The organism is Neobacillus sp. S1115 (assembly GCF_055385565.1).
The window spans coordinates 6003716-6061386 of the sequence record NZ_AP038275.1 but is presented as its reverse complement, the minus strand read 5'-3'; the positions used below and the strand labels follow the sequence as shown (position 1 = coordinate 6061386).

The following is a 57671-nucleotide window of genomic DNA, read 5'->3' as shown; positions in this document are numbered from 1 at the left end:
CGCCGGCCACGTTAATTATGGAGATATCTTCTTCCAACTGATCGTGTTTATTGTCCTCTTGGCATTGCTGAAAAAGTTTGCGTGGGGTCCATTAATGGGCATCATGAAACAGCGCGAAGAGCATATTGCAAGTGAAATCAACGCAGCTGAAGAAAGCCGCGGAGAAGCGAAGAAGCTTTTAGAAGAACAAAGAAATCTTTTAAAAGAAGCCCGTGCAGAAGCACAGAGCTTAATTGAAAGTGCGAAAAAGCAAGGCGATATCCAGCGTGAGGAAATCATCGCAGCGGCCCGACAAGAAGCGGAACGCCAAAAGGATTCTGCCAAGCTTGAAATCGAACAACAGAAAGAAAAAGCTGTTGCCGCTATTCGCGAACAAGTGGCTTCCTTGTCTGTGTTAATTGCTTCTAAAGTAATTGAAAGAGAATTATCTCAAGCGGACCAAGATGCGCTTATTAACGAATATATCAAAGAGGCAGGAGAAGGGCGATGAGCAACCAACTAGTAGCAAAACGCTACGCGTCGGCTCTTTTTCAAATTGCAAAGGAACAGCAGATTCTAAGTACAGTAGAAGAAGAACTTCGTGTAGTCAAGGAAGTTTTACAATACAATCCTGATTTAAAAGCTGTTCTCAAATCTTCGAAGCTTCCTATTGAAAAGAAAAAAGAGATTGTGAAAAACGCTTTTACATCTGTAAATCAATATGTCTTAAATACAGTATTGATCCTAATCGAACGCCATCGTGAAGGTGAAATCGTGGAAGTTGTGAATCAATTCACGGAGTTGACAAATGATGAACTCGGCATTGCCGAAGCGGAAGTGACCAGCATCCGCCCGCTTTCAGACGCGGAGCGTGAAGCTATTTCTGCCACATTTGCAGCTAAGATTGGGAAGAAATCATTACGAATTGAAAATATCGTGGATTCCGATTTGCTCGGAGGCGTTATGCTTCGCATCGGAAACCGTATATATGATGGATCATTACGCGGCAAGTTAAGCCGTTTAGAACGTAAATTGTTATCGTAGATAAGGGGTGAAACTCATGAGCATCAAAGCTGAAGAAATCAGTGCCCTGATAAAGCAGCAGATTGAAAACTATCAGGCAGAAATTCAAGTGACAGATGTTGGTACTGTTATCTCCGTTGGTGACGGTATCGCACGTATCCATGGTCTTGACAATGTCATGGCCGGAGAACTTGTTGAATTTGCAAACGGCGTTATGGGTATGGCACAAAACCTTGAAGAAAATAACGTCGGTATCATTATTCTTGGACCTTTCACTGACATCAAAGAAGGTGACGAGGTTCGCCGTACAGGACGCATCATGGAGGTTCCGGTTGGTGAGGAACTTATTGGACGTGTAGTTAACTCATTAGGACAACCAATCGATGGCATGGGTCCAATCAATGCAAAGAAAACCCGCCCTGTTGAGCAAGTAGCAACTGGCGTTATGGCTCGTAAATCCGTTCATGAGCCGCTGCAAACTGGTATTAAAGCGATTGATGCACTAGTGCCAATCGGACGCGGACAGCGTGAGTTAATCATCGGTGACCGTCAAACAGGTAAAACATCTGTTGCAATCGATACAATCATCAACCAAAAAGGTCAAAACATGATCTGTATCTATGTTGCGATTGGACAAAAAGAATCAACAGTACGTAACGCCGTTGAATCACTTCGTAAAAATGGCGCATTAGAATACACTATCGTTGTTTCTGCATCTGCATCACAGCCTGCTCCAATGCTATTCTTAGCACCATATGCAGGGGTTGCAATGGGTGAAGAATTTATGTTCAACGGTAAGCACGTATTAATCGTATATGATGATTTAACAAAGCAGGCATCTGCATATCGTGAGCTTTCCTTGTTACTTCGCCGTCCTCCAGGCCGTGAAGCATATCCAGGGGATGTATTCTACTTACACTCACGCTTACTAGAGCGCGCTGCAAAATTAAATGATGAGCTTGGCGCTGGTTCCATCACAGCATTGCCATTTATTGAAACACAAGCAGGTGACGTTTCTGCTTATATTCCAACAAACGTTATCTCCATCACTGATGGACAGATTTTCTTACAATCCGACCTTTTCTTCTCTGGCGTACGTCCAGCGATCAACGCAGGTCTTTCCGTTTCCCGTGTAGGGGGTTCTGCGCAAATCAAGGCAATGAAGAAGGTTGCCGGTACATTGCGTCTTGACCTTGCATCCTACCGTGAATTAGAAGCATTTGCTCAGTTCGGTTCTGACCTTGATAAGGCAACTCAAGCAAAGCTTAACCGTGGTGCGCGTACAGTTGAGGTTCTAAAGCAGGATCTTAACAAGCCGCTATCTGTTGAAAAGCAAGTTATGATTCTTTATGCATTAACTCGCGGTTTCCTTGACGATATTCCAGTACAGGATATTCGCCGTTTTGAAGGAGAATTCCATAGCTGGTTAGACCACAACCGTAAAGATCTGTTAGACCAAATCACGACTACGAAGGATCTTCCGAAAGACGATGATATGGCTAAAGCAATCAACGACTTCAAAAAGACGTTTGCTGCTTCTGAGCAATAAGGTCTAGCAATTTGAACGGCGGCGATGGTTTTTAGACCCGGTGTCTTTAGCCATCGCCTGACATTCTTTGAATGAGGGTGGTGAGAACCTAATGGCTTCATTACGCGATATAAAAACGCGGATTAATTCGACGAAAAAGACAAGTCAAATTACAAAGGCAATGGAAATGACTTCTGCTGCGAAGTGGAATCGCGGTGTTATGAACGCGAAATCATTCGTGCCTTATATGGAAAAAATCCAGGAAGTTACTGCATCGATTGCTCTTGGTGCAGGCGGAGTGAGTCATCCGATGCTGACCCATCGTCCTGTAAAAAAGACAGGCTACATCGTGATAACATCCGACCGCGGTCTTGCTGGTGCTTTTAACAGTAACGTAATCCGCCGCGTCCATCAAACAATCAAAAGCCGTCATACATCCAATGACGAATTTGCGATTATTGCGATTGGACGAGTGGGGCGTGACTTTTTTGTGAAGCGGGGTTACAACGTTGTCCTTGATATCGTCGGGGTTAACGACCAGCCAAGCTTCCAGGACATTAAAGACATTGCAAGCACAACTGTCGGCATGTTCTCTGACGGAACATTCGATGAATTATATGTTTATTACAGCCACTATATCAGTGCAATTTCACAGGAAGTAACTGAGAAGAAACTGCTTCCATTAACGGATATTACAACTTCTCATAAGCTCACTTCCTATGAGTTCGAACCAAGTGCAGAAGAGATCTTAGAAGTTCTTCTTCCACAATACGCCGAAAGCTTGATTTATGGCGCGCTGTTAGACAGTAAAGCAAGTGAGCATGCTGCTCGGATGACGGCAATGCGTAATGCAACCGACAATGCGGGCGAGTTGATCCGAAGCCTGACATTAAGCTTCAACCGTGCCCGCCAAGCGGCGATCACGCAGGAAATCACGGAAATCGTCGGCGGTGCCGCAGCGTTAGAATAGTAAGTATTTGGTGTTTAGCGCCAATTTGATAGTTTTTGCAAAGAGTAAGTTAGGAGGGAAAAATGATGAGCAAAGGACATGTTCTTCAGGTTATGGGTCCGGTTGTTGACGTTAAGTTCGAAAATGGTCATCTTCCTGAGATCTATAATGCGCTTAAAGTCGTGAGAAAAGCGCAAAACGCATCTGAAGTAGATATTAACCTAACCCTTGAAGTAGCCCTTCATTTAGGTGATGATACAGTTCGTACAATCGCGATGGCATCTACTGATGGTGTAACCCGCGGTTTAGAAGTAGAAGATACTGGTAAGCCAATTTCCGTACCAGTTGGAGAGCCGACACTTGGCCGCGTATTTAACGTACTAGGTGAAGCAATCGACTTAAAAGAGGAAATTCCAGCAAGTGCACGTCGTGATTCCATTCACCGCGAAGCACCAACATACGAAAATCTTTCAACTGAGGTTGAAATTCTTGAAACTGGTATTAAGGTAGTTGACCTTCTTGCTCCATATATTAAGGGTGGTAAGATCGGTCTATTCGGTGGTGCCGGTGTAGGTAAAACCGTATTAATCCAGGAATTAATCAATAACATCGCGCAAGAGCACAGCGGTATTTCTGTATTCGCAGGTGTAGGTGAGCGTACTCGTGAGGGTAACGACCTTTACCACGAAATGACAGATTCCGGCGTTATCAAGCAAACAGCGATGGTATTCGGACAAATGAACGAGCCGCCAGGAGCACGTATGCGTGTTGCCTTGACTGGTTTGACAATGGCTGAATATTTCCGTGATGAGCAAGGACAAGACGTGTTATTGTTCATCGATAACATCTTCCGTTTCACACAAGCAGGTTCTGAGGTTTCCGCGCTACTTGGCCGTATGCCATCTGCCGTTGGTTACCAGCCGACACTTGCAACTGAAATGGGTAAATTGCAAGAACGTATTACTTCTACTAATAAAGGTTCTGTTACATCAATCCAAGCGATTTACGTACCAGCCGATGACTATACTGACCCGGCTCCGGCGACAACTTTCGCTCACTTAGATGCAACAACAAACCTTGAGCGTAAGCTTTCTGAAATGGGTATCTACCCTGCGGTGGACCCTCTTGCTTCTACTTCTCGTGCATTATCACCTGATATTGTTGGTGAAGAGCATTACAATGTTGCTCGTCAAGTACAGCAAACATTACAAAAATATCGTGAATTACAGGATATCATCGCGATCCTTGGTATGGACGAACTTTCTGATGATGATAAGTTAGTCGTTGCCCGTGCGCGTCGTATCCAGTTCTTCTTATCACAAAACTTCCACGTTGCTGAACAGTTCACTGGTCAGCCAGGTTCATATGTACCTGTTAAAGAAACAGTTAAAGGATTCAAAGAAATCCTTGAAGGTAAATATGACCATCTTCCAGAAGATGCATTCCGTCTTGTCGGCCGCATTGAAGAAGTGGTTGAGGCCGCAAAACGCATGGGCGTAGAGGTCTAACCTTTCAGGGAGGGGTAAAATATGAAGACGATTAAAGTCAGTGTTGTAACTCCCGATGGTCCGGTTTATGAATCAGATGTGGAAATGGTGAGTACAAAAGCAAAAAGCGGCGAGCTAGGCATTTTGCCAGGCCACATTCCATTGGTGGCACCACTAGAAATCGGTGCTGTCCGTTTGAAATTGGCTGGCGGCAAACAAGAGCAAATCGCAGTCAGCGGCGGCTTTTTAGAAGTCCGTCCTGAACAGGTAACCGTTCTTGCCCAGGCTGCTGAAAAAGCATCAGATATCGATGTGGAACGTGCGCAGCGTGCAAAAGAACGTGCTGAACAGCGTCTCCAGCAGGCGCAGCAGGAGCATGTCGACTTCAAACGTGCTGAGCTGGCATTGCGCCGCGCGGTCAACCGTTTGAATGTGTCGGATAACCGATAATCTATAATACGGGTTGTATAATACGGTTCTCGTACTTATATGTAAATACAATGAATCCAACCCCTTTGGCCGGCCATAGACGCCGGTCGGAGGGGTTTTTATTTTTGTTGGGGTTACGGATTGAGGCATGGGGACGGTTCTTATGCATCAAAAGAATATGTTGAGTTTTGTGAAGAGGAAAGTAAATGGCTTGAACTGGAAAGTAAACTGCTATAAATGGAAAGTAAATAGGCCAATCAAGAAAGTAAGTACATAAAAAGTGAAAGTAAATGCTCAAATTCGGAAAGTATTGTCAATTGACTGGAAATTACCTGCTATAAAAGTCTGCTTTCCAACCTAAAATGAATGAATTTTGATTTTTGGAATATGAATGTAGGGAGCGGGGAGTACAAACTGCGAAGTCTGGCCTAATTTTTATGTGAAAAACCAATCAAACAGTAATTTTTTAAAAAGGTTTGGGCTAAAAATGACAAACCTCACTGACACGGGCGGGATTTTGGTTTTAAATAGGGGTAGTTGTCGAATTAGGAGGCATTGTGGGGTAATCGGAGGACTAAAGACCCGAAAAATTATGTAATAAAATACCTTTTTGAGGGGCAGTTTTTTAACAGCCTTAATTTGGAAATTGAGTTTGTGAATAGATTTCCAAATTAAAGGATTGGCTTGTCGACATGGGTTTGTAACAATGCTATAATGAATTCGGTTACAATCATATTAATGAAAATTCACAACATTGGAGGGGATAGGCATGGAACTTTTGAATGTATATCAGAATAATTATCTGATAGTTTTCGTGTTCCTATGTCTCGGGGTGTTGCTGCCGGTGGTGGCATTATATTTAGGTAAGCTTTTGCGTCCGCACAAACCTAGCGAAGCAAAGTTGACCACATACGAGAGCGGTGTTGAGCCATTTCACGATTCCCGTGTACAGTTCAATGTCCGCTATTATATTTTTGCCCTAATGTTTGTTATTTTTGATGTGGAAACGGTGTTTTTATATCCATGGGCGGTTGCCTATGATAAGCTAGGCGTTTTCGCATTGATCGAAATGTTAATTTTCGTATTCTTACTATTATTAGGCCTAGTGTATGCTTGGAAAAAGAAGGTGCTACGATGGATCTAAAACTAGATGGCGTTACCGATTTGGAGATGCAGGAGTTAAAACAGAATGTGTTTATGACTTCGCTGGAGCAAGTGAAGGCCTGGGCGCGAAGCAGTTCGCTGTACCCGGTGACATTTGGTCTGGCTTGTTGTGCGATAGAAATGATGGGTGTGGGTGCGGCTCACTACGACTTGGACCGGTTTGGATCGTTTTTCCGTCCATCACCGCGTCAGTCTGACTGTATGATCGTTTCTGGGACAGTTACGAAAAAGATGGCGCCGATTTTACGCCGTTTGTATGACCAGATGCCAGAGCCAAAATGGGTAATCGCGATGGGTTCCTGTGCAACCGCTGGCGGACCGTACATAAAATCGTATTCCGTCGTCAAGGGTGTTGACCAGATTGTGCCGGTTGACGTGTATATCCCAGGCTGCCCGCCAAACCCAGCTGCCTTAATTTATGGAATCAATAAATTGAAGGAAAAAATTCGTTATGAAGCGAAGACTGGGAAGAAGGTGACCTGATAAATGAGCGGGGAAAAAGATCTCGAACAATTAAAGCGAGAGGCCGTGGCAAAGGCAAAGGCCGAAGCGGCAGCGAAACGAGCAGCCCGTGCAGCCGGGGAAGCTCCAGGTCAGAAGCCGGCTGAGTCAGCTGCTCCAAAGCAAGAAGCTGAGCCGAAGCCTGTTGAACCGGAAAAGGCACCTGTTGCATCAGGAGCAGGCGACGCTGACGATTTAGCGAAGAAAAAAGCCGCAGCAGCTGCGAAAGCGAAAGCCGCAGCGTTAGCGAAAAAGAAACGCGAAGGGATTGCGGATGAAGAGCCAGCAGCAGAGGCCGCAGGAGCCGCAGACGCAGGAGCGGGCGACGCTGATGACCTAGCGAAGAAAAAAGCCGCAGCTGTAGCGAAAGCAAAAGCAGCCGCAGCAGCAAAACGGAAAGCGATGGAGCTAGCCGGTAATGCAGACCAGGCCGCAGAACCTGCTGCAGCACCAGAAGCACCGGCAGCAGCAGACGCAGGAGCAGGCGGGGACGCCGATGACCTGGCGAAGAAAAAGGCCGCAGCTGTAGCGAAAGCAAAAGCAGCCGCAGCAGCGAAACGGAAAGCAATGGAGCTAGCGGGTGGCGCGGACGAAGGCGCAGAACCTGCGGCAGAAGCAGGCGGAGACGACGCCAAAGCGAAAGCCGCGGCAGCAGCAAAAGCGAAGGCAGCCGCAGCAGCGAAGGCCAAAGCAGCAGCCGCAGCAAAAGCAAAACGCGAAGGCGGAGCAGAAGATGCACCAGCGGGTGATGATGAAAAAGCAAAAGCTATCGCCGCCGCGAAAGCGAAGGCAGCCGCAGTAGCTGCAGCAAAGGCCAAAGCAGCCGCAGCAAAAGGCGGGGCAGCCGGAGCAGGAGCTACAGAACCAGCAGCTGAAGCAAAACCATCACCGAACCAGCCGTACCTAGACAAGTACGTGAAGGTAATCGAAGAAAACATGGGTTCAGATGTTTTAGAAGATTTTTATATTAATAAACTATCTAAGGATGTTCCTACCCTTGTGGTGAAGCGGGAAGCCTACTTTAAGCTTGCACAATTTTTAAAATATAATGAGCTGTTAGGCTTCGACTATTTATCAGAGCTGCACGGAACTGACTTTGAAACACATATGGAAATTTATGTTCACTTATACTCATACAAAAACCGTCAATCCGTCGCCTTCAAGGTGAAGATTGACCGGAATGAGCCGATCATCGAATCCTTACAGCCAGTTTGGGCGGGCGCTGACTGGCCTGAGTGTGAAGCATACGACTTACTTGGCATCAAGTTTACCGGGCATCCAAACCTGCACCGGATTATGCTTGGCGAAGAATGGGTTGGCTATCCACTGAGAAAAGACTATGAGCCGTATGATGTGGAGGTGTAACCAGTGATCAAAACAGAAGAAATGATGCTTAACGTAGGTCCTCAGCATCCAAGTACGCACGGCGTATTCCGGCTTGTCGTTAAACTGGACGGGGAAATCATTACCGAAGCACAGCCTGTCATCGGTTACCTGCACCGCGGGACTGAGAAATTGGCTGAGAACCTGCAATATACACAAATTATTCCGTACACAGACCGGATGGACTACCTGTCGGCGATGACCAACAACTACGTGCTCTGTCACGCAGTAGAAACGATGATGGGCATCGAGATTCCGGAACGGGCGGATTTCCTGCGCGTGATTGCGATGGAATTGGGCCGGGTGGCGAGTCACCTGGTTTGGTGGGGTACATACCTGCTTGACCTTGGGGCAACATCCCCGTTCATCTATGCATTCCGCGAGCGGGAAATGATCATAAATATGCTGAACGAGCTTTCAGGCGGACGATTGACGTTTAACTACATGCGTGTCGGCGGCGTCAAGTGGGATTCGCCGGAGGGCTGGATTCAAAAAGTAAAAGAATTTATTCCGTATATGCGCGAACAGCTTGCCGGCTACCACGACCTAGTAACCGGGAATGAGATTTTCTTAAACCGGGTAAAAGGAATTGGCAAGTATTCGAAGGAAGACGCGCTGCAATACAGCTTGAGCGGTGTTAACCTGCGCTGTACCGGCGTGAAATGGGATCTGCGCAAAGACGAGCCGTATTCCATCTACAACCGCTTCGACTTTGATGTTCCGGTTCAGGAAACCGGTGATGCCTGGGCGCGTTACCAGTGCCGTCTGGCGGAAATCGAAGAATCGTTGAAAATTTTAGAACAGGCTGCTGAGCAGTTCCCTGAGGAAGGCGAAATCCTCGCGAAGGTGCCGAAAATCATCAAGGCGCCAAAAGGGGAAGCTTTTGTCAGAATTGAATCGCCACGCGGGGAAATTGGATGCTATATTTACAGCGACGGGAAGAAAGAACCGTACCGCTTAAAATTTAGAAGACCATCTTTCTATAACTTGCAAATTCTTCCGAAGCTATTAAAGGGAGAAAACATTGCAAACATGATTGCCATTTTAGGGGCAATTGACATTGTCCTTGGAGAGGTGGATGGCTAATGATACAGGATCTGCTGCAATCAAGTCCTGGTTGGTTTAACTTTTTCTTCTTCTTTATCTTTGGAGCTGTCTTACTACTAGTTGTATTAGGGTTTGTTACGTACTCTATCCTGGCGGAACGGAAGGTTATGGGTTACATTCAACTCCGTCACGGTCCGAACCAGCTCGGCGGACGCTTTGGACTATTGCAAACCGTTGCCGACGTTTTAAAGCTTTTATTAAAAGAAGATATCATCCCGAAACTGGCAGACCGCCCAATGTTTATTTTGGCACCGGTCATCGCCTTCGCACCATCGTTCATGGTACTGGCAACGATTCCGTTTACAGACCGTTTTCAGTTCGCTGACCTTGGCGTTGGGCTGCTGTACTATGTGGCCGTATCCGGATTGACGGTTTTCGGAATTCTGCTTGGGGGCTGGGCTTCCAACAACAAATACTCCCTGCTTGGGGGAGCGCGGGCAACAGCGCAGATGATTTCATATGAAATTCCGCTTGTTATGTCCGTTCTTGGTGTTATTTTATTATCGGGCAGCTTGAACCTAAATGATATCGTTCATGCCCAAAAGCACGGCTGGTTCATTTTACTGCAGCCAATCGGGTTTATCGTGTTTTTAATCGCATCGACTGCGGAGCTGTCCAGGACACCGTTTGACCTTCCGGAATCAGAGTCCGAGCTTGTTGCTGGTTATCATACCGAGTACACCGGTTTCCGCTGGGCATTCTTCATGCTGGCAGAATATGTGTATTTGTTCGCAATGACGGCCTTAATTACCGTATTATTCTTTGGCGGCTGGATGGCCCCATTCGGATTCCTTGACTTTATCCCGGGAGCCGTTTGGTTCGCGTTGAAGTTCTGTGTGATCTTGTTCCTCTATCTGTGGTTCCGAAGCACATTCCCACGGATGCGCGCCGATAAACTTATGGAATTCGCTTGGAAAATCTTAATGCCAGTGGCATTAGCAAACATTATGCTGACGGCCATCATCAAATCGTTATTTTTTTAAAAAAATAAATGGGTGTCAGGCACCGCATATGGGCACCACATATTAATAGAAGTGAAAATTTTTAAAAGGGGTGAAAAACGTGCTTGGATTAGCTAAAGGCTTGAAGTATACCCTGAAGCAGTTGTCTCGTGAGAAGGTTACTTATGATTATCCAAATGAGCCGCTGCCGCTTCCGGACCGGTTCCGCGGGATTCAGAAGTTTTATCCTGAAAAATGTATCGTCTGTAACCAGTGTGCTAACATTTGCCCGACGGATTGCATTCAGTTAACGGGTAAGAAGCATCCGGACCCAACGAAAAAAGGGAAAATCATCGACACATATGATATTAACTTTGAAATCTGTATCCTGTGCGACCTTTGTACAGAGGTCTGCCCGACAGAGGCGATCGTTATGACGAATAACTTTGAGCTGGCAGAATATAGCCGGGACATGTTATTTAAGAACCTTGAATATTTGGATGAGAACGACGAAAACGTACGGCAGGTGAATAAAGCATGACATTAACAGGCGAGTTTTTCGCATTTATGGCCCTTGCGCTTGTGGCGATTATCGGCGGCGTGCTTTTACTGAACCTGAACAAAGTCGTACACATGGTCGTGGCCTTAATCTTCACATTCGTGGCCATTGCCGGAATCTACATTCTGCTCAATGCCGAATTCGTGGCAGCGGTGCAGATACTGATCTATTCCGGTGCGATTACGATCATCATGCTGTTCGGGATCATGTTAACGAAGCCGTACGATGATGAGGGTGATAGTGGCTCTCATGGCAGCAAGTGGAGAAAAATCTTGCTATTCCTAGGTGTTGTGGGCTTTGCCTTTGCCGTTTACGTCGGCATTTACAATTTCCCAATCGAGCAGGTTCCTTCAACCCTGCACGAGAACAACACGCTGGAAGTTGGTAAAGCATTATACAGCAAATATATTATTCCATTTGAATTTGTATCTGTTTTACTATTAGCATCTCTGATCGGCGCGATTATTCTAGCTAAACGAGAGGATAAGGAGGGGGATAGCAAATGAGTTCAGTCCCCGCTTCAGCGTTCCTGGCACTAGCACTCATTTTATTTTGCATCGGCTTGTACGGTGCTCTTACAAAAAGAAATACCGTGATCGTGTTGATTTCCATTGAATTGATGCTGAATGCTGTGAACATCAACCTCGTCACCTTCAGCAAATACGGCTTGAGCCCGTCCATCACCGGACAGGTTTTCGCGTTGTTTGCCATGGCCGTTGCTGCTGCCGAAGCAGCCGTAGGTCTGGCTATCCTAATGTCGCTTTACCGTAACAGGAAAACGGTCAATATTGACGAAATGGACCAAATGAAACACTAAAAGGTGGCAGATGGGCCCGGTCAGGCGGGCATTGCCACTGTAACAATAGTGCACAGCACACTAAGGGTGTCAGGCTCCGTGTGTGGACATTTGTCCGCCCACGGTAGACACGACGCCAATTTCGACTAATTCCGGGTGGGGCATTCAACCACCCAGACAAAGGATGATAATGATGGAAAATGCATGGCTTATACCGCTTTTCCCGCTATTATCGTTTTTGATCCTTCTTCTCATCGGTAAGCGGCTGAGGGAGGCGAGTGCGTATGTGGGGATTCTGCTTACGCTGGCATCGCTTGTTTTCTCAATTCTCGTGTTATTCGAGCGCTTTTCAGAGCCAACCTATATCAACAAGTTTGACTGGCTCACGATAGGAGATCTGCATCTAACAGCGGGCTTTGAAGTGAATCAATTAAATGCATTAATGCTGTTTATCGTATCGCTTGTCAGCTTTCTTGTACATACCTACTCCAAAGGGTACATGCATGGGGATGAGCGCTTTCCAGTGTTCTATGCATACTTAGGATTATTTACGTTTGCGATGCTCGGTCTCGTCATTTCGCCGAACCTGCTCCAAACTTATATCTTCTGGGAACTTGTCGGTGTCGGTTCGTTCCTATTAATCGGTTTTTATTTTTACAAAGAAGAAGCGAAGGCGGCCGCTAAGAAAGCCTTCATCATGACTCGTATCGGGGATGTGGGTCTGTTTATCGGGATGATTCTTCTTTTCTGGCAAACAAAAAGCTTTGAATACAGCGAAATTTTCCAGGCGGTGGAAGGCGGCGCTGTATCACAGACGATGATTACCTTGATAGCCATCTTAATCTTTATCGGAGCGGTTGGTAAATCTGGTCAGTTCCCGCTTCACACCTGGCTTCCGGACGCGATGGAAGGTCCGACACCAGTTTCGGCGTTAATCCACGCCGCCACAATGGTTGCCGCCGGTGTGTACTTGGTTGCTGCGCTTTTCCCGCTTTTCGAGGCGAGCCAAACAGCGCTGTTGACTGTAGCAACTATCGGTGCATTTACGGCCATTTTCGCCGCAAGCATCGGCCTTGTGCAAACGGATATTAAACGTGTTCTTGCGTACTCGACGGTTTCACAGCTTGGCTACATGATGCTGGCGCTCGGTTCTGCCGGTTATGTGGCCGGTGTGTTCCACCTAATGACACACGCATTTTTCAAAGCATTGCTATTCTTGGCAGCCGGTTCCGTAATCCATGCGGTTCACACTCAGAATATCGAGGAAATGGGCGGCCTTTGGAAAAAATTAAAATTTACTGGTCCGTTATTCTTAATCGGAACACTCGCAATCAGCGGGGTACCGGGACTATCCGGTTTCTTCAGTAAAGATGAAATTCTAGTCGCTGCATGGGAAGGCGGCCATCCGGTGCTATTCCTATTAGCGTTAATCGCGGCTTTCTTTACCGCATTCTATATGTTCCGCCTGTTCTTCCTGGTGTTCACTGGCGAAGCACGCGGCGAACAAAAACATGTTCACGAGTCACCATCCGTAATGACTCTGCCAATGCTTGTCCTTGGCGTTTTAGCTATCATCGGCGGTTACGTGAACACACCATGGTTCGGTTCGTTCCTTGGCGACTGGCTTGTTGACGGCAACGAAGCACTCGGACACAGCCATATCGAAGGTCCAGCATGGATCATGATTGCTGCCACCGTCGTTTCCTTGCTGGGAATCTTCTTGGCATGGTTAATGTACAGCAAGCGGAGTGTAGCCCGCGACTGGCTCAGCGGCGCAGGCGGCACACTGCATACGATTTTACTGAACAAATATTATGTGGACGAATTCTATCAATTAATCGTCGTTAATTTTGTTAAAGGCTTCAGCTACTTCCTGCGCTTCATTGACGTGTTCTTAGTTGAAGGTATCGTCAAAGGCGTGGCCGGGTTCGTGCAAGGGCTTGGCAGAACAGGCTCGAAAATGCAGAATGGACAGGTGCAAACCTACGGAGCAGTGGCCTTTATCGGACTCGCAGTATTAGCGGTCATCTTTGCATTAACAGGGGGGTACTTGAAATGAATTTATCTTGGGTTCTGACAACACTAGTATTCTCCCCTTTACTAGGTATTGTCGTGTTAGCTTTTATGCCTAAATCGCAGGAAAAAGCGATCAAATTCGTCGGCTTCCTGGCAACACTGCCGGCACTAGCTTTAGCGCTTGCTGCGTACGCTCACTATCTTGCCGGAAAAAAATTATCGGATTTCACATTTGGACATGAATGGATTCAATTCCGCGGTATGAGCGGCGATGCGCCAATTTTTTCAGTGTATTATGAGCTTGGCTTAAGCGGCTTTCAACTGCTGCTCGTCGTGTTAACCGCGGTTGTGGCAACACTTGCGGCCATTGCAGCACGGTTTGTGAAAAAAGAATGGAAAGGCTACTTCATGCTGTTCCTTCTTTTAGAAGTCGGCATGCTCGGCGTGTTCACAGCGGAAAACTTAATCCTGTTCTTCATCTTTTTCGAGATTACGCTTATCCCTACTTTCTTCCTGATTGGAAAATGGGGTTATTTTGAAAAAGAAAAAGCAGCTTACAGCTTCTTAATCTATAACGGATTAGGTTCAGCGGTTCTGCTCATCGTGATCATGATTCTTTTTGCCAAAACAGGCACGACCAACATCGACCTGTTGACAAAAATCATGGCCGACCCAAGTGCGCCGCTGTCAGATGACTTAAAACTAGGTTTATTGATTTCTTTATTAATTGCGTTCGGTGTCAAATTACCGATTTTCCCACTGCACAGCTGGATGTTGAAAGTTCACGTGCAGGCACCGCCTTCCGTAGTTATGATTCACTCTGGAATTCTACTAAAAATCGGTGCGTACGGTTTAATCCGCTTTGGGATGGGAATTTTTCCAAAGCAATTCGAAACGCTTGCGACTTTGATTGCGATTCTTGGCGTGATCAACCTGCTTTATGGAGCGTTCCTGGCGTTTATTCAATCCGACTTTAAAATGGTTTTGGCATACTCATCGATTTCCCATATGGGTATCGTGTTAATCGGACTGGCGGCCATGAATGAGGCCGGCGTCCAAGGTGCGATTTTCCAAGTGGTATCGCATGGTTTGATTTCAGCTTTATTGTTCTTCTTAGTGGGAGTTTTATACGAGCGGACCGATACGTCGCTCATCGAAAACCTCGGCGGTATAGCAAAGGGCATGCCGATTGCAGCTGGCTTCTTGTTGGCGGGCGCGATGGCTTCGCTTGGTTTGCCGGGCATGTCGGGATTCGTCAGCGAATTCATGGCCTTCCTTGGCTTGTTCAAGGAACTTCCATGGGTGGCCGCAGTCGGAACGATCGGCATCATCATGACCGCAGCGTACTTGCTTCGTGCTGTCCTTGGCATGACGTTTGGTAAGGCGCACCGCGAGTTCATCGGCTTTGTCGATTTGAAGGGCGTGGAATTCGTGCCAGTTGTGGTTTTGACTGCGTTAATTGTGTTAATTGGTGTTTACCCAAGTGTTCTAAGCTCACCGCTTCAAGCCACACTTGAGACTATCTTGCTTGGGTTAGGAGGGTGATGAAGGATGAGTTTTGAGCAATTTCAATCGTTAAACTGGAGCATCATGACACCGGAATTCATCATCCTTGCTGTGATTGCAATCTTGGTGATTATGGATCTGTTTATGCCAAAACATATGGACCGGAAAATCCTTGGCTGGATCGGCATTGCGGCCATCCTTGCGGCGATGGTTTCGGTCTTCGGAATGGCCGGCGGTCACGTCGAGTCAATCCTGCATGACACGTTCCGCCTTGACAGCTTTGCGATCGCGTTTAAGCTGCTAATTCTAGGCGGCGGGGCGCTGGTATTGTTCTTGGCGACCAGCTACAAAGCGACTGATGGCTTGGAAAGATATACGGGCGAGTTTTATTACCTATTATTATCGGCGTTATTAGGCGCCATGGTGATGACCTCAAGCGGCGATTTAATCACGCTTTATATCGGCCTTGAGCTGTTATCGATTCCGTCTTATATTTTGGCGGGGATTCAGAAGGACCGGTTAAGCTCCAACGAGTCCGCCATGAAATACGTCATCAACGGCGGCATTTCTTCCGCGATCGCTTTGTTCGGGATGAGCTATGTGTACGGATTAACTGGTTCGACGAACTTGCTGGAAATTGCGGGCCAGCTGTCGATGCTAATGGACGGGCAGCAGGCGTACTTGCTTGGCTTATCGTTCTTGATGATTTTGGTTGGTTTATCGTTTAAATTGGCGGCTGCTCCATACCACATGTGGGCACCAGACGTGTACCAAGGTGCGCCAACGCCGGTTACATCGTTCTTGAGCGTTGTTTCGAAAACAGCCGGTTTTGTGATTGTTGTGCGGATTTTGTTAACAGTATTTGGTTCCGCGGCAACAAATGGCCCTGGTTCGATTCCAATTTTGTTGGATATGCAAAATTACCTTGCGGTGATTGCAGCGGCTACGATGATTATCGGTAACGTTGTGGCATTGCGGCAGTCTGATATTAAGCGGATGTTCGCGTACTCCAGTATCGCGCACGCAGGATATCTGCTAGTTGCAGTGACAACTTTAACATCTAATATGTTCTATTCTATCTGGTTCTATTTGCTGGCGTACTTGTTCATGAACATGGGCGCATTCGCAGTGATTCAGGTGGTGTCGGAAAAAACAGGCTCCACGAAGATTGCGGACTTTGCCGGCTTGTACCGCCGCTCACCGTGGCTGGCTGTGACAATGGGAATTCTGTTGATTTCCTTGGCTGGTTTTCCGGGTACTGCGGGTTTCATCGGTAAGTTAAACATTTTTGTGGGCGCCTTTGCCGGTCAGCCGCATTACGTGTTGGCTTCGGTGATGATTGCGACCACGGTCGTGTCCTACTTCTATTATTTCGGCGTCATGACGCAAATCTTCTTCCGTCCGGCTCCGGCTGGATCTGAAGGCGAGGGTGAGGGCAATGGCAATGGCAGCAAATTCAACATGCCGTTCGGAATTGTGGTTGTATTGATTGTGGCAGTGGTTGGTTCGGTGTTGTTCGGTATCATGCCAAACATCGCGCTTGACTTTATGCATAATAACCTGGATATTGTTCAGGATTTCTTTAGTTAAAAATTACCTAAGCCAGGCTGATCGCCTGGCTTTTTTTATGTTTAGAAAGGGGGGTGGCGAGTAAAATCTAGATTTGGGCGAGTAAAAGTCAAAAGTTGGCGAGTAAATCCTATCTTTTGACGAGTAAAACCTCATATTCAGCGAGTAAATTTTAAAAAGGTATTATTAAGATATCATATGCTACCTGAGTCAGGCCTCGCCGCCTGGCTTTTTGGGTGAATTCCCCCTGAAAAATAAGATTGGAAAGTAAATCAGGTATTCTCGTAAGTATTTAGCTAAAAAGTGTAAGTAAAATTATGTATGTGGAAAGTATTTCTCCCCAATTGGAAAGTAAGCTCACCAAATCGGAAAGTATATCCAAATAAATGGTAATACCCCCAAAAAGGGCAATTGAAAAGTTACCTGATTTTGATGGTTCAGTCGCTCTAGATGGGGGTTGGCGAGTAAAATCTAGATTTGGGCGAGTAAATCGTAAAAGTTGGCGAGTAAATTTTAATTTTCGGCGAGTAAACTTGGTAAAGTGACGAGTAAATGGAAAAAGGTAATGGTAATCTAAGAAGTAACTAATCTGAAGTAAAACAATCAATTTTCCACCACCACAACAAAAAAATCAAATTAAATCCCGTATCAAACCAAAGATACATAATACTAATCCGATCAAAGTTAAAAAAGAAAAGATAATGAGTTCTTTTATTTCCTTTTTTCTCAATAACCCTGATGTTTCCCAAATGAAAATGACGACAAAAACGAGGGCGATGATAAGGGTCCTTAGCATGGTTATGTCCCCTTTTGGAATTATTTAGTTACACCGGTTCTTTTTATAATAGAATTCGTGTGGATGGTGACCGCCAATCTCGGAAATTCTTGTTCCCAGTTCTTTTGATAGCTGGTTTTCCATTGTTTCGGGTATTTCCTGTAGACCGCTTGCCCGAATCCTAAAATGTCTGACTGATACTCTTTTTGGACCTTATCAACCGTCATTTGAATACGTCCGTCAATTTCTTTATCCACTTTGTTTTGCAAATCCTTGATTACTTTTGTATCAAATATATTCAACTGCGAATCATTTTCTATTAAATTCAATCTAGTGGAGACAGTTAAGTTCATTTGTAAATGACCATTTTTTAGTTTTGGTTCCAACTTTGTATCTGTTTTGAGGATTTCCATACTGATATTTCCTCCGCCTTGCTCCTTCGGTATTTTAATGGAAACAATCCCTGATTCTATTTCATTCTTGAGCCATAAAAGACCCCGGGTTTCCAATTGATCCATCCAGCCGATTAGCTTGTCCCCTTTAAACACGGCCGTTCCCTTGATGCTTTGGACGTGCTCTGATTTATTTTTCGGTTTTACCTCCAATGCCTCTAATGTAAACAGTGGTGCGTATGGCTCCAATCCATCTGTAAGAAGCATATTGAGAAAATCTCGTATATAAACTTTCAGCCCAATGTTCAGCTTGTTAAGTTCTTTTATTTCTTCGGCGGAAATATTCTCAAACTTTGGCATGCTATTGATGACTTTAGATGCTTCGCCTTTTGTAAACATAATAAAACTGTTGATCCGCGTTTTATTGTATCTTGTATGGAAATTGATAACCGGGGTAACGCCATTTTTTGCATAATCCTCGCCAATTAACAGAACCCGGCTTTGGGAAAAGAAAATCCGTCTTGGAAGCTTGCCTTGAATATTTCGGAATGCTTCAGAAATCGTGACACCGGTATCGGAAATAACCAATGAACCTTTGCCGCTTTCTCCGCCGCTTCCTGTTGTCGATCCCAGCTTCGATGGAATGGCTACTTGAAGGGAGAGATGAACCTTATCGTCTTCCACTAGGTCTAATCCAATTGCCGTTACGATGGCAATATCATTAATTTCAATACGGTTCCAGCAGCCTGTCAGAAACACGGTTATGACCAATAGGAAAAACAGCCTCATCACGTTCATTCGTATCCCTGCCCTTTTTTAAAAAAACAAACTAGTATTTACGAGGTTTATAATTCATCCTCTTTAAATTGCTTTTTCCTGTTTCATGCGGCCGTTCATTCATTTTCCACCATGGAACGCGAATGATGATATCTTTCATATTATTAAAATGAAACGGTGCGAGCGGTGAAAGATAGGGGACACCGAACGAGCGAAGCTGCACAAGGTGAACCAAGATAAAGAAAACGCCGAGAAGAATTCCATAAAATCCAAGCGTCCCAGCCATAAAAATCATAAAAAAGCGAAGAAGCCGGATGGCCCCTGTCAATGGATAACTAGGAAACATAAAAGATGCAATCCCGGTTGTGGCTACAACAATGACTAACGGAGCGGAAACAATTCCCGCCTCAACTGATGCTTGGCCAATGACCAACGCTCCGACAATACTGACTGTCGATCCGATGGGTCTTGGCAATCGCAGCCCGGCCTCACGCAGCGCCTCGAAGGTGATTTCCATCAATAAGGCTTCCACAACCGCCGGAAAAGGTACCTTATCCCTTGAGGCGGCGACACTGAACAAGAGATTGGTAGGCAGCAATTCTTGGTGAAACGTGGTCACGGCAATATAAATAGAAGGAAATAATAAAGCAATTAATAAAAATAAGTATCGTATTAAGCGAATAAACGTTGTCATGATAAACCTTCCATAATAATCCTCCGGAGAGTTCATCATTTGAAAAAAAGTGACCGGAACTATGAGGGCAAACGGGCTGTTGTCCACAATAATGCCGATTCTTCCCTCCAACAGGTTGCCAGCAAGCCGGTCGGGCCGTTCCGTTTGCAAAACCTGGGGAAACACGGAGAACGGTTCATCCTCAATAAACTCAACAATATAACTGCTGTCCTCAATCGCATCAATCTCAATCCTGTTTAATCGGCTGCGAACCTCCTCCACAATGGAGGCATCTGCGATTCCTTCAAGATAGACGATCACCACATTCGTTTGCGAGAGATTTCCTAACTTCATATATTCTAATTTCAGTTTCGTTGTTTTTAAACGTCTGCGAATCATGCTGGCATTCGTCCGGATATTTTCCGTAAACCCTTCGCGCGGGCCCAACACAACCGCTTCAGAAACAGGTTCATCAATCGAGCGCTGCTCCCATTTCTGTTCGCTGATAACAAGCACTTTTTTAAACGTATTAATTAAGACAATGGTGCCGCCTGCCAAGAGTTGGTCCACGATTGTTTGGAACGTTTCTACCTGAACCACTTGAGATGCATTCAGAACGCCCTTAAATTGGTCAAGGGCCGGCTCAGGATGCTGGAGCAGTTCTTCGTTTCGGCTGATCAAAGGCTGGATGACATTCAGTTCCATTCTTTCCATATCAACCAATCCATTCAGGTATAAAACAACGGCTGAATAGTTAGAACCAATTTGCAGCTCTCGATAACTAAAATCAGCAGCCCCTTCAAAAAGCTGTTTAAACCGATGAAGGTCTTCCTCGAGATTTCCTGATAATGGATTATTTTCACTTTGCTCCTGAAGAAAAGCTGGTAATTTTTTTTGTCGCTTGAAAAATCGCAAAGGCGGCACCACCTATTTGGACCCTAGTTTTTTACGAATGAAGGCCATACATAAAAACAGAATCGGCAAGATAATTTGCAAAACGGTATGGACATATGGGACATAAAACTTAAATCCAAATTCTAAATGTTCAACATAACTTGACGCGGTTATCGACGATAAAGGGACAATGATGGTACCAAGTCCCAGCACGACAGAACGGGTTTGTTTTAATTTAAACAAATGAGAAGTGGCAATAGCTGCCGCTAATATGAAACCACCAACCTTAAAAAATACGCCAGATACCATCATTAAAATAACAAGTGCATCAAATCGCTCGAGGAAATCAGCGACAGAAACCATCTGCGTCGCAGAGAGCAGTGAAAAAAGGTCGACGTTGTAAATTTCCGGTCCCAAAATGGCAATCAACATAATGGCATTAATCGTTAACAGGGCGCCTCCTATAAAAAGGAAGGACATGCCAATCTTTCGAACCTGCCCCTTGTTGGTCAAAAACGGGAAAAACAACAGGACGACAATGGTTTCGCCGAATGGAAAGTTGATTGAGGCAGGGACTGCTTTTTTTAAAACCGGTGTTACACCATTTCCAAGTATGGGAGTGAGGTTTTTTAAACTAAATTGGTCAACACTAAACAAAAGAATCCAAATTAGAATGAGAGAAAATAAGTAAATTGGAAAGACGATTTCGGCCATGCGGCCAAACGTTTCCACTCCGCCCCGCAGACAATACACCATCAGTGCCATAAAGCTTCCGATGATCACAACCAACGGGGTTTCACTTAATATGGTCGAGTCAATCAATTCCCCCAATTCCCTGCTCCCTCTGGCAGCCGAATAGGTAAAATGGAAAATATACAACAGGATGATTGGATAGGAAAGAAACTTCCCGAGCAGCCTAGGAAGCATCTGGGCCAGCGAATCACCCGGATAATAGGAAGCCAATTGAGTATAGACGGCCATTAAAATCAAACTGGAAGACATACCGATTAGAATAAAAATCCACGAATCCTGTTTTGCTTCATGGCCAAGCCCTAAAATCATCGCAGTCCCTAATACAAACCCAGTCATCAAGTAAAAAAGCTGGAGCGGGCTGATTTTTTCAACTTTCATCCTTATCACCCTTAAAAGGAAAAGCCCATTTGGAAATTAATTCACGCATGTTTACTATTTTCCATTATGTGGTTTCTTATGCATGGGGGAGGGGGACATTTGAATGGGATACGGGGACGGCTCTCGTGTCTCAACGGCGAAAAAAAGATGCACGAGAACCGTCCCCATGCTTCATGCGCACAAAAAAGAGGCCTAAGCCTCTTTTTTAGGATGGTAGATGGTAGTGGGTGAATGAATCTTAAGCTTTTTTAGTTGATTGCAGCGGGTCTGGTTTAAGATGTTTGTCTCGGAGCTTTTCCTCTGTAGGCTGTTGTTCCATTTCACGGCCAAGCTTCTTCACTTCGGAATAGTCTTGGGCCATTGAGCTATTGTTTGCTTTCTTTAAGGTGTCGTGGTCCTCTTTTAACGGCGACTCTTTCTCCATGCTCGATCCGTATTCACGAAATTTATTGCTTGAGCCCGGGTATGGCGGTTCTTCTGCAATAAACTCATCTTCCTTGCGATTCCGCCCATCTACTCCAACTAATGGAGGGTGATCAAGCCCGGCATCCTCATGTAAATAGTTCCGGTCATTTCGATTATCATAGCGCTTCTCAACTAATACTAAAATTTTTCCTGCTTTAATCGAGTTTTCATAGTGCTCTGCCTCGTCGTCGGGAATCCCCATTCCGACAAGCGCGCCAGCCAAGCCGCCAATGCCAGCACCGGCAACGGCTCCCATAAGCCCGGCCGCAATTGGTCCAGCTGCGATAAAGGGACCAACGCCAGGTATAGCTAGGGCGCCAGCTCCCGCCAGTAACCCGGGGATTCCGCCAAGGGCGCTGCCGACAGCCGCTCCGGCCGCTGCCGTTTCTTCTATCGCAGTACCTGTGTCTACGGAAACCTGTTCAACGTTTTTTCCAATCATAGAGATTTCATTCTTGTGGTAGCCTTGATCTAATAGTCGGTCAATCGCATTAATCGCTTCCTGTTCCGTGTCATATACACCAACCACATTCTTCATATGCTTGTCCATTTCATTTCCTCCTCTATTTTTAATAGATTACTAGATGCCATGCTTACATTAGTCCGACAGCTTGTCCTTGACTTCTCCGTATCCTTCCTTTACTTTTCCTTTCGCCTTGTCGACCTTACCTTCTACGACCTTGGACTCGTCATCGGTTAAAAGGCCCCATTGTTCTTTTAGTTCACCTTTCACCTGATCAACATTGCCTGTTACTTTTTCTTTATTCATGGTTTATAGCCTCCTTTAATTTGTTTGTTACCCTATTGTGTTTACAGCGAAACCTTTTTTAGAAAAACTTTAATTTTGACTTTTTTCCTTCATTTCCTGCTCAACATCTTTCATCGCTTCTTTAATATTATCTTTTGCCTCTTGCATGGTGCCTTTGGCGCTGGCTTTTGTATCGTTATCAATCTGATCCTTTTGTTTGCCATCGCTAAGACCATTATCCTGGTCGACACCGTCGCCGCAGCCGGCCAACCCGCCAAATGTCAATAACGCAGCCATTCCGGCAACAGCTAAATTCTTGCGATTCAACATCATTCTATTCCCTCCCAAAAATTTTTAACGAACCAAATTAGCTTGACGCCTCCGGGTTCGTTTGCCGTGCACTATCTATATTCCCGGCGAAAAAAGGGATGAAACATTTTTTTGAAAAAACTTTTCCGCTAGAAAAAGAGGTTTCAATTTTTCCAAACGGGGTTAAATACGTATCAGAGCACGACAAACAAAAAGGAGAGATGAATATGAACGTAAACGACATGTTGGCCGAGTGGTACATATACACGGATCGGCTGCCGATCTTGATCCTCGCACTACTTCTATTAATAGTAGGCTGGCTGGTGGCCAAAAAAATGGGGAAAGTGACGGAAGCCGCCCTCAAGAAAACAAGCTTCGATGACAAGCTTTATTCAGGCTACGGAAGTCGAAAGTATTCTTCAGAAAAAATCATTGGAAAAATTGTTTACTACCTATTACTGGTGTTTGTCTGGATTATCTTCTTTAATATGTTGAACTTAAGTTATATTGCGTCGCCGCTGGTCCATATGCTGTCGTCGATTACCGGCGCGATTCCCAACGTATTAAAAGCGGCGTTAATCCTATTGTTTGCCTGGATCGTCGCGACCGTCCTGCGCAAGGCATTTGAAAAAGGGGCGACGGCGCTTCATTTGCCAGACAGGTTAGCCAAATGGAAGCTGGCCAAAACCGAAATCGATGGCCGCGAAAAAGTGGCGAAAATCGCCAAAGCGCTGTTCTATTTCGTCCTGTTGCTGTTCTTGCCAGGGGTGCTCGGCGCCTTGCAAATCGAAGGCGTATCAGAGCCGGTCGCTGGAATTCTGACAACCTTCCTATCATTTATTCCGAAGCTGTTTGCGGCCGCGTTAATTGTGTTCATCGGCTGGCTGCTGGCGAAATTGGTCCGTGATATTTTAACGAATTTATTAAAAAGCATTGGCAGTGAAAAGCTTGGCGAACGGTTCGGAATGAAGGGAAGCCTGGACCTTGCTGGGATCGTCGGAAATATTGCGTTTATCTTAATCTTAATTCCTACCATTATTACCGCCCTGGAAAAGTTGGACCTGCAAGGGGTATCGGCTCCGGCGATTGCGATGCTGGAAAAAGTGGTGGCATTGATTCCAAATATCGCGGTCGCGGTAGTGCTCATCTTGGCGGGAATCTGGCTTGGCAAGTGGCTCGAAAAGCTGGTTGCGCAAATGCTGTGGCGTCTGCGGTTTGATGGTTTGCTGCACCAACTGGGCATTGGTGGTGCTGTTGGTCCTGAGTCAGCTAAGTACAGCCTGTCCCAGCTTGTGGGGATGCTTGTGAAAATCGTGATTGTCCTGTTATTTACCGTGGAAGCATTACAAATAGTCGGCTTAGACTTCTTAGTGACCCTTGCGTCGGCGGTGCTGGCTTACCTGCCTATGTTGTTCGCAGCCCTTGTGATTCTGGGGGTTGGCTTGTACGTCGGGAACTTGGTTGAACGCATTATTAGGAATGTGGTCAAGAAAAGCTATGCCCGTACGCTAGCGGTGGTTGCTAAGTATGCCATTTTTGCAGTTAGTGTGTTTATGACGCTCGACCAGCTTGGCGTCGCTCATTCCATTGTCAATGCTGCGTTTATCCTCCTCTTAGGCGGCTTGGCCCTGGCGTTCGGCCTGTCATTTGGTCTTGGCGGTAAAGACTTTGCAGCGAAATATTTACGCAAGCTTGATAACAAACTGGACCAAGGAGGAAACAACCATTAATGGAAGATTACAATCCGGAATCGATCCGCCGATTTCGGATTGTTATTTTTTTAAAAAAAGGAGGGAAGTCGTCAATGCTGATCTTTAAATTAGTGACAATCGCGGTTTTGATAATCCTGACGGGATTTTTTGTGGCGGTGGAGTTTGCGATTGTCAAGGTACGGCCGTCGCGGCTTGATGAATTAGTGCTCGCCGGGAAGAAGGGGGCGGTGCCGGCAAAGCAGGTCGTTACCAAGCTCGATGAATACCTCTCGGCCTGTCAGCTCGGCATCACTGTTACCGCGCTCGGGCTCGGGTGGTTAGGGGAGCCGACCGTTGAAAAATTGCTGCATCCGTTGTTTAGCGTCTTGCATTTAAATGAATCTGTTTCGCATTTTCTAGCCTTTGTGCTAGCCTTCGTTTTGGTGACCTTTCTGCATGTCGTGGTCGGGGAACTGGCGCCAAAGACCGTGGCAATCCAAAAAGCGGAGGCGATTACACTGCTGTTCGCCCGGCCGATGATCTGGTTCAATAAACTCATGCATCCATTTATTTGGGCATTGAATAGCTCGGCACGTGCGCTCGTCGGTTTGTTTGGCTTTAAGCCGGCAACGGAACAGGAACTGGCCCACTCAGAGGAAGAGCTGCGCCTGCTGCTGGCGGAAAGCTTGGAGCAGGGGGAGATTAACCAGAATGAGTACCAATATGTCAGCAATATTTTTGAATTTGATGAACGGACGGCCAAGGAAATTATGGTACCGCGGGTGGATATGAGCTGCATCACCGTCGATGAGCCTGTTTCGAAGGTGCTCCGAAAGTTGAAGGAGGAGGGGTACACCCGCTATCCCGTTGTCGAAGGGGATAAGGATCATATTATCGGTGTGCTTAACGTAAAAAGGTTTTTAACAGCGAGATTGATGAATAAAGGTATCTATGAAAATTGGAAAATTAAATCGTACATCCAGCCGGTGATTACGGTGTTGGAGACGATACCGATTCATGATTTGCTGGTCAAAATGCAGATGGAACGAATTCATATGGCGATTTTACACGATGAATATGGCGGCACCTCGGGGCTGGTGACGGTAGAGGACATCATCGAGGAAATTGTCGGCGAAGTGCGGGATGAATTTGATGCCGATGAAGTCGCTGACATTCGGCGGGTAGAGGAAAACCACTATTTAATAGATGCCAAAGTTCCAATCGACGTGGTCAATCACCTTCTCGACACAAGTTTAGCAGCCGAAGACGTCCACACCATCGGCGGCTGGTTCCTCACCCAACACAACGCCCCCCAACTCGGAACCGGCGCCACCCTCGAAACCCAAGGCTGGCTCTTCAAAATCAATGAAGCAAACGGATCCCACATAATGTATCTGGATGTCCAAAAGTGAGGCATGGGGACGGTTCTCGTGCCTCACTTTTTAATGCAAGATGGTTTCTAAAAGACAAAATGGAGTGGGATTGGGTTGAAAATGTCTTTAATAAGGCTTTTAAAAGACAAAATGGAGTGGATTTGAGGGGGAAATGTCTTTGATAGCACTTCTAAAAGACAAAACAGCCCGGATTTGAGCTAAATTGTCTTTAATCCGGGTTGCCTGTGATGGTTGCCTTTTTGAAGTATTGGGGCACACAATGTCTAAGGTTCAGTAAACTCTAATGTTTCTCCATAATCTCCATATCATGCTTTAATGCTTCGAATATCACCTGCTTATTGCCGTATAGCAGGAGTTGATCGGCTTCATGGAGTGGAGTGTCATAGACTTTCTTCCGAATGACAATGTCACCTCGCTTGATGAACACGATTGCAAGATCGAGGGCATCGATGTCAGGAAGTACCTGCCGGATGGTACAGTTAGTAAGCTGGGAATCTTGGTAAATGGTAAGAAAAAGCATCGTGTCTTGATGGTTTTTTAAAAATACTTCCCTTATCGGCAGATCGGCGAGCTCGATGTTTTGTTTCATTTTTCGATTAAAAAGATTGGATAAGTGCTTTTTAACGTGGGGTTGTCTAAGGATCCCAAAAACAACTAGGACAGCCGTAGCACTCAGAAGAATCTCCCTTGTTCGCAATCCGTTCGAAAGGAATTCACTGATGGAAGAGATGATCACAGCAAGGGAAAAAGCGCCAAACAGAATGAGAAAAATAGCGAGCTTGCGGCGAATCGGATGCCCTGAGATTAACTCCGATTCTTTAGTCGTGAACCCTGTCCCGGTCATCATCGAAATCACCTGAAACCTCGATATCTCCACCTTTAAACCTGTCAAACGAAACAAAATCACAAAAATTTCTATCACGGTTAAAATGATTACGAAATAAATGAATAGGAAAACAGCTACCATGGTCACCTCCAGTTAAGACAGAAGAATGAGACAAGGGGCGCTTCCCTTGTCTCATTTTTTGATAAGCCTCGAATTTGGTTTTAATCGGCTACTAATGAAAGTTCGATGTACTTGTGAACGATTTCGCTGTTTCTTCCCCAAAAATGAGGCAGGAGAACCGTCCCCATGCATCACTCCAAAAATGAGGCAGGAGAACCGTCCCCATGCATCATTGCATTTTTTCGTTGTAGAATTGTACGGCGTAGGTGGCGCCTTCGTCGACCATTTTGTTGTCTTCGATGTCGTGCGGGTGGGGGTGGCCGCCTTTATGGATTGGGAGTTGTTCCGCTTTTTCAAAGACTGTCGGCATCACTTTTCGCTTCATGTCTCTTAGAAAGCTTTCCGCTTTGAGGCGGTTCGGTTTATTTGATAGCCACATCGCAGCCGCCGAGGCCCCAGCTCCTACTGCCACTAACGATCCTATACCTACAACTCGTTTCATAATAAAAGCCTCCTTCTCGATTTTCTATATGCATACCCCAAGCTCCCTCAGATGAAACGTGTTTGGGGCGGCTAATTTTTGGGGAGAAAAAGAAAATAGGAGTTTTTGAGAAGGGAGCGAGTAGTTTGGAGACGTACTTTGGCAAACAGAATTGGAAATGGGTGTCGCTGCATCAAATGGAGCTGGAGAATATCAATCCGCCGCTTCCTCAAGATCCTGCTTCGGATGCCTGGCTTGAACATGCCCGTAAAAGTCAAACCAACTATGTCGAGGTCGGCAGTCTTGAAAACGGTGAAAAGGTATTGAAAGGATCGCTGATTTATCAACAGAACTTTAGTGAGGAATGGGATTTTAAAATCTTTCATTTTTATTTGAAAAAGGACCAGCTGGTGACGGTCGGTCTGGAATTGCCGGGGGATGAGCAGGAAGAAATACAACAGCAGTTGGGCAGCGCGGAAAACGCTGTCGACGGCTTTTTATTTTTCCTCGGGGAAATTGTCAATGGATTGCTCGTGGAGATTGATAAGTTTGAAGTGGCGCTCAAAACGTTGATTTGGGGCGTGAGAAAACGAAATGAAACGAAGATTCTCGAGCTGCTCTACACGCGCCGGCATGAATTATTAGTGGCGAAGAACGTATTAATTCCAATCAAAGAACTGCGGATGGCGATTGAAGAGATCAATCTTCATGGCAACAGCGAGGTATATAAGAGCACCTGCAGGCGGATTGAGCGGGCGATGGCGCTGCTTGGCGAGTATGAGCACGAGCTTGAGGCGATGATTAATTTGGAGGAGGTCATCTCCTCACATCGCGGCAATGAAATTATGAAAACATTGACGGTGATGACGACCATTTTTACGCCGGTTATGGCCTTCGGGGCGTTATGGGGGATGAATTTCAAGCACATGCCAGAGCTCGAGTGGCGCTTTGGCTATATTCTATCGCTTGTGTTGATTGTTGTATCGACCGCCTTATTGTATGCCTATTTAAAAATGAAAGGCTGGACCGGGGACTTGTTGAAAGGGAAAAAGAGAGGATCGTTTTTTAAATAGGACACGTCTTTAGGGCGTGTTTTTTTTTGTGCGGATTCTCCCACTATTGATCTAGGCCATCCGCTTGATTCGGGACTTTAGCATATTTTGGTATAATACTAGAAAAAATTTTTTCAAAACAATAGGTTTCAGATATAAACAACGTGGGTATATATCCTATAAATCATTTAGAGGTGAGGATGGATGAATTTAACGATAGACAAGCAGCAAAATGAGAATGAAGTGGTAGTTAAAGCGTCAGGGGAAATTGATGCGTTTACGGCACCAAAGCTTAGAGAGGAATTAGCGGCACTTGTGGATGGAAAAAATAAAGTAATTACCATCGATTTAAAGGACGTGTCGTATTTGGATAGTACCGGGCTTGGCGTGTTTGTCGGTTTGTTCAAGCAATTGAAAAATAACGGCGGCGAGCTCAGGCTGATTGAAATGTCAGAGCGGCTGAAGCGGCTTTTTCAGATTACGGGATTGAGTCATGTTATGGAAATTAAAGGATAGGGGAACGACGATATGATGGATTATATTGAAATGAAGATTCCAGCCAAGCCGGAGTATGTTGGTGTCATGCGTTTGACGTTATCGGGAATTGCCAGCCGGATGGGGTATACATACGAGGAAATTGAGGATTTAAAAATTGCCTTGAGCGAGGCGGTTACAAATGCGGTCCAGCATGCGTACACCAAGGATGAGGGCGGAGAAGTGATTGTCGGCTTTGGCATTTACGAGGACAAGCTGGAAATGGCGGTGGCCGACAGCGGCAAGAGCTTTGATTTTATTCAGGCAAAAAATGAACTGGGTCCTTACACCGAATCAAGTACTGTGGAGCAATTGACAGAGGGAGGGTTAGGACTATTTTTAATAGAAACGCTGATGGATGAAGTCCGAGTGTTGAACAATTCTGGAGTGACGGTCTTCATGGCGAAGTATCTGGGCGGGGAGCGTGAAAATCATGACACAGCCATCGCAAACCATGAAACGAACTAAGGAAGAAATCGAAGCACTGATTGCCGAATTCCAAAAAAATGAAAGTCCATCAGCACAGAATATCTTAGTCGAGCATTACACCGCTTTGGTCGCAAGCATTGCGCAGAAATATTCAAAGGGGAAAAGCTTTCATGAGGACATCATGCAGGTGGCGATGATTGGGTTGTTATCGGCAATCAGAAGATTTGACCCAAGCGTTGGCCGGCCGTTTGAGACCTTTTTAATACCGACCGTGATCGGGGAAATTAAACGGTTTTTACGGGATAAAACCTGGAGTGTACATGTGCCGCGGCGGGTCAAGGATGTTTGGCCGAAGCTCAAAACGGTGGTGGATGAGCTGACGAATCAGTATCAGAGGTCGCCAAAAGTCCATGAAATTGCCGAGTATCTGGAAATTTCCGAGGAGGAAGTGCTGGAGGCGATGGAAATGGGCAAGAGCTATCAGGCATCTTCTGTCGACCAGTCGATCGAAGCAGGCTCGGACGGCAGCACGGTGACCGTATTGGATATTGTCGGTGCTCCCGATGAAGGCTTTGAAAAGGTTGACCAGAAGCTCCTGCTCGAAGACGCGCTCCAAGTACTGTCAGAGCGCGAAAAGCTGATCATCCATTTCACGTTTATCGAAAACAAAAGCCAGCGGGAAACCGGAGAATTTCTGGGAATCTCACAAATGCACGTTTCCCGGCTACAGAAGAAGGCGCTTGAAAAATTGCGGAGAGCAGTGGGGAGTCGTGCACCTGATGAGGTGGCGCGGTGAAGAAACTGGGCCTAGCCGCTTGAATAAGTTGGCGCGGTGATCGGCCCAGGGTCAGCCTCTCCGATAGAGTATGAGGGTAATCGCCGGGAGACAGGAAGGACCTCGATGCACTCTGAAATAAGCATCAATAGATTGGGGGGAGCAACTATGAATATTGTAATTGTTGACGATAATCGTACAAACCTGATGATTATAGAAAAAATCCTGCAGAAGGCTGGTTACGATAAATTGGTGCTGCTGACATCAGCTAGGGAAGTTTATGACTATTTGCACCTGGAGGCGGATAGACCGCAAGAAGTTCCGGTTGATTTAATACTTATGGATTTGATGATGCCGGGAATAGACGGAATCGAGGCGTGCCGGACGATTCTCGCCAACGAGCGTTTCCACGACCTGCCGATTATTTTTGTATCGGCTATGGGTGATTCCTATAAAATGGCCGAAGCAATGGATGCCGGAGCGCTCGATTATGTCATGAAGCCCATCAACAAGGTTGAACTGCTGGCGCGAATTCGCTCGGTGCTGCGGCTAAAACATGAGAAGAATTTGCGCAAGGAACGAGATAAGCGGATTCAATTCGAGCTGGATCTGGCCAAACAGGTCCAGCGCAGCGTGCTTGGCAGTCCACTTGAGAACGAAGATGTGACGATTTCTGCCGTTTATAGGCCTTCCTTTGAACTGGCCGGCGACCTGTACGCCTGGTACCAAATCAGCCCCCATCGCTATGGGGTTATTTTGCTTGATATGATGGGGCATGGTATTTCCTCGTCACTTGTCTGTATGTACATATATTCTGCATTAAAGGACGCGATTACAGGAATAGGCGACCCGGCGGCCGTGATGCAGGAGCTGAATCGGCGCATGAATCAGCTGCATATGCCTGAAAGTCTGATAAACTATTATTTCACTGCGATTTATTTTGTGCTGGATACGGAAAAACAGACCATCGAGTATGTGAATGCGGGGCATCCGGCAGGGCTTGCGCTGATTGATGGGGAAGTGCAGCAGCTTGACCAAGGTTCTTCTGCAATTGGTTTTTTTGAAAAAATAGAGGTAACCAAGGGTGTGATTTCTTATAAGGAAGATGCGCGGATCCTGCTGTTTACCGACGGACTGTCGGAATGGCTGGAGGAGGAATACGAGGACGCATGGGAAAAGCTGATCAGCGGTTTGCGGCAGAACGACAATCCGGAGCGCCTGCTCGAGCAGCTGCTGCCGGGCGCGGAGCCGTTGAAGGAGCAGAAGGATGACCTGTGTCTGGTGATGATTTCGGCGAATTAGATGGGCTGGCAAATGAGAGGGTGCCGGCTGAGAGCTGACACCCCTATCGGACGTTGGTATGGGTTATGAGCGAAAGTAATAACACTTTATCCGACATGTAATGCGCGCTATCGCAAATAAGAAACGTTTATCCGCAAGTTGCAACTGTTTATCCGCAAGTTGGAACTTCATACGCAAGTAGCCAAACGTTATCCGCAAGTAAGACGGCCCTATCCGCAATTAGGCCGTCCGTATGCGCAAGTAGCCATCACTTATCCGCAAGTTGAAACATCGTGTGTCAGTAACCAACCCTTATCCGCCAGCTACGACGCCAAATACGCCCTCAGCATCCACCCATGTTTCTCTAACGAAGCTCGAATCTCCGTGAACAAGTCAGCGGTTGACTCGTCTTCGTGCTCCTCGGCCATCGTGATGCCTTCGCTAAGCTCTCTGCAAATAGTGTTCACATCATCAACCAGTGTCTGAACCATGTCGTTTGCGGATTCGTCGCCAAGTGCTTCCTCAAGCGACGAAAGCTTTAAAGTTTCTTCGAGTGTGGATGCCGGTGCAGCGCCCAATGCCAGCATCCGCTCGGCGATGGTGTCGACATGCAGCGCCGCCTCGTTGTACAATTCCTCAAATTTTACATGCAGCGTGAAGAAATTCTCTCCCTTTACGTACCAGTGGTAATGATGCAATTTCATATACAGGACCGAGAAATTGGCCACCTGCTTGTTCATCGTATTGGCTAATCGTGTGCTTTTATCCTTTGCTTTCATTCTAGTATTTTCCATTCTAATAACCTCCAATTTCATGATGATACTTAAGTATTTACCCGTCTTTCAGGCGCATGAAACAATAAATGTTTAAAAGGGTCTATCGTCCCGTCTGACTCTCGGGACCTGCGACTCATTGGGCGAATGTAATAGAAACGATATGATAGTTTTAAGAAAAAAACACAGGGGGGTGACGCAATGAAAGGCGTCCATTACAGCATTCATGCAAAAATTATCACAGGCTATTTCGCAATCCTGATTTGCCTTGTGCTGTCCCTGCTCGTTGTGGTGAACCGGATGACCGCGCTGCAAGATGAAATAAAATTCATTTCGCAGCACGACATTGAGGTCCATGACCTGGCAAATCAGATTCAAAAAAATGTCCTCGATATGGAAACCGGAATCCGCGGCTATGCGTTAACCGGACAGGAGGAGTATCTCGAGCCGTATCATGAGGGAAATCGAAGCTGGCTCGACAACTACAACAAGCTCCATTCCTTGCTCAACGATAACAGCAACCAGCAGCAGAACCTCGAAGAGATCAAGCCGGTGATTGAAAAATGGATCATGAATACGGGTGAATTTACCATCAATCAAAAAAAGGCAGGGAACGAAACGGAGCTGGCCAAGAATTTTAAAGAACAAACTGGGAAAAAGGTGACCGACCAGATCCGCACCCAATTGGATTCTTTTTTAGAAAAAGAAAAACAGTTGACATTAAAGCGTACGGAGGATCTCCTGCAAAAAAATAGCAATTTAAAAATCATCCTATATGGGATTATTATTTTAGTAACGTTGATTACTATCGTAACGGCGCTTTTGTTGTCAAACTCCATCGTCAAAACGATAAAACAAGTCGTAAAAACCATTCAAAGCATCACCGATTCAAAGGTCGACTTGACGACACGAATCAGTGTGAAAGCGAACGATGAGACGCGCGAGCTAGCCGAGGCCATGAACAGCCTGCTCGGCAGCCTCGAAAAACAGCAATGGGTGCAAAAAAGTCTCACAGATATTTCCATGCTGTATCAGGGAATTACCGATATTAATGAGCTGGCGCAGCGGGTCATCAACAAGCTGGCACCGCTATTTGAAGCCTGTTACGGCGTGGTCTATCTGCGCCGGGAACAGGGCGGCGAGGTCGACTTCGTCAAGGTGGCAGGCTATGCCGTCGCCGATGAGGCTGGCGTTAAGGCCAGCTTCCGCTTTGGAGAAGGGCTCGTCGGCCAAGCGGCGCTGGACCAGCGAATTTTTCTAATTGATCGTTTGCCGGAAGATCACATGAAAGTGACCAGCGGCCTCGGGGCGTCGTCACCAAGAAATCTATTGGTGGCGCCGATTATCTATGAGGGCCGGGTCGAAGCTGTTGTCGAGTTTGCGGCACTACAGCCGTTCCAATCGCAGCACCTGACATTGCTCGACCTCCTGCAGGACAAGTTTGGCTCCTCTATTTCCAATGTACTCGGACGGATGGAGGTCGAAAGGCTGCTTGCGGAATCACAGGTCATGACGGAGGAACTCCAGGCCCAATCCGAAGAGCTGCAGGCCCAGTCAGAGGAATTGCAAATGCAGCAGGAGCAGTTGAAGCACACGAATGAATATTTAGAGGAGCAGAATCGGTTAGCCGAAGAGCGGGCCCTTGAACTGAAAAAAGCGAAGGACGAGCTCGAGGAGTATTCACGCCAGCTGCAATTAAGCTCGCAGTATAAGTCCGACTTTTTAGCGAATATGTCACATGAACTAAGGACGCCGCTGAACAGTATTTTGATTTTGTCGCAAATGTTGATGGAAAACGGCGGCATGGACCAAGACGAGATTGAGGAATACGCCCGTGTCGTCAACACGGCTGGCGGTGATTTGTTACGGCTTATTGATGATATCCTCGATTTATCAAAAATTGAGGCGGGGAAAATTGAAATCCTGACAGACGAGGTTAATGTGACCGAGCTGCCGCAGACGTTAAAAAGCCTGTTCAATCCGGTTGCAGCCAAAAAGAATGTGGCGTTTGAGGTCCTAACAGACGCGAACGTGCCGCCGGTAATTTCAACAGACGGCCAGCGCTTGCAGCAAATTTTAAAAAACCTATTGTCGAATGCGTTTAAATTTACAGAGCAGGGTTCAGTCACCGTCCAGATTGCCGTATCGCCTCCGGAAAAAGCGGAGCAGCTGCGTTGCGGCGGTCCGGTTCTGGCCATATCGGTAGCCGATACAGGAATCGGCATCCCGGATGATAACCAGCAAATTATTTTTGAAGCGTTTCAGCAGGTGGACGGGACGACGAACCGTCAATATGGCGGCACCGGACTTGGCTTATCGATTTGCCGGGAATTTACCCGCCTGCTTGGAGGCGTCATCGAGGTCGAGAGCGAGGTCGGAAAGGGCAGTACGTTTACCCTGTATATTCCGAGCCAGTTGGAGCCGGAGCCTGTGGTGTTCGCGGCACTGGAGGAAGTGGCGGTAACCCGTAAGGTCGAGGTGCCGAGGGAGCAGCTTCCGGAAGAGCCAGTTCAGGACGCCGATATCATTAAGGCAGAGCACTGCACCGATGACGAGCTGTTTCATGGAAAAAAGGTCCTTCTTGTTGAGGATGACGGCCGCAATATTTATGCGTTGGTTACGGCCCTTGAGCGCAAGGGGATTATCGTACAAGTGGCGAAAAACGGAAAACAAGCGATCGAAAGATTACGTGAGCAAGCCGATTTTGACCTGATTTTTATGGATATCATGATGCCGGTGATGGGCGGTTACGAGGCCATGAAAGTAATACGGACCGAACTCGGGCTGCTCAATCTGCCAATCATTGCCTTGACCGCCAAGGCGATGAAGGGCGAGCGCGACAAATGTATGGAAGCAGGGGCGTCTGATTATATCATGAAGCCATTGAATATAGAGCAGCTATTCTCATTGATGCGGGTTTGGCTGACAGAGCAGGTGAATCCAGATGAGTAACAAAACGAGCATATCGCCGAGCGATACGTGTGATACACCATCACCAGAGACCGAACCATTTGCCTTAACGGAAGTACAGGAGGTTGAGCTGAATTTGCTGATCGAGGGGCTGTATCAAATGTATGGCTACGATTTTCGCGGTTATGTTCGGGCCTCGTTGACGCGGAGGATTATAAACCGAATGAAGGCAGAAGGACTGCCGACGATTACGGCCTTGTTGGAAAAAGTCCTCCACGAAACGGGCTTTTTGGAGCGGCTTTTGAATGATCTGTCAATCCGAATGACGGAAATGTACCGCGACCCCAGCTTCTTTGCGGCGTTTCGCGAGCAGGTGGTTCCGCTCTTGCGGGAGCTTCCTGAAATCCGGATTTGGCATGCCGGCTGTGCAACCGGGGAAGAGGTTTATTCGATGGCCATCCTCCTGCATGAAGAGGGGCTTGCGAACAAAACGGAAATCTACGCAACTGATATGAACGAAAAAGCGCTTCAGGCTGCCCAAAAAGGTGCCTTCCCGCTAAAGAAAATGCAGCAATATACGAAAAATTACCTGAAAGCGGGCGGGCGCAAGGCATTTTCGGAATACTATACGACCGACCACCAGTATGCTTATTTTAAACCACTGTTGGACGATAACCTGATTTTTGCCCAGCATAACTTGGTGACGGATGGATCCTTCAATGAGTTCCATGTGATTCTCTGCCGGAACGTGATGATTTATTTTGACAATAGCCTGCAGCAGCAGGTCCACCGTCTCTTTTACGGCAGTCTGGCGAGCGGCGGCTTTATCGGGCTCGGCAGCAAGGAGTCGATCCTGTTTTTGCCAAAAGGGTTGCACTATGAAGAATTCAATGCCCAGGAACGAATTTATCGTAAAGGTAATGGGGCAGGGTGAAATGCAAAAAAGAGACTGTCCAGCGGTGACAGTCTCTTTTTTCTTACTATTATTAATGAGAATGTTTGGCGTTTCTTAGAATCAGACTGAGGATAAAGACCAGAGCCGCTGCGCCTATTAGGGCCGGAAAGACGTAGAAGCCGCCAATTACCGGTCCCCAGCTCCCCAACAGAAACGATCCAAGCCAAGCACCGATAAAACCGGCAATAATATTACCGATAATGCCTCCCGGTACATCACGCCCAAGAATCAGTCCGGCCAGCCAGCCGATTACGCCTCCAATAATTAATGACCAAATAAAACCCATAAATAATCTCCCCTTTCAATTAGATATAGACTAAATACCCGTTTGTAATGAAAATGAAACCATTTAGTGAACATGGGGACGGTTCTCGTGCCTTACAAAGTGAGGCACGAGAACCGTCCCCATGCCTCATTTCAAAAAAATTCGAAAATTAGGTTTCAATTTTCAACGGAGCGGTTATATAACCTGTACAACGTTAAAAGGAGGAATGGAACATGAATATAATTAAAGTAGTAGAAAATGGTGTACAAGCTAAAAGGGAAATTGATGATTTAATCATGCATGGTTATTCAAAGAATGAAATTTATTTATTGGCACATGACAAAAACCGGTCTGAGGATTTAAGTGATTCGTTAGATATAAAGGATATTGGCGTGGCGGAGCAAGGTGTATTGGAGTCGGTTGCCAACGTATTTCGGACAAGGGGAGACGCACTGCGCGCCAAACTGGAGTCATTAGGGATGTCGCCGCTTGAGGCGGAGCGCTATGAAGAAGAATTGGACCGAGGAAAAGTCGTCGTCGTTGCGGGAAAATCAGCTTAACGGGTTAAAGGAAAAGAGCTGCCGCCCTAATTAATAGGGCGACGGCTCACTAAAAAAAAGGGGAGGGAGAATTTTTATGAAAACTTCATCAATAAAATTTGAAAAATTAATGGGAGAACGCACCAGAGCAAGGCGCAAAAGTCGGGCAAGGCTTCACTTGGAGCAATTTTTCGAGGAGCCCATCCTTCATCGAGAAATTCATGGAGAAAGGGTGTATGTACCACTAAGATTACAGCAGATATGGAATGAGGTGTAAATTGGCTATCCTTAAATTACCTGCCTAAACACGTTTAACCGATTCAATCGTGCTTAGGCAGGTAATTTATTATGGGCAAAAGTCTCCTCTCTAAATAACCCCTAAATAAAGGAAATAAGTTGGAGGGTATGGTAGAATAGGGATTGTGTGAAAAGGAGGCGAAATAGATGGATGATTTTGGGCAAATTGCGTTAGTCAGCATTCTGTCTCATTTGGTGTGTATCGCGGTTTCCTGGTGGGCCCTGCAGGCGATTCGCCTGGATAAACTGCTGAAGCCTAACCATGTATTTCAAGCACGTTTATTGTACATATTATTGGCAATCTTCATCGGATCATCTGTTAGTAACTTTTTCCTTGATTACCTGCAATGGTCGCGTCAGCTGCCGTTAATGTTTCAATAAAACATTAATTGGAAAAAAATTAAAGGTTCCAAAATGGTTATAGATTGAGTACAATCAAATTTATGTGGAAAAATAACCTGAAACTTGTCAGACGTTTTACCACCTATAGATAAAAAACGGGATTTTGTCTAAAAGTGACGAGAATTCCCAAGTATGCTCTCTCTCTCCTTGGAAACAATGGTAGTAAGGGGGAGACGAGAGAATGAACAGAAATAGAGTCACTTATATATGCCTGATTATATGTTTTAGTATTATTCTGGTTGTGATGGGGAACCGAACCACTGAGGCAAACGGCGGCCTGGATTTGAATATCGCATCTTTATTTAAGGGAGAAACGAGCGTCGGCGAAACCGTATCCCAGACACAAGGCGATGCTGGCGTCCGCGAGGTATTTTTCCAAGAAGAAAAGGATCTTGGAAAAATGGCAGCTGTTTTTCAGGCCCAAGATATTATGCTTCAGGATTGGTCTATTTATGCAAGGGAGCAGGCGGCTGGTATTGACGTGAAGGAATACGCGAATGTTTTACGGAAGAAGTTTCCCGACTGGCGTTGGACGGAGAGGACAACAAGCGAGACTTGGGAGATGACAGCAGTATCCACAGCATCTAACCACCACACGGAAAAGCTTCAATTCTTGGCAACCCGCACAAAACAACCTACGACTGCGTATATAGTATATAGTGTAAGGGGCAATGAGTGGAACGAGGCCTCTAAATCCTTTATCATGAGCGGTCAATTTGGAAATAGGCTAAATGACATATTTCGTGGTAAACCAACAGTTTTTTCTTGTATGAAAGGCGTTGTGAGTGATAAGATTGATAAGGCTTTAGAAAAAACGGCTAGTAAACTGATGTCGGGCTTTCAAGCTAAAGAGATCGAGGCGTTAAAAGAGGAGAATTTCATGTCTGTTTCGGCCATGTCGCCGATGTTTACAGACGCGATTGACATGAAAAATAACATGAATTTGCAAATTGGCTTACGCTCCGAAGGATTGGGCGGTCCGACTACGGTTGTAGTAGGAACCCCTATCATTACGATTGAATATTAATATAGAGAAAATGGACGCGGAGGGGAATACTCTTGGAAAAGATCATCGTCCGCGGCGGACAAAGGCTATACGGAACGGTTAAAGTTGAAGGAGCAAAGAATGCCGTTCTGCCTGTTATCGCTGCAACATTATTAGCAAGTGATGGAAAAAGTGTGATACGTGATGTACCGACACTCTCCGATGTATTTACAATTAATGAAGTGCTACGTAACCTAAACGCTGAAGTGGCTTTTGATCATAATACGGTTGTTGTTGATGCATCTAGAGTGTTAAAAGAGGAAGCGCCTTTTGAGTATGTTCGCAAAATGCGCGCGTCTGTGCTTGTCATGGGATCACTTCTTGCACGTAATGGCCGTGCCCGGGTGGCTTTGCCTGGCGGTTGTGCGATTGGGTCCCGGCCGATTGACCAGCATTTGAAGGGCTTTGAAGCCATGGGTGCGAAGGTCAAGGTGGGCAATGGCTTTATCGAGGCGGAGGTTGAAGGCCGTCTGCATGGAGCAAAGGTTTATTTAGATTTCCCAAGTGTTGGCGCTACTGAAAACATTATGATGGCAGCAACGCTTGCGGTAGGTACGACCACGATTGAAAATGCTGCAAAAGAACCAGAAATCGTTGATTTAGCGAACTTTTTAAATAAAATGGGTGCGCGCGTGAAGGGTGCCGGCACTGGTACACTTCGCATCGAGGGTGTCGATGTGTTGTTTGGCGCGGACCACAATATTATTCCGGACCGGATCGAGGCAGGTACGTTCATGACGGCGGCTGCGATTACGGGTGGAAATGTGCTTGTCAAGGGTGCAGTTCCGGAACATCTTTCTTCATTGATTGCAAAAATGGAGGAGATGGGTGTGACGATTATCGAGGAAGAGGATGGCGTTCGTGTCATTGGGCCAGAGCGCTTGAAGGCGGTCGACATCAAGACAATGCCGCACCCAGGCTTCCCAACTGATATGCAGTCACAGATGATGGCGTTATTGCTTTGTGCAGACGGCACGTCAATGATTACGGAAACTGTGTTTGAAAATCGTTTTATGCATGTTGAGGAATTCCGCCGCATGAATGCCGATGTTAAAATTGAAGGCCGTTCTGTAATTTTAAATGGTCCTTCTAACTTACAAGGCGCTGAAGTGGCGGCAACTGACCTTCGTGCTGCAGCTGCATTGATTTTAACCGGGCTGGTTGCTGAAGGTGTAACACGTGTAACTGAATTGAAGCATTTGGACCGCGGCTACGTGAATTTCCACGAAAAGCTGGCTGGTTTAGGTGCTGACATCGAGCGTGTGAAGGAAGCAGATGAAACCTTTATCGAACTTGGAAAATATGTTACGGATCTAAATGCCTAAGGGGCGTGCAAAGTTCCATTCTAAAGTTGGACTAAATGCCGCGGGTATTTAGTTCTATACCCAGCTTAAATCCTATTTTAAGGGTACAACTGAACACAACCAAAGCAACGGGGCCTGGAATAACGGGTCCTGTTTTTTTTGTATTTGTTTAGGGGGTGTTGCGGGTTGTCCACAAGCGGTTTCGGTTTTCCTTATAAATAACGTGGAATTATACCCAATTGTGTCTGATAACTCTGTGGATAAGTCGAATAACTTTGTGATTTGTGGATAACTTTTCAACGAGTTGATTTTTCGAAAAAGAAGTAATAAATGCTTGTCCGCTCCCATATGTTGTAATGTGACGCATCCCGGGCGCAAGTGGGCTGTGAATTTACAAACTGGAGGCACAATCATGAAAAATATCAAACCACTCATCGTACTAGCAGCATTTCTTATTGCCTTGACACTGATTATCCCCGCTGTGTTGGTATTGCCCTTTTCGAGCGAGAAGGCGAGCGGCAAGCTGGGCGAGGACCTCGCCAAGAAGCCGGCGGCCCAGGAAACTACTGCTCCATCCTCTGACGCGGTAATTGACGTGGCCGTGTTTCGCACTGCCAAATCTGCGATTGAAGAAACCCCACTGGAAGATTACCTTGTCGGGGTAGTCGCTGCCGAGATGCCGGCTGATTTCAATGAGGAGGCGCTCAAGGCCCAGGCGCTGACGGCACGGACGTATATTGTTAATCGGTTGGTTAAAGGGGATACGATTGGTGCCCCAAAAGGTTCGCAGGTAACGGACACCCCACAGCTCCATCAAGCCTACATAGATGACGCGCAGCAAAGGAAGAACTGGGGAAAAGATTATGAATGGAAAAAGAAAAAGATACTAGAGGCTGTCCGGTCGACAAGCGGACAGATTTTGACTTATAATGGCGAACCAATTGATGCGTTGTTTTTCTCCACCAGCAACGGTTTTACGGAGAATTCGGAGGACTACTGGTCTGGAAGTATCCCGTATTTGCGGAGTGTTTCAAGTCCTTGGGATAAGGATTCCCCTAAATTCACCAATCAGAAGGTTGTAACCGTGAAAGAGTTTGAATCACGGTTAGGAGTGAAAATCGGGTCAAGTAATGCGCTTGGAAAAATTGTCGCCCGGACCGAGGGCAAGCGCGTGGCCAAGGTTGACTTTAATGGCAAGGTATTGACCGGAAGAAACATCCGCGATAAGTTGGACTTGAAGTCATCCGACTTTTCGTGGGAGCGTAAGGGGAATAATATTGTGATCACAACACGCGGCAATGGCCACGGCGTAGGCATGAGCCAGTACGGCGCGAACGGAATGGCCGCGGAGGGCAAGAACTACAAGGATATCGTCCAGTACTACTACAAGGGCGTCGAGGTGACCTCAGCGGAGAACATGATGGCGACGATTACGGCGAAGAAATAGGGTGTGTGTGTGGAAGCCAGGCGGGTGGGTGCGCCTGGCTTTTTTGTATGGGTGCAGGGTTGTTCAAAGGGTTTGGAAAGTAAAACAGGAAATTTGGATAGTATTTGATCAAAAAGTGTAAGTAAAATTGTCAAAGTGGAAAGTAAGTGCTCTAAATCGGTAAGTAAGCACACTAAATCGGAAAGTATATCCAAATAAATGGTAATCTCTCAAAAAAGGTAATTGAAAAGATACCTGGCCAGGCTCGCCGACTGGCTTTTTAGCTGTTTTGGGGTGGCGGTTGGAAGGCTGATGCTGCTCTAAAAAGGACTTGGAAAGTAAAACAGGAAATTTGGAAAGTATTTGATCTAAATGTGTAAGTTAAATCGTTAAAGTGGAAAGTAAGTGCGCTAAATCGGTAAGTAACCACACCAAATCGGAAAGTATATCCAAATAAATGGTAATCTCTCAAAAAAGGTAATTGAAAAGATACCTGTCCAGGCTCGCCGACTGGCTTTTTAGCTGTTTTGGGGTGGCGGTTGGAAGGCTGATGCTGCTCTAAAAAGGGTTTGGAAAGTAAAACAGGAAATTTGGAAAGTATTTGATCAAAAAGTGTAAGTTAAATCGTTAAAGTGGAAAGTAAGTGCGCTAAATCGGTAAGTAAGCACACTAAATCGGAAAGTATATCCAAATAAATGGTAACTGTTTTGAAAAAGGTAATTGAAAAGATACCTGGGCCAGGCTCGCCGCCTGGCTTTTTGGCTGTTTTGGGGTGGCGGTTGGAAGGCTGATGCTGCTCTAAAAAGGGTTTGGAAAGTAAAACAGGAAATTTGGAAAGTATTTGATCAAAAAGTGTAAGTAAAATCGTCAAAGTGGAAAGTAAGTGCGCTAAATCGGTAAGTAACCACACTAAATCGGAAAGTATATCCAAATAAATGGTAATCTCTCAAAAAGGGTAATTGAAAAGATACCTGGGCCAGGCTCGCCGCCTGGCTTTTTAGCTGTTTTGGGGTGGCGGTTGGAAGGCTGATGCTGCTCTAAAAAGGGTTTGGAAAGTAAAAGAGGAAATTTGGAAAGTATTTGATCAAAAAGTGTAAGTAAAATCGTCAAAGTGGAAAGTAAGTGCGCTAAACCGGTAAGTAACCACACTAAATCGGAAAGTATATCCAAATAAATGGTAATTGTTTTAAAAAGGTAATTGAAAAGTTACCTTGGTCAGGCTCGTCGCCTGGCTTTTTAGCTGTTTTGGGGTGGCGGTTGGAAGGCTGATGCTGCTCTAAAAAGGGTTTGGAAAGTAAAACAGGAAATTTGGAAAGTATTGATCAAAAAGTGTAAGTAAAATCGTTAAAGTGGAAAGTAAGTGCTCTAAATTGGTAAGTAACCACACCAAATCGGAAAGTATATCCAAATAAATGGCAATCTCTCAAAAAAGGTTATTGAAAAGTTACCTCGGGTCAGATCTAATTGGATAAAATGCCATAAAAAGTTCAAATTTCGTGTCGATTTTTGCAGGAAATTGGCAAGTAAAAAAGGAAATGTAAGTGCAAATTGAAAGGAGTGGTCCGATTGTTTGCAAAACCTTGTGAAATGTCATTAAGAATCAAGAAATTACAGGCACTTTTTGATGGAAGGATGGATCCCAATCACCCCGATTGGCCGGATTTGGTTCACGAATATAAAAATAGGATGGCAGGGTATCATGGCGAGAAATCCGTGGACTTTTACTTGAGCATGCTTCCCGAGGCCGACTATCAAATTTACCACGATATCCGCCTGCTTTATGGAAAGTATTACTTTCAAATTGACATCCTGCTACTGTGTACGATGTTTGGCCTAGCGTTGGAAGTGAAGAATAGGAGCGGGGAGATCCATTTTAAAAGAGAATTAAACCAGGCCTTTTTGCGAAAGAATGGTCAGGAGGAACGCATAAAGAATCCGGTGCTGCAGGCCAAGCTCCAGGCGCGAAAGCTAAACGGGTGGCTGCAAGAGCACCATTTTCCAAACGTTCCAATCCATTATCTTTTTGTAAACAGTAATGAAAAAACATTGATTACAGCGGAGCACGGGAATGAAGAGATTCTTCGGAATGTATGTAATAGTGAATTTTTAATAGAAAAAATAGAACAAATTAAAGAATTTCAAAAGATAGATAAGCTAGGCTCCAAGGATTTAAAAAAGGTAAATAAATTACTTCTATCGAAGCACACTCCCGATAATCCCGATATATTAAAGCAATTCCACCTGTCTCCTAAAGAAATCCCCACTGGTGTGAAGTGCCCCGATTGCCGCTTTTTGCCGATGACTTATCATTCCGGAACCTGGTGGTGCCCAAAGTGTAACGCCAAATCGAAAACTGCCCATATTCCAGCCATCAACGATTATTTCCTTTTAATAAAACCGACTATCACAAATTCTGAGCTAAGAGAGTTTCTCCATATAGATTCGATAAGAGTGGCCAGCCATTTTCTAACGACCGCAGATTTCCCCCATAGTGGTACATTTAAAGACCGTGTTTACCATCATCCCGTATTGCAATAAAAAAACCACCGCCAACCAGCAGTGGTTTTAAGAAACAGACCGAACGCGGCCGAGCAGCTTCGCCAGCCCCGCAAATTTACCCTTATACAGCGCACCACGAATAAAATAGTAGCAGACGCTGATGCCGAGGAAGTCCTTAAATAGGTCAAATAGCGACGCGGAGCGGTATGGATAGAACGATTGGTGGATTTCGTCACTGATGCCGTAGAAGGCCGCAAACAGGGCACAAGCCAAGTTCCAGCCTGGCGTAAAACTGAAACCGGCGACAGCATTGCTGCGCAGGTCAGCGTTACCGCGTCTAAACGTCAAACATGCGAGGACTAGTAATACATATAAAATCGCAAACTCTATTAAATGCAATGATTCTTTAATAGTGTGGTCAATCGTCGAATCGGGCAGGCGCACGAAGTGGTCCGACGGCAGGCTCGATTGAATGAAGATGGCTGCCATGTAAAGCACGGGCAGGACCCGCAGCACCCATTTTAACACGTTCATGAAACAATTCCCCCTAAAAATTTTTCAAAAAGATGCATAAAAACGCAGGCAATTACAAAAAATAAAATTTTTTTCAGACTAGTGTATATAATTCTAGTTATCTGTTCAGAATGATTGCTGAGGTGATGAAAATGAGAGAGGAAGAAAACAAACGATCTTCTCAAAGTTCCAGCGTAAAACGCTTTTTCAAGAAGCGTTGGGTATTTCCAGCCATCTATATCGCAAGTGCAGCAATCATTTTAACAGGTGTTCTTTGGTACCAGTCCAGCGCAGGAGACTCAGACAAATACGATTACAAGTCTACTGATATTACTGGCAAAAAGACCAACCCGCCTGCAGTTGAAGTTAACTCGGCTTTAGAAAACGTCAAAATGCCGGTGAAGGATGCAGCAACAGCTGTCATCAAGACAAAGTTCTATGATTTCAGTGCGAAAGCTGAAGACCAGGAAGCCGCATTAGTATTCTACGAGAACACATACAACCCGAATACTGGTGTCGACATCACCATGAAGGACGGCGAAACGTTTGATGTATTAGCATCACTCAGCGGAACTGTCACTCGTGTTGAAGAAGACGCGGTGCTTGGAAATGTCATCGAAATTGAACACGACAAAGGTATTGTAACACAATATCAGTCCGTGAAAGACATTAAAGTTGAAGTTGGCGACAAGGTGAAACAGGGAGATGTTCTTGCCAAGGCTGGGCAAAGCATGTTCAATGAAAAAGCTGGAACACACGTCCATTTTGAAATTCGTAAAGATGGCGTCGCGGTTAACCCTAGTAAGTATATCGACAAACCGGTAAGTTCTTTACAAGAAGCGACTCCTTCAAACAGCAAGGAATCCATGCAAACTCCTAGCGAAAAAAAGCAGCAGGAGTTGGAGGATCCAGCTGGCTCCGACGACCAGTCTTCCGATAAGGAAACAGACGACGGCAGCACTAAAGAAGACGAGTCCACTAACTCAAAAGAAAAGACAAATTCATAATATTGAAAGTATAAGGGGAAGGGGAGTACTTCCTCTTTTTTTTGCGTTTTTTTCAAAAAAAAGAATCTGGTTCGCCTGCCAGATTCCGCAAAAAAATAGGACCCGGCCGATTGCCGGATCCAACACGATATATTAAAAGGGGGGGTTATGAAAAAGTGTGACTGAGATTGTCCTTTTCACACTTTTATCTTACCCTCCAGATATGAACAAACTATGAACAAAAGGTGAAAGTTTGAAAAACAGTTATGAGAATTATCTGTTCCGATAACCACAAAGTTTACCAAAAAGCTTTCCATTTCCAAAAATTTCTGATATATTTTGACTGTAAGATTATAACTTAATATTGTTTGAAATGCTCTACTGGGGGGGTCCGATGGCTCGGACTGAGAGAAGAATGCATAAATTCTTTGACCCTTTGAACCTGATCTGGATTATACCAGCGTAGGGAAGTAGTATCAAAGGTGTCCGTGGTTTAATTTGGGTACCGCTACTTTTGGATGAAAAAATCAGGTTCTGTGCAAACAGAACCTTTTTGTATTGTCCTCCATTACTTTCCAGTAATGAACTGCGCTGTAACTCCCAGGGTGCAAAATCAAACCATTTTGAAGGAGGAAGTTACATGCAGAAGCAAGTGGAAGGGAACATCGAGTTAAAATCACAATTCACTGGAAGTAAAAAGGTATATGTCGAAGGGGCAAGACCCGATCTTAAGGTTCCGATGAGAGAAATTCAACTTACTCGAACCGTTGCTGCTTTTGGAGAAGAAGAAAATGAGCCTGTTCGGGTCTATGATACGAGCGGCCCCTACACTGATTCGAATTATCAGGTCGATATTCAAAGCGGACTTCCAGCATTGCGCAAGGATTGGATTCTCGAGCGGAATGATGTGGAGGCATATGTTGGAAGAGAAATAAAGGCCAAGGATAACGGATTCCATGAAGGGGACGAACGTGCAAACCTTGAATGGTATCCCAATGTAAATAAAACACCCCTTAAAGCTAAAACAGGAAAAAATGTCACCCAGATGCATTATGCCAAAAAAGGCATGATTACCCCTGAAATGGAGTACATAGCCATTCGTGAACATAGGGACCCGGAATTTGTCCGTGCAGAAGTTGCCAGCGGGAGAGCGATTATCCCAGCCAATATCAATCACCCGGAAAGCGAACCGATGATTATTGGACGAAACTTTCATGTGAAAATTAATGCAAATATCGGGAATTCGGCCGTTACCTCCTCTATAGAGCAAGAGGTTGAAAAAATGACGTGGGCAACTCGCTGGGGCGCCGATACCATCATGGATTTATCGACCGGAAAAAATATCCACACAACGAGAGAATGGATCATTCGCAATTCTCCCGTACCAGTCGGAACGGTCCCAATCTATCAGGCACTTGAGAAGGTAAATGGGATTGCCGAGAATTTAACATGGGAAATATACCGCGATACGTTAATTGAACAGGCGGAACAAGGGGTCGACTATTTTACAATCCATGCCGGCGTTTTGCTGCGATATATTCCTTTAACGGCAAAACGGACAACAGGCATTGTATCCCGCGGCGGCTCGATTTTGGCGCAATGGTGCTTGGCTCATCATAAGGAAAATTTCCTCTATACTCATTTTGAAGAAATATGTGAAATCCTGAAACAATATGATATCTCTGTTTCTCTTGGAGACGGGCTCCGTCCAGGCAGTATTGCTGATGCAAATGATGAAGCACAATTCGCAGAGCTTGAAACGCTGGGGGAATTAACGGAGATTGCCTGGAAACATGATGTGCAGGTGATGATTGAAGGGCCAGGTCATGTACCGATGCATATGATCAAAGAGAACGTCGATAAGCAAATGGAAATTTGTAAAGAAGCGCCATTTTATACGTTAGGACCTTTAACCACCGATATCGCACCAGGATATGATCATATTACTTCAGCTATCGGAGCGGCGATGATCGGCTGGTTTGGAACAGCGATGCTCTGTTATGTGACACCCAAAGAGCATCTAGGCTTACCGAACAAAGATGATGTCCGGGAAGGAGTCATTGCTTATAAAATTGCCGCTCATGCCGCTGATTTGGCCAAAGGGCACCCCGGTGCACAAAAAAGAGACAATGCTTTATCAAAAGCCCGTTTCGAATTTAGATGGGAAGACCAGTTTAATCTTTCTTTGGATCCGGAGCGTGCAAGGGAATACCATGACGAAACATTGCCTTCGGAGGGGGCGAAAACAGCCCATTTTTGCTCCATGTGCGGGCCAAAGTTCTGTTCGATGAGAATATCACATGACATTCGGGAAAAGGCAGCGAGTAAAGAAGTGGACATCGAAGAAGGCATGAGGAAAAAAGCGGAGGAATTTATTCATGATGGATCAAGAATTTATCGATGAGACGAATTCCATTAAGGTAATGAAAAGATATCGACATCCTAAAACAAAAAATTCATATTTTGGAAAAGGAAATTGAAAACATCCAGCAACATTGCCGGCATCTATTTTCCGAAACATACGGTATGAGGAAATGCCGAAAGTGCGGTTTCGCAGAAAGCACCTATTATTAATTTCATTCACCTAGTCACAAGGCAATCCCGGTTTAATAGCCGGGGTTTTTTAATGCAGCTATTTTCCTTAGGAGTTTTGTCCTGAAATTGGCGGTGGGGAGTTTTTGTTGCGGTAGATTGGAGGGCTTGGGCATATGTTAAAGAGTCAGCTGATTATACCTGGTATACAGGATGACCTACGTTGCTTTAATGAGAAATCTGTCTATGGTTGTGTTAAAATGGAAAATAAAGGAGGGGTTTGTCTTGAAAAAAGTTGCCGGGCTGTTGCTTGCGGTGATGCTGGGGGTTTTGCTTGCCAGCTGCAGCAAGGAGCCGACGCCACAGGATCGATTCTCGGAATACATAGCGTTATGGAATAAGCAAAAGTTTGCTGACATGTATAATTACCTTTCGAATGATGCCAAAAAGAAAATCTCCAAAGATGACTTTACGAACCGCTATAAGAAAATCTACGACGATTTACAGATTACTGACCTCAAGATTGACTTCAAAAAGCCAAAAGAAGATAAACAGGCTGACGGAGAGAAAGCCAAGTATTCTTTTAGCGCCAAAATGAATAGTGTCGCGGGGCCGATTAATTTTACCGAAGAAGCCCTGTTGAAAAAGGAAAAAAAGGACGATAAGGAAAACTGGTTTGTGGACTGGAATCCGGGGTTCATTTTTCCAAAAATGCAGGAGGGAGACAAGCTGAGCTTGAGCACGGTGCCGGCGAAACGGGGCGAAATTGTTGACCGGAACGGCACGGGGATGGCGGTGAACGGCCAGGTGTACGAAGTCGGAGTGACGGCCGGGGACATTGCGGCGCCGGTGATGGAGCAGCTTGCTTCTTTGTTGAAGATGACGCCAGATCAGGTCGACAAGGCGTTGAAGGCGAGCTGGGTACAGCCTGGGATGTTTGTGCCTTTGAAGAAGGTGTCGATGGACGATTCTGAGCGGATTGCCCAGCTGGTGGCGCTCGAGCCGGTGAAGACGCGCAAGGTGGACGCGCGGATTTATCCGTACAAGGAGGCCGCGGCGCAGTTGATTGGCTATGTCGGGCAGATTACCGCGGATGAGCTTGAGAAGCGGAAGGACAAGGGCTACACGAGCCGCGATGTGATTGGGAAGCGCGGACTGGAGCAGGTGCTGGATGAGCAGCTGAAGGGCCAGAGCGGCGTGAAGATTGTGATTAAGAAGAAGGCCGGCGGGGAGGAAGTGCTCGCGGAAAAACCGGTTGCTGATGGAAAAAATGTCAAGCTGACCATTGATGCTGATTTGCAGGCGGTGGTGTATGCGGAGATGAGTGGTGGAACAGGTGCCGCTGGGACTGGCGGGGCTGTCGGTACGGCTGGTGCTGGGGCTCCGGCTGGCGAGGTCGGGACGGCGGCAGCAATGAACCCTGTGACCGGGGAAACACTGGCGCTCGTCAGCAGCCCGTCGTTTGACCCGAATCAGGCGGCGCTGGGCTTCTCTGCGGACGAATGGAAGGCACTGCAGGACGATGCCCGCCAGCCGCTGTTAACGCGATTTAAACAGGCATTTGCGCCGGGTTCGGTGATGAAGCCGATAACGGCCTCTGTGGGGCTCGCAAGCGGCGCGATTAAGCCGGACGAGGGCGTGCAGATTCTCGGGCCGAAGTGGCAGAAGGATGCATCCTGGGGCGGCTATTTCGTAACCCGGGTACACGAGGGCAGCCCAATCAATCTCGAAAAAGCGTTGGTGTTCTCGGATAATATTTATTTTGCACAGGCAGCGTTGAAAATGGGGAAAGATGGCTTTTCTGATGGCTTGAAAAAGTTCGGCTTTGAAGAGCAGTTACCGTTCGCCTATCCGCTTGAGACTTCAAAAATTGGTTCATTGGGAAGCGATATTGCGCTAGCCGACTCAGGTTATGGCCAGGGACAGGTGCAGATGAGCATTGTTCATTTGATGAGTACCTATACGCCATTTGTCAATAATGGAAATATGATTAAGCCGATTCTATTGGATGAAGAGAAGCGCGGGCAGGTGTGGAAGGAAGGCGTTGTTTCTGCAGAAAATGCTGGTTTGATTGCAGGGGACTTACGCAAGGTCGTTGGTGATGCCGGAGGAACTGCCCATGCTGCAGAAATGGCCGACAAGCCGCTTGCTGGTAAAACCGGAACTGCGGAATTCAAGCAGAAACAGGGCGAAACCGGGCTCGAGAATGGCTGGTTTATCGGCTGGAACGTCAATTCGCCGAATCTGATGGTGGCCATGATGGTCGAGAACGTAAAAGACCGGGGCGGATCGGGCATTCCGGTGAAAATGGTGAAGAATATTTATATGAAATGGAAATAAGTTTGTATGTGGAAGCACCTGGCCTGGGAGCCGGGTGCTTTTTTGTGGGGAAAGTACCTGGTTTGGGAGCGCTGTGGCCATTGAAAATTACCTTTTTTTTAAATTTACTTGCCAACCCCCATCTTGAGCGACAAAACCACCCCAAAAAGGTAACTTTTCAATCTAACTTATTGGAGTGATTACCATTAATTTGGATATACTTTCCGATTTGGTGCGTTTACTTTCCAAATGGGGACAAATACTTCCCAGATTCATGATTTTACTTACACTTATTAGCCAAATACTTACCAGAATACCTGATTTACTTTCCAAACTTATTCTTCAGGGGGGAATTCACCCCAAAAGGCCAGGCGGCGGGCCTGGCTTAGGTAACATATGAGATCCTTTTTAAAATTTACTCGCCAATTTTTGCAATTTACTCGCCAACCCAATCTCGAGCGACAAAACCACCCACAAAATGGTAACTTTTCAATTACCTTTTTGGAGTGATTACCATTAATTTGGATATACTTTCCGATTTGGTGGGTTTACTTTCCAAATGGGGACAAATACTTTCCAGAATCATGATTTTACTTACACCTTTTGGCCGAATACTTACCAAAATACCTGATTTACTTTCCAAACTTATTTTTCAGGGGGAATTCACTCCAAAAAGCCAGGCGGCGAGCCTGGCTCAGGTAACATATGAGATCCTTTTTAAAATTTACTCGTCAACCCCCATCTCGAGCGACTAAAACCACCCAAAAAAGGTAACTTTTCAATTAACTTTTTGGAGTGATTACCATTAATTTGGATATACTTTCCGATTTGGTGCGTTTACTTTCCAAATGGGGACAAATACTTTCCAGAATCATGATTTTACTTACACTTATTAGCCAAATACTTACCAGAATACCTGATTTACTTTCCAAACTTATTTTTCAGGGGGAATTCACTCCAAAAAGCCAGGCGGCGAGCCTGGCTTAGGTAACCATATGAGGTCCTTTTTAAAATTTACTCGCCAATTTTTGCAATTTACTCGCCAACCCAATCTCGAGCGACAAAACCACCCACAAAATGGTAACTTTTCAATTACCTTTTTGGAGTGATTACCATTAATTTGGATATACTTTCCGATTTGGTGTGTTTACTTTCCAAATGGGGACAAATACTTTCCAGAATTATGATTTTACTTACACTTATTAGCCAAATACTTACCAGAATACCTGATTTACTTTCCAACCCATTTTTCACAGGAAATCCGCGTGCTTAGGTTTCTGGATGCCACTGATATTTTTCAAGATCAATTACCCCATTTAAACCCACTGCCACGCCTTCGGCCTCTAGCGACAGCCATTGTTCGTTGTAGCCCTCGTCATCCTGCAGGGCGATTTTTCCTTGGGCATTGACGACCCTGTGCCAGGGCAGGCGGTGTTTCTTGCTCATGGAGTGGAGGACGCGGACGACCTGGCGGGCGGCGCGGTGACTTCCGGCGAGCCCCGCAATTTGTCCGTATGTCATGACTCTCCCCGGGGGGATATTTTTTATAATCGAAATAACTCTTTCCGTAAAAGGTGTCACTGTCGTAAAATCCTTTCTTAAATAACTTAACCACATTATATAATATTAAAAACGATTCAATATCACAGGCACTACAGAAAACTTGAAACCCTACATCTTTTTCAATGTTACTTACCACATTTCAATGTTTTTTTACCAAAACCCCAAATTTTCACAACACAAACATATCAAACACATATATTTTTCATCCGACAAATTTCTTGGGAAATAACGAGCGGCCCGCGATTATTTCTAAATAAACCATAGACGTGGCGCGGGTTCGGGGCTTTTTTCCTAAATGTCGAAAAATCACCTTATATTTGAATTTTCTAAAAATTGTCCAATACCTTGTCCCGTTTGTGTATTTTGTGCATAAACCCGTATCCAAGCTAATACAATGTTACAAACCTTTATACAAAGAGAGTGTTTGAGGTGAGGAGTCGTTTGAAGTTAGCGGGTATCCAGCCGGGGACATGATTATTCATCGTATGATCAGAAAGTGAAAACTTTCTGCCGTGTGACATGCAGGGCGAAATTTGGTGCCTGACACCATTCGTGGATACTGTCCACGTGGGGTGGACAATTCCAAATTCGCGTAAGCGCAAATATGAGCCAGTCAGCAGCTCGCACGGAAGCAGTATTCAGTCGAAGTGATAAGCGGGTCTCATTTCACACGTCTCACATCCAATTTAGGGAGGGCGAGAGTGTGCACGATTACATCAAAGAGAGGACTATCAAGATTGGGAAGTATATCGTGGAGACGAGGAAAACAGTTCGCGTCATTGCGAAGGAGTTTGGCGTATCCAAGTCTACAGTCCATAAGGATCTAACAGAGAGACTACCTGAGATTAATCCTGAGCTTGCAAACGAAGTGAAAGAAATTCTAGATTATCATAAATCCATTCGTCACTTAAGGGGCGGCGAGGCGACCAAAATGAAGTACCAGAAAGAAGAAAAAGAAGGAGAGGCTGTCAAATAAGCCGAGATTTTTTCAAAAATAAATGCCAATTAAAGAACTGGTGCCTTACACCATTTCTTTTTTTTACAAAAAAATGTCCCACCTTCTCATAGAATTTCCGATTCCGACAACATTCAGCAAAAAATTACATTGATTGTTTTAAAATGTTATGGATATTTTAATGAATGTGATAGAATAGACAATTAGGTAGAAGGAATCCGTCTTGAGGAGGAAAGGAAAGAGAATGTTTGCAAGGGATATTGGGATTGATTTAGGAACAGCCAACGTGTTAATCCACGTGAAGGGCCGCGGCATCGTATTAAACGAGCCTTCCGTAGTTGCAATCGACAGAAACACGAACCGGGTTTTGGCGGTCGGCGAAGAAGCACGCCGCATGGTTGGACGTACACCAGGAAACATCGTCGCAATTCGCCCGTTAAAGGACGGCGTCATTGCTGACTTTGATGTAACAGAAGCAATGCTGAAGCATTTTATTAATAAACTTAACGTTAAAGGCTTTTTATCGAAGCCGCGCATCTTAATTTGCTGCCCAACCAACATCACAAGTGTTGAGCAAAAGGCAATCAAGGAAGCTGCTGAAAAAAGCGGCGGGAAAAAGATTTATTTAGAAGAAGAGCCAAAAGTGGCGGCGATTGGCGCGGGCATGGACATCTTCCAGCCAAGCGGCAACATGGTAGTGGATATCGGGGGAGGAACGACGGATGTGGCCGTTCTGTCAATGGGCGATATCGTGACTTCTTCCTCCATCAAAATGGCGGGCGACAAGTTCGACATGGAAATCTTGAACCACATCAAGCGCGAATACAAGCTGTTGATTGGTGAGCGCACAGCTGAGAACATCAAAATCAACATCGCTACTGTCTTCCCAGGCTCTCGTTCTGAGGAAATGGAAATTCGCGGCCGTGACATGGTCAGCGGTCTGCCTCGCACGATCACTGTTCGTTCGGAAGAAATCGAGCAATCATTGCGGGAATCTGTGTCAGTCATCGTTCAGGCTGCAAAAAGCGTTCTTGAGCGCACACCACCTGAGCTATCAGCAGACATTATCGACCGTGGCGTCATCTTAACAGGCGGAGGCGCATTGCTGCACGGCATCGACATGCTGCTTGCGGAAGAGCTGAAGGTACCTGTTTTAGTAGCGGAAAATCCAATGGACTGTGTCGCCATCGGAACAGGCATCATGCTAGATAACATCGACCGAATTCCAGGCCGTAAGCTAGGATAATAAAACTGAATGTGGTAAGACCTCTTACCAATTTACAAAAGTCTAATGATAACGGCTGGACAAGCCTGGGTCATTGGGCTTTTTTTGATGCATGGGTGATGCATAGGGACGGTTCTCGTGCCTCACTTTTGGGTGAAGCATGGGGACGGTTCTCGTGCCTCAAAATGGACTCAGGAAAGTAAATGGGCCGAAAATGGAAGTAAACTTTAAAAATAGGTAAGTAAAACACCCGAATGGAAAGTAAATTCAAAAATCGGAAAGTAAATCCTCAAACTCGGAAAGTATTGGAAATCAAATTCCAGAAAACACCCCCTGAACCTCAGCTTGTCCCCATTTTCTGCGCCTTTTTAACATCAATTTACTTTTTCTTGCAAAAAGTTAATGTATAATCATGAATAATTTTTTATAATAGAATAAAATGTGCATCGTGTGTGGCTTCAAAATGGTTATAATATGTATTAACTCTAATCCCGTGTTGGTTGTTAGGCAAAATCCTTTGAAAAGGAATGGCGGGATTCAAAGGGGAAATTAAAATGTCATTAAATAATGTAGAACAACAGCAATTTCAATCGCGAGAGGAATATAAAAAGGCAAAGACAGATACCTTGCAAAAGGTGGACACAGCCGCTGTTAAAGAAAGACACACAGCGGAAGCAGAGCCGCAGAACCATGCCCGCATCAGAGTGCGGCTAATTCCAATCTGGCTTCGCCTCGTACTCTTGGTGGTGTTTTTCTTTGTCAGTCTTGTGGCTGGGGCGGCGGTCGGTTACGGTATCCTTGGCGGCGGCAATGCAGCCGATGTTTTTAAGGGATCTACTTGGACACATATTCAAGATCTAGTTGATAAAAAATAAACCGGGAAGGGCTTAGCCCTTCCCTTTTACATATCACAAATAGTACAATAAGAAATAAATATCTGTTCCTAGTAGGAGGTACTAAACTAAATGCTTGATATTAATGAAATCAAAGAAATCATCCCGCACCGCTATCCATTCTTGCTAGTAGATCGAATTTTAGAGGTGGAAGAGGGAAAAAGAGCGGTTGGCATTAAAAATGTTTCCGCCAATGAAGAATTTTTCAACGGCCATTTTCCGGATTATCCGGTTATGCCTGGGGTTTTAATCGTTGAAGCACTCGCGCAGGTCGGGGCAGTTGCCGTTTTGAAAAAAGAAGAAAACCGCGGCCGGCTGGCGTTTTTTGCAGGAATTGACAGCTGCCGTTTTAAAAAGCAAGTAAAGCCGGGCGACCAGCTGCGCCTTGAGGTGGAAATGGTGCGTTTGCGCGGACCAATCGGCAAGGGCAAAGCCGTGGCAACGGTTGACGGTGAAATCGCCTGTGAAGCGGAAATTACTTTTGCGCTTGGGGAAAAGAAGGAATAATTTTAAGGTTTAAATGGGATTTGGCGAGTAAAACTTGATTTTAGACGAGTAAATCCCGCAATTAGACGAGTAAAACTACAGAACTGACGAGTAAAGGCCGAGGGACAACCCTCGGCCTTTTTTACATGCAAAAAAATTCCATTCAAATTTTAAAAAACAACGGGAAAGCTATAAGTGTTAGGCAATAACATGAAAGTTGAAGGGAGTTTTTTGCTTGAAGAAGAAGCTGTTTATGCTGCTCACCGGTTCTGTTTTGTCAGCGATGATGCTGGTTGGCTGTAATAATGCAAGGAACGACATAAACCCGCCGCCGCCGAGGGTTGATAACGATTTGAATGACAATATGGATCGCAACGACCTGAATAATCGGAACAACCTGAACGACCGCGACAGGATGAATAACCGGTTGAACAACGATTTAAATGACAATCCGATGGATCGACGCAACCATTATCCGGAGTCTGAGGACAAGAACACACCAACTGACAAGGACTGGATTAAGGACAACAACACCAAGCAGGAAGATATTATCGAGGATGATATCGACCGCAAAGACAGAGACAACAAAGACGAATAAGGCAAAAGGGGACAGGTGCCAAAACGGCGCGCCTTGTCCCCTTTTTTTTAAGAAAATCCCGTCATCATTAAAGCTGCCGCAAGAATAGCAAAAATGATAACCAAAATATAAACGATGATGGCCAAAATTGTGATAATCCAGCCAAGCACCTTTCGTCCGGTTTGAATTAAATAAATTCCAAGCGCAATGGCCCCAAAGAAAAATCCCAATATCGCCCACAGCCATGGCCGCTTGCCGCGCTTCGGTGCGTCCACGGCTAAAAAAATGGCAATTATGACGTTTACAATCCAACTAGTCCAACTCATCTCTTTCTTTTGCCCCCTCCCAAATTTCTCCATATATATCAATAGTATGGGGAGGATTTGTCGAAAAAGCAAGATAATTTTTCCAAGAAAAAACCAGCCCGAAGACTGGTATAAACTTTACGTATTCTGGACCTTCAGCTTCGGCTTGCTCTGCATTTTATCCTTGAATTCGGCAAGGAGGGCGTCGCCCTGTAACCCTTTTTGAATGAGGCTGTCGAGCAGAAGCTCCGAATAGTCGCTTTTGTTGCGGCGCAGGTGACCTAAAAACAGAACGCTTGCGTGTTTTTCGAATTTCGTCAGTGAAGCGATTTTCGTTTGAAAATAAGCGGGTGCGTTTTCCTTCTTCGTAATAACGGCCTCGACAATGACTTCGCGGTTTTGCTCAGATATTTTTTTAAAATAATCATACAGGGAGAGATCAGTGGTGTACGCCTCAATCAGCCAGGTGGAGCGTTCGTCTTCTTTGTTGAGAATCAGGCCGTCTTCAAGCGGAACTTCAACCGATTTGTCATTTTCCACAACTTCCAGCGAGAATAATTTAAACGTCTTCATTACCAACCTCCTGTTTGTTTTTTCCTAATTATAACATACGCAAAAAAGAAGCAAATGTCGAAAAATATTTGACCGAAATAGGATTTTTAATTTATTTGTAAAAAAATGACCCCGTCTGTGACAAAAACCATCTCGAAAATTGCTTTTTCGAGAAAAATCGACTTTGAAACGGGCTGTATCGCGATTTTACTTTGCTTTGGCCCGGGTCTAAGATGAAATCATCAAATGTTGGAGGAGATGATACCTTGATTAATCAAGTAACGCTGGTTGGCCGCTTGACGAGGGACCCGGAATTGAATCAAACGACGGAGGGAACGCCGGTATCGCACATTACCTTGGCGGTGAATCGGAACTTCCGCAATCACAATGGCGAATTTGACACGGATTTTGTGCAGTGCACCCTGTGGCGAAATGCCGCTGAAAACACGTACAAATATTGTCGAAAAGGGGCGGTCGTCGGGATCACCGGACGGCTGCAAACCCGCCATTATGACGGGCGGGATGGAAAAAGGGTATACGTAACAGAGGTCGTGGCGGAAACGATTCGGTTTTTGAGTACGAAGCCGCAGGGGGCAGGGGCCGGGGAATCTAGAGCTGGGTCTTCGGTGCCGGTTTCTGGAGCTACAAATGGGCAGGGGACGAATC

Annotated in this window: 56 protein-coding genes and 1 riboswitch (2 of these 57 running past the window's edge); of the genes, 42 read left to right on the top strand and 14 right to left on the bottom strand. The window is 45.6% G+C overall.

The genetic code is table 11. The features are described from left to right. The 17 genes from ACZ5B7_RS29415 to nuoN form a co-directional block, all read left to right on the top strand. Positions 1-490 carry the 3' portion of a F0F1 ATP synthase subunit B gene (locus ACZ5B7_RS29415; protein ID WP_423800111.1) on the top strand. It extends 41 nt beyond the left edge of the window, so only the last 490 of its 531 coding nucleotides appear in the window; its start codon lies beyond the left edge, outside the window; the stop codon is at positions 488-490. After that, the gene (locus tag ACZ5B7_RS29410) at positions 487-1023 is read left to right on the top strand and encodes a F0F1 ATP synthase subunit delta (RefSeq protein WP_213117136.1); all 537 of its coding nucleotides are present in this window, start codon (positions 487-489) and stop codon (positions 1021-1023) included. Before ACZ5B7_RS29415 ends, ACZ5B7_RS29410 begins: the two co-directional genes overlap by 4 nt. A gap of 16 nt (positions 1024-1039) precedes the next feature. After that, positions 1040-2551 carry a F0F1 ATP synthase subunit alpha gene (gene atpA / locus ACZ5B7_RS29405; protein WP_213147977.1) on the top strand — a complete coding sequence of 504 codons (1512 nt, stop codon included), beginning with the start codon at positions 1040-1042 and terminating at the stop codon, positions 2549-2551. Positions 2552-2642: 91 nt separating this feature from the next. Continuing rightward, positions 2643-3500 carry an ATP synthase F1 subunit gamma gene (atpG, locus tag ACZ5B7_RS29400; RefSeq protein ID WP_213147978.1) on the top strand — a complete coding sequence of 286 codons (858 nt, stop codon included), beginning with the start codon at positions 2643-2645 and terminating at the stop codon, positions 3498-3500. A gap of 65 nt (positions 3501-3565) precedes the next feature. Beyond that, entirely contained in the window at positions 3566-4987 is a 1422-nt protein-coding gene (gene atpD, locus ACZ5B7_RS29395) for a F0F1 ATP synthase subunit beta (protein WP_213148114.1), read from the top strand. 21 nt (positions 4988-5008) lie between these two features. Next, positions 5009-5416, top strand: a complete 408-nt coding sequence (locus ACZ5B7_RS29390) for a F0F1 ATP synthase subunit epsilon (RefSeq protein WP_464492077.1) — start codon at positions 5009-5011, stop codon at positions 5414-5416. Between the two features lie 748 nt (positions 5417-6164). Then, positions 6165-6539: an NADH-quinone oxidoreductase subunit A gene (locus ACZ5B7_RS29385; protein WP_213117141.1), complete on the top strand. Its 375-nt coding sequence runs from the start codon at positions 6165-6167 to the stop codon at positions 6537-6539. Further along, positions 6530-7042 carry a NuoB/complex I 20 kDa subunit family protein gene (locus tag ACZ5B7_RS29380; RefSeq protein ID WP_213117142.1) on the top strand — a complete coding sequence of 171 codons (513 nt, stop codon included), beginning with the start codon at positions 6530-6532 and terminating at the stop codon, positions 7040-7042. The genes ACZ5B7_RS29385 and ACZ5B7_RS29380 overlap by 10 nt, the downstream gene beginning before the upstream one ends. 3 nt (positions 7043-7045) lie before the next feature. Then, a complete protein-coding gene (locus tag ACZ5B7_RS29375; RefSeq protein ID WP_464492076.1) occupies positions 7046-8425 on the top strand; it encodes an NADH-quinone oxidoreductase subunit C in 1380 nt (459 codons plus the stop codon). A gap of 3 nt (positions 8426-8428) precedes the next feature. After that, a complete protein-coding gene (locus ACZ5B7_RS29370) occupies positions 8429-9529 on the top strand; it encodes an NADH-quinone oxidoreductase subunit D (protein WP_464492075.1) in 1101 nt (366 codons plus the stop codon). Next, a complete protein-coding gene (gene nuoH, locus ACZ5B7_RS29365) occupies positions 9529-10533 on the top strand; it encodes an NADH-quinone oxidoreductase subunit NuoH (protein ID WP_423800107.1) in 1005 nt (334 codons plus the stop codon). Before ACZ5B7_RS29370 ends, nuoH begins: the two co-directional genes overlap by 1 nt. A 79-nt stretch (positions 10534-10612) precedes the next feature. Further along, complete coding sequence (nuoI, locus tag ACZ5B7_RS29360; protein WP_213147983.1) at positions 10613-11032, top strand: NADH-quinone oxidoreductase subunit NuoI; 420 nt, start codon at positions 10613-10615, stop codon at positions 11030-11032. Further along, positions 11029-11556, top strand: a complete 528-nt coding sequence (locus ACZ5B7_RS29355) for an NADH-quinone oxidoreductase subunit J (protein ID WP_213147984.1) — start codon at positions 11029-11031, stop codon at positions 11554-11556. The genes nuoI and ACZ5B7_RS29355 overlap by 4 nt, the downstream gene beginning before the upstream one ends. Further along, positions 11553-11867 (top strand): NADH-quinone oxidoreductase subunit NuoK, encoded by a 315-nt coding sequence (gene nuoK / locus ACZ5B7_RS29350; RefSeq protein WP_213147985.1) that lies wholly within the window; start codon positions 11553-11555, stop codon positions 11865-11867. Before ACZ5B7_RS29355 ends, nuoK begins: the two co-directional genes overlap by 4 nt. A 169-nt stretch (positions 11868-12036) precedes the next feature. Then, complete coding sequence (nuoL, locus tag ACZ5B7_RS29345) at positions 12037-13905, top strand: NADH-quinone oxidoreductase subunit L (RefSeq protein WP_464492074.1); 1869 nt, start codon at positions 12037-12039, stop codon at positions 13903-13905. Continuing rightward, positions 13902-15407, top strand: coding sequence for an NADH-quinone oxidoreductase subunit M (locus ACZ5B7_RS29340; RefSeq protein ID WP_464492073.1), 1506 nt, complete (start codon positions 13902-13904; stop codon positions 15405-15407). The genes nuoL and ACZ5B7_RS29340 overlap by 4 nt, the downstream gene beginning before the upstream one ends. 6 nt (positions 15408-15413) lie before the next feature. Further along, positions 15414-16958 (top strand): NADH-quinone oxidoreductase subunit NuoN, encoded by a 1545-nt coding sequence (gene nuoN / locus ACZ5B7_RS29335; protein ID WP_464492072.1) that lies wholly within the window; start codon positions 15414-15416, stop codon positions 16956-16958. 795 nt (positions 16959-17753) lie between these two features. Here nuoN and ACZ5B7_RS29330 read toward each other — a convergent pair. The 6 genes from ACZ5B7_RS29330 to ACZ5B7_RS29305 form a co-directional block, all read right to left on the bottom strand. Continuing rightward, positions 17754-18902, bottom strand: coding sequence for a Ger(x)C family spore germination protein (locus ACZ5B7_RS29330; protein ID WP_464492071.1), 1149 nt, complete (start codon positions 18900-18902; stop codon positions 17754-17756). Between the two features lie 31 nt (positions 18903-18933). Continuing rightward, entirely contained in the window at positions 18934-20469 is a 1536-nt protein-coding gene (locus ACZ5B7_RS29325; protein ID WP_464492070.1) for a spore germination protein, read from the bottom strand. A 12-nt stretch (positions 20470-20481) separates the two neighbouring features. Continuing rightward, positions 20482-21579, bottom strand: coding sequence for a GerAB/ArcD/ProY family transporter (locus ACZ5B7_RS29320; RefSeq protein ID WP_464492069.1), 1098 nt, complete (start codon positions 21577-21579; stop codon positions 20482-20484). 238 nt (positions 21580-21817) lie between these two features. After that, positions 21818-22594, bottom strand: coding sequence for a general stress protein (locus ACZ5B7_RS29315; protein ID WP_464492068.1), 777 nt, complete (start codon positions 22592-22594; stop codon positions 21818-21820). Positions 22595-22642: 48 nt separating this feature from the next. Beyond that, positions 22643-22813, bottom strand: a complete 171-nt coding sequence (locus ACZ5B7_RS29310) for a CsbD family protein (protein WP_464492067.1) — start codon at positions 22811-22813, stop codon at positions 22643-22645. Positions 22814-22882: 69 nt separating this feature from the next. Further along, complete coding sequence (locus ACZ5B7_RS29305) at positions 22883-23125, bottom strand: hypothetical protein (RefSeq protein ID WP_423800099.1); 243 nt, start codon at positions 23123-23125, stop codon at positions 22883-22885. Between the two features lie 203 nt (positions 23126-23328). Between ACZ5B7_RS29305 and ACZ5B7_RS29300 the strand changes: the two genes are divergently transcribed. Further along, entirely contained in the window at positions 23329-24831 is a 1503-nt protein-coding gene (locus tag ACZ5B7_RS29300) for a mechanosensitive ion channel (RefSeq protein ID WP_464494592.1), read from the top strand. A 74-nt stretch (positions 24832-24905) separates the two neighbouring features. Then, positions 24906-26204 (top strand): hemolysin family protein, encoded by a 1299-nt coding sequence (locus ACZ5B7_RS29295; protein ID WP_464494591.1) that lies wholly within the window; start codon positions 24906-24908, stop codon positions 26202-26204. Between the two features lie 262 nt (positions 26205-26466). Here the strand turns inward: ACZ5B7_RS29295 and ACZ5B7_RS29290 are convergent, their stop codons facing one another. Continuing rightward, a complete protein-coding gene (locus ACZ5B7_RS29290; protein WP_464492066.1) occupies positions 26467-27153 on the bottom strand; it encodes a TrkA C-terminal domain-containing protein in 687 nt (228 codons plus the stop codon). 208 nt (positions 27154-27361) lie between these two features. After that, a complete protein-coding gene (locus ACZ5B7_RS29285) occupies positions 27362-27634 on the bottom strand; it encodes a hypothetical protein (RefSeq protein WP_241113945.1) in 273 nt (90 codons plus the stop codon). A 125-nt stretch (positions 27635-27759) separates the two neighbouring features. Here ACZ5B7_RS29285 and ACZ5B7_RS29280 point away from each other — a divergent pair, with 125 nt between their 5' ends. The 5 genes from ACZ5B7_RS29280 (at position 27760) to ACZ5B7_RS29260 (ending at position 31705) form a co-directional block, all read left to right on the top strand. Then, positions 27760-28686 carry a magnesium transporter CorA family protein gene (locus tag ACZ5B7_RS29280; protein ID WP_464492065.1) on the top strand — a complete coding sequence of 309 codons (927 nt, stop codon included), beginning with the start codon at positions 27760-27762 and terminating at the stop codon, positions 28684-28686. 183 nt (positions 28687-28869) lie between these two features. Next, positions 28870-29181: an anti-sigma factor antagonist gene (locus ACZ5B7_RS29275; RefSeq protein WP_213147997.1), complete on the top strand. Its 312-nt coding sequence runs from the start codon at positions 28870-28872 to the stop codon at positions 29179-29181. 12 nt (positions 29182-29193) lie between these two features. Next, entirely contained in the window at positions 29194-29667 is a 474-nt protein-coding gene (gene rsbW, locus ACZ5B7_RS29270) for an anti-sigma B factor RsbW (RefSeq protein ID WP_213147998.1), read from the top strand. After that, positions 29633-30424 carry an RNA polymerase sigma factor SigB gene (gene sigB / locus ACZ5B7_RS29265; RefSeq protein WP_464492064.1) on the top strand — a complete coding sequence of 264 codons (792 nt, stop codon included), beginning with the start codon at positions 29633-29635 and terminating at the stop codon, positions 30422-30424. The genes rsbW and sigB overlap by 35 nt, the downstream gene beginning before the upstream one ends. A 147-nt stretch (positions 30425-30571) precedes the next feature. Next, positions 30572-31705: a PP2C family protein-serine/threonine phosphatase gene (locus tag ACZ5B7_RS29260; RefSeq protein WP_464492063.1), complete on the top strand. Its 1134-nt coding sequence runs from the start codon at positions 30572-30574 to the stop codon at positions 31703-31705. Positions 31706-32007: 302 nt separating this feature from the next. Here the strand turns inward: ACZ5B7_RS29260 and ACZ5B7_RS29255 are convergent, their stop codons facing one another. Beyond that, the gene (locus ACZ5B7_RS29255) at positions 32008-32478 is read right to left on the bottom strand and encodes a Dps family protein (protein ID WP_464492062.1); all 471 of its coding nucleotides are present in this window, start codon (positions 32476-32478) and stop codon (positions 32008-32010) included. 180 nt (positions 32479-32658) lie between these two features. On the opposite strand from ACZ5B7_RS29255, the gene ACZ5B7_RS29250 reads away from it, so the two are divergent. Continuing rightward, positions 32659-35409, top strand: a complete 2751-nt coding sequence (locus ACZ5B7_RS29250) for a CHASE3 domain-containing protein (protein WP_464492061.1) — start codon at positions 32659-32661, stop codon at positions 35407-35409. Further along, entirely contained in the window at positions 35402-36301 is a 900-nt protein-coding gene (locus ACZ5B7_RS29245; RefSeq protein WP_464492060.1) for a CheR family methyltransferase, read from the top strand. The genes ACZ5B7_RS29250 and ACZ5B7_RS29245 overlap by 8 nt, the downstream gene beginning before the upstream one ends. 52 nt (positions 36302-36353) lie before the next feature. Here ACZ5B7_RS29245 and ACZ5B7_RS29240 read toward each other — a convergent pair whose 3' ends face one another. Beyond that, complete coding sequence (locus tag ACZ5B7_RS29240; protein ID WP_213148002.1) at positions 36354-36608, bottom strand: GlsB/YeaQ/YmgE family stress response membrane protein; 255 nt, start codon at positions 36606-36608, stop codon at positions 36354-36356. A gap of 212 nt (positions 36609-36820) precedes the next feature. Between ACZ5B7_RS29240 and ACZ5B7_RS29235 the strand changes: the two genes are divergently transcribed. From ACZ5B7_RS29235 to ACZ5B7_RS29205, 7 genes are all read left to right on the top strand, one after another. Continuing rightward, a complete protein-coding gene (locus ACZ5B7_RS29235) occupies positions 36821-37147 on the top strand; it encodes a YflT domain-containing protein (protein WP_464492059.1) in 327 nt (108 codons plus the stop codon). 76 nt (positions 37148-37223) lie between these two features. Further along, positions 37224-37403: a hypothetical protein gene (locus tag ACZ5B7_RS29230; protein WP_241113944.1), complete on the top strand. Its 180-nt coding sequence runs from the start codon at positions 37224-37226 to the stop codon at positions 37401-37403. Between the two features lie 167 nt (positions 37404-37570). Beyond that, positions 37571-37804 carry a DUF1146 family protein gene (locus tag ACZ5B7_RS29225; RefSeq protein WP_213117178.1) on the top strand — a complete coding sequence of 78 codons (234 nt, stop codon included), beginning with the start codon at positions 37571-37573 and terminating at the stop codon, positions 37802-37804. Between the two features lie 202 nt (positions 37805-38006). Further along, the gene (locus tag ACZ5B7_RS29220) at positions 38007-38852 is read left to right on the top strand and encodes a YwmB family TATA-box binding protein (RefSeq protein WP_464492058.1); all 846 of its coding nucleotides are present in this window, start codon (positions 38007-38009) and stop codon (positions 38850-38852) included. A gap of 32 nt (positions 38853-38884) precedes the next feature. Beyond that, complete coding sequence (gene murA, locus ACZ5B7_RS29215) at positions 38885-40195, top strand: UDP-N-acetylglucosamine 1-carboxyvinyltransferase (protein ID WP_423800084.1); 1311 nt, start codon at positions 38885-38887, stop codon at positions 40193-40195. Between the two features lie 391 nt (positions 40196-40586). Beyond that, complete coding sequence (spoIID, locus tag ACZ5B7_RS29210; RefSeq protein ID WP_464492057.1) at positions 40587-41621, top strand: stage II sporulation protein D; 1035 nt, start codon at positions 40587-40589, stop codon at positions 41619-41621. 1545 nt (positions 41622-43166) lie between these two features. Then, a complete protein-coding gene (locus ACZ5B7_RS29205; protein ID WP_464492056.1) occupies positions 43167-44138 on the top strand; it encodes a nuclease-related domain-containing protein in 972 nt (323 codons plus the stop codon). Between the two features lie 27 nt (positions 44139-44165). Here ACZ5B7_RS29205 and ACZ5B7_RS29200 read toward each other — a convergent pair whose 3' ends face one another. Beyond that, complete coding sequence (locus tag ACZ5B7_RS29200) at positions 44166-44633, bottom strand: VanZ family protein (RefSeq protein ID WP_464492055.1); 468 nt, start codon at positions 44631-44633, stop codon at positions 44166-44168. A gap of 131 nt (positions 44634-44764) precedes the next feature. Between ACZ5B7_RS29200 and ACZ5B7_RS29195 the strand changes: the two genes are divergently transcribed. From ACZ5B7_RS29195 to ACZ5B7_RS29185, 3 genes are all read left to right on the top strand, one after another. Further along, positions 44765-45619, top strand: coding sequence for a peptidoglycan DD-metalloendopeptidase family protein (locus tag ACZ5B7_RS29195; RefSeq protein ID WP_464492054.1), 855 nt, complete (start codon positions 44765-44767; stop codon positions 45617-45619). Positions 45620-45971: 352 nt separating this feature from the next. Then, positions 45972-46084, top strand: a riboswitch (TPP riboswitch). 154 nt (positions 46085-46238) lie between these two features. Beyond that, positions 46239-48002 carry a phosphomethylpyrimidine synthase ThiC gene (gene thiC / locus ACZ5B7_RS29190; protein WP_464492053.1) on the top strand — a complete coding sequence of 588 codons (1764 nt, stop codon included), beginning with the start codon at positions 46239-46241 and terminating at the stop codon, positions 48000-48002. A 413-nt stretch (positions 48003-48415) separates the two neighbouring features. Further along, the gene (locus tag ACZ5B7_RS29185) at positions 48416-50470 is read left to right on the top strand and encodes a penicillin-binding transpeptidase domain-containing protein (protein WP_464492052.1); all 2055 of its coding nucleotides are present in this window, start codon (positions 48416-48418) and stop codon (positions 50468-50470) included. A gap of 1248 nt (positions 50471-51718) precedes the next feature. Here ACZ5B7_RS29185 and ACZ5B7_RS29180 read toward each other — a convergent pair. Next, positions 51719-52030, bottom strand: coding sequence for an MGMT family protein (locus ACZ5B7_RS29180; protein ID WP_464492051.1), 312 nt, complete (start codon positions 52028-52030; stop codon positions 51719-51721). Positions 52031-52715: 685 nt separating this feature from the next. Here ACZ5B7_RS29180 and spoIIID point away from each other — a divergent pair. The 5 genes from spoIIID (at position 52716) to ACZ5B7_RS29155 (ending at position 56169) form a co-directional block, all read left to right on the top strand. Continuing rightward, entirely contained in the window at positions 52716-52988 is a 273-nt protein-coding gene (gene spoIIID, locus ACZ5B7_RS29175; protein WP_007086083.1) for a sporulation transcriptional regulator SpoIIID, read from the top strand. Positions 52989-53211: 223 nt separating this feature from the next. Then, entirely contained in the window at positions 53212-54213 is a 1002-nt protein-coding gene (gene mreB / locus ACZ5B7_RS29170; protein WP_213117187.1) for a rod shape-determining protein, read from the top strand. Positions 54214-54746: 533 nt separating this feature from the next. Further along, on the top strand, positions 54747-55067 hold the full coding sequence (locus tag ACZ5B7_RS29165) for a DNA-directed RNA polymerase subunit beta (protein WP_464492050.1): 321 nt from the start codon (positions 54747-54749) through the stop codon (positions 55065-55067). A 90-nt stretch (positions 55068-55157) separates the two neighbouring features. Next, positions 55158-55592 (top strand): 3-hydroxyacyl-ACP dehydratase FabZ, encoded by a 435-nt coding sequence (gene fabZ, locus ACZ5B7_RS29160; RefSeq protein WP_378586710.1) that lies wholly within the window; start codon positions 55158-55160, stop codon positions 55590-55592. Positions 55593-55806: 214 nt separating this feature from the next. Then, positions 55807-56169 (top strand): hypothetical protein, encoded by a 363-nt coding sequence (locus ACZ5B7_RS29155; RefSeq protein WP_464492049.1) that lies wholly within the window; start codon positions 55807-55809, stop codon positions 56167-56169. A 47-nt stretch (positions 56170-56216) separates the two neighbouring features. On the opposite strand, the gene ACZ5B7_RS29150 is transcribed toward ACZ5B7_RS29155, so the two are convergent. Together ACZ5B7_RS29150 and ACZ5B7_RS29145 are read right to left on the bottom strand one after the other, a co-directional pair. Further along, positions 56217-56474, bottom strand: coding sequence for a hypothetical protein (locus ACZ5B7_RS29150; protein ID WP_464492048.1), 258 nt, complete (start codon positions 56472-56474; stop codon positions 56217-56219). 117 nt (positions 56475-56591) lie between these two features. Next, on the bottom strand, positions 56592-57026 hold the full coding sequence (locus ACZ5B7_RS29145) for a YwpF-like family protein (RefSeq protein WP_464492047.1): 435 nt from the start codon (positions 57024-57026) through the stop codon (positions 56592-56594). 245 nt (positions 57027-57271) lie between these two features. On the opposite strand from ACZ5B7_RS29145, the gene ACZ5B7_RS29140 reads away from it, so the two are divergent. Next, positions 57272-57671: the 5' portion of a single-stranded DNA-binding protein gene (locus ACZ5B7_RS29140; protein ID WP_464492046.1), read on the top strand. Its footprint extends 119 nt past the window's final position; 400 of the gene's 519 nt are visible here — the first part of the coding sequence; its start codon is at positions 57272-57274; its stop codon lies off the right edge, out of view.

Coding starts and splice junctions, on each gene's coding strand:
- ACZ5B7_RS29410 (WP_213117136.1), top strand. CDS start 487: ATGAGCAACCAACTAGTAGCAAAACGCTACGCGTCGGCTCTTTTTCAA.
- atpA (WP_213147977.1), top strand. CDS start 1,040: ATGAGCATCAAAGCTGAAGAAATCAGTGCCCTGATAAAGCAGCAGATT.
- atpG (WP_213147978.1), top strand. CDS start 2,643: ATGGCTTCATTACGCGATATAAAAACGCGGATTAATTCGACGAAAAAG.
- atpD (WP_213148114.1), top strand. CDS start 3,566: ATGAGCAAAGGACATGTTCTTCAGGTTATGGGTCCGGTTGTTGACGTT.
- ACZ5B7_RS29390 (WP_464492077.1), top strand. CDS start 5,009: ATGAAGACGATTAAAGTCAGTGTTGTAACTCCCGATGGTCCGGTTTAT.
- ACZ5B7_RS29385 (WP_213117141.1), top strand. CDS start 6,165: ATGGAACTTTTGAATGTATATCAGAATAATTATCTGATAGTTTTCGTG.
- ACZ5B7_RS29380 (WP_213117142.1), top strand. CDS start 6,530: ATGGATCTAAAACTAGATGGCGTTACCGATTTGGAGATGCAGGAGTTA.
- ACZ5B7_RS29375 (WP_464492076.1), top strand. CDS start 7,046: ATGAGCGGGGAAAAAGATCTCGAACAATTAAAGCGAGAGGCCGTGGCA.
- nuoH (WP_423800107.1), top strand. CDS start 9,529: ATGATACAGGATCTGCTGCAATCAAGTCCTGGTTGGTTTAACTTTTTC.
- ACZ5B7_RS29355 (WP_213147984.1), top strand. CDS start 11,029: ATGACATTAACAGGCGAGTTTTTCGCATTTATGGCCCTTGCGCTTGTG.
- nuoK (WP_213147985.1), top strand. CDS start 11,553: ATGAGTTCAGTCCCCGCTTCAGCGTTCCTGGCACTAGCACTCATTTTA.
- nuoL (WP_464492074.1), top strand. CDS start 12,037: ATGATGGAAAATGCATGGCTTATACCGCTTTTCCCGCTATTATCGTTT.
- ACZ5B7_RS29340 (WP_464492073.1), top strand. CDS start 13,902: ATGAATTTATCTTGGGTTCTGACAACACTAGTATTCTCCCCTTTACTA.
- nuoN (WP_464492072.1), top strand. CDS start 15,414: ATGAGTTTTGAGCAATTTCAATCGTTAAACTGGAGCATCATGACACCG.
- ACZ5B7_RS29330 (WP_464492071.1), bottom strand. CDS start 18,902: ATGAACGTGATGAGGCTGTTTTTCCTATTGGTCATAACCGTGTTTCTG.
- ACZ5B7_RS29320 (WP_464492069.1), bottom strand. CDS start 21,579: ATGAAAGTTGAAAAAATCAGCCCGCTCCAGCTTTTTTACTTGATGACT.
- ACZ5B7_RS29315 (WP_464492068.1), bottom strand. CDS start 22,594: ATGGACAAGCATATGAAGAATGTGGTTGGTGTATATGACACGGAACAG.
- ACZ5B7_RS29310 (WP_464492067.1), bottom strand. CDS start 22,813: ATGAATAAAGAAAAAGTAACAGGCAATGTTGATCAGGTGAAAGGTGAA.
- ACZ5B7_RS29305 (WP_423800099.1), bottom strand. CDS start 23,125: ATGATGTTGAATCGCAAGAATTTAGCTGTTGCCGGAATGGCTGCGTTA.
- ACZ5B7_RS29300 (WP_464494592.1), top strand. CDS start 23,329: ATGAACGTAAACGACATGTTGGCCGAGTGGTACATATACACGGATCGG.
- ACZ5B7_RS29295 (WP_464494591.1), top strand. CDS start 24,906: ATGCTGATCTTTAAATTAGTGACAATCGCGGTTTTGATAATCCTGACG.
- ACZ5B7_RS29290 (WP_464492066.1), bottom strand. CDS start 27,153: ATGGTAGCTGTTTTCCTATTCATTTATTTCGTAATCATTTTAACCGTG.
- ACZ5B7_RS29285 (WP_241113945.1), bottom strand. CDS start 27,634: ATGAAACGAGTTGTAGGTATAGGATCGTTAGTGGCAGTAGGAGCTGGG.
- ACZ5B7_RS29275 (WP_213147997.1), top strand. CDS start 28,870: ATGAATTTAACGATAGACAAGCAGCAAAATGAGAATGAAGTGGTAGTT.
- rsbW (WP_213147998.1), top strand. CDS start 29,194: ATGATGGATTATATTGAAATGAAGATTCCAGCCAAGCCGGAGTATGTT.
- sigB (WP_464492064.1), top strand. CDS start 29,633: ATGACACAGCCATCGCAAACCATGAAACGAACTAAGGAAGAAATCGAA.
- ACZ5B7_RS29260 (WP_464492063.1), top strand. CDS start 30,572: ATGAATATTGTAATTGTTGACGATAATCGTACAAACCTGATGATTATA.
- ACZ5B7_RS29255 (WP_464492062.1), bottom strand. CDS start 32,478: ATGGAAAATACTAGAATGAAAGCAAAGGATAAAAGCACACGATTAGCC.
- ACZ5B7_RS29250 (WP_464492061.1), top strand. CDS start 32,659: ATGAAAGGCGTCCATTACAGCATTCATGCAAAAATTATCACAGGCTAT.
- ACZ5B7_RS29245 (WP_464492060.1), top strand. CDS start 35,402: ATGAGTAACAAAACGAGCATATCGCCGAGCGATACGTGTGATACACCA.
- ACZ5B7_RS29240 (WP_213148002.1), bottom strand. CDS start 36,608: ATGGGTTTTATTTGGTCATTAATTATTGGAGGCGTAATCGGCTGGCTG.
- ACZ5B7_RS29235 (WP_464492059.1), top strand. CDS start 36,821: ATGAATATAATTAAAGTAGTAGAAAATGGTGTACAAGCTAAAAGGGAA.
- ACZ5B7_RS29230 (WP_241113944.1), top strand. CDS start 37,224: ATGAAAACTTCATCAATAAAATTTGAAAAATTAATGGGAGAACGCACC.
- ACZ5B7_RS29225 (WP_213117178.1), top strand. CDS start 37,571: ATGGATGATTTTGGGCAAATTGCGTTAGTCAGCATTCTGTCTCATTTG.
- ACZ5B7_RS29220 (WP_464492058.1), top strand. CDS start 38,007: ATGAACAGAAATAGAGTCACTTATATATGCCTGATTATATGTTTTAGT.
- spoIID (WP_464492057.1), top strand. CDS start 40,587: ATGAAAAATATCAAACCACTCATCGTACTAGCAGCATTTCTTATTGCC.
- ACZ5B7_RS29200 (WP_464492055.1), bottom strand. CDS start 44,633: ATGAACGTGTTAAAATGGGTGCTGCGGGTCCTGCCCGTGCTTTACATG.
- ACZ5B7_RS29195 (WP_464492054.1), top strand. CDS start 44,765: ATGAGAGAGGAAGAAAACAAACGATCTTCTCAAAGTTCCAGCGTAAAA.
- thiC (WP_464492053.1), top strand. CDS start 46,239: ATGCAGAAGCAAGTGGAAGGGAACATCGAGTTAAAATCACAATTCACT.
- mreB (WP_213117187.1), top strand. CDS start 53,212: ATGTTTGCAAGGGATATTGGGATTGATTTAGGAACAGCCAACGTGTTA.
- ACZ5B7_RS29165 (WP_464492050.1), top strand. CDS start 54,747: ATGTCATTAAATAATGTAGAACAACAGCAATTTCAATCGCGAGAGGAA.
- fabZ (WP_378586710.1), top strand. CDS start 55,158: ATGCTTGATATTAATGAAATCAAAGAAATCATCCCGCACCGCTATCCA.
- ACZ5B7_RS29150 (WP_464492048.1), bottom strand. CDS start 56,474: ATGAGTTGGACTAGTTGGATTGTAAACGTCATAATTGCCATTTTTTTA.
- ACZ5B7_RS29145 (WP_464492047.1), bottom strand. CDS start 57,026: ATGAAGACGTTTAAATTATTCTCGCTGGAAGTTGTGGAAAATGACAAA.